Raw genomic sequence first — 56,524 nt, 5'->3', positions numbered from 1 at the left:
GATCCGCTCCATCCGCACCGCGCCGCTCCTCTTCGGCTGGCGCGGCAGCGACCCCGTCGACACCCCAGCCCTGGAGGAACTGCTGCTGCGCCTGTCCCGGCTCGTCGACGACCACCCCGAGGTGACCGGGGTCGCCCTGGAGCCGGTCGTCGTCGCCGCGGAAGGCCTCTCCGTGCTCAGCGCCACCGTCCGCGTGGCCCACCCGCCCGCCCGGACCGACCTCGGCCCGCGCACCCTGCCCAGCTACTGAGCGCCGGGCAGGTAGGGGGACGCCGTACGGGCCTTAGGATGGACCTCATGGCGAAATCCGGTACGACGACCCAGGGGCTGCTCCGCGCGGCGATCGAGCGCAGCGGCTACTACCCGGCCCTCGTGGCCGAGGCGGTGGAGGCCGCCGTCGGCGGCGAGCCGATCTCGTCGTACCTGGTCCACCAGGAGACCACCTTCGACTCCAACGAGGTGCGCCGGCACGTCACCGTGCTGGTCCTGACCGGCAACCGCTTCATCGTCAGCCACACCGACGAGCAGGCCGCCGACGCCGGGTCCCCGTCCCCGTACGCGACGACCTCGACCGAGTCGGTCAAGCTGTCCAGCATCTCCTCCGTGGTCCTCAGCCGCGTCGTGGCCAACCCGGAGTCCTACACCCCGGGCCAGCTGCCGCGCGAGGTCGTGCTGACCATCGGCTGGGGCGCGGTCTCGCGCATCGACCTGGAGCCCGCCGCCTGCGGCGACCCGAACTGCGACTCCGACCACGGCTACACCGGCAACTCCACGGCCGACGACCTCAGCCTGCGGGTCAGCGAGGCGGGCGACGGACCCGAGACGGTCCGCCAGACGCTCGTCTTCGCCCAGGCGCTCTCGGAAGCCACGGCGGCGACCGCCACCCCCGCCCGCTGATGTCGTACTCCGCGCCGCCGAACTGGCAGGACGACCCGGAAATCCTCGACCTCGCCGGCGCCCCGGTCCCGCACTACGGGACCGGTTCGCTCGCCGACCTGCTGCCGACCCTGGCGGCGGGCCAGGGCGTGCCGGGTCTCGCCGCGGGGATCATCGAGCTGGCCCCGGCCGACCGGAACTGCGTGTTCCTGGTCGACGGCATGGGCTGGGAGCAGATCAAGGCCCACCCGGAGTACGCCCCCTTCCTCACCTCCCTCCTCGCGAGCTCGCGCGGCGGCACCGGCCGTCCGATCACCGCCGGCTTCCCGGCGACCACCGCCACCTCGCTGGCCTCCGTCGGCACCGGCCTGCCCCCCGCCCGGCACGGCCTGCCCGGCTACGCCGTGCGCAACCCGGCCTCCGGCGAGCTGATGAACCAGCTCCGCTGGCAGCCGTGGACGCAGCCCAAGCCCTGGCAGCCGTACCCGACGGTGTTCCAGCTCGCCGACGCGGCCGGGGTGCACACCGCCCAGGTGTCCGCGCCGAACTTCAAGAGCACCCCGCTCACCCAGATCGCCCTCAGCGGCGGCACCTTCCACGGCCGGATGACCGGCGAGGAGCGGATGGACCTCGCGGCGATCCAGCTCGCCGCCGGGGAACGCTCGCTCGTGTACACGTACTACAGCGAGCTCGACGGGGCCGGCCACCGGCACGGCGTGGACTCGGACGCCTGGCGCGGCCAGCTCATGTACGTCGACCGGCTCGTACAGCGGCTCGCGGAGCAGCTGCCGCCGCGCACCGCCCTGTACGTGACCGCCGACCACGGCATGGTCGACGTCCCCTTCGACGAGGACTCCCGGATCGACTTCGACGAGGACTGGGAGCTGGGTGCGGGCGTGGCCCTGCTCGGCGGTGAGGGCCGGGCCCGGCACGTCTACGCGGTACCGGGCGCCGAGGCCGACGTCCTGACCGTGTGGCGCGAGGTGCTCGGCGACCGCTTCTGGGTCGCGAGCCGCGAAGAGGCCCTGGACCGGGGCTGGTTCGGGGCGCCGGGGGAGTGCGACGAGCGGGTGCTCGGACGGATCGGCGACGTGATCGCCGCGGCCCAGGCCGACGTCGCGATCACCGCGTCCCGCAAGGAGCCCAACGAGTCGGCCCTCGCCGGCATGCACGGCTCCATGACCGCGGCCGAACAGCTGGTCCCGCTGCTCGAAGTCCGCACCTGAGCCGTCCCTCCCCTCCGCTTCCCCCCCTCCCGCACCCGAAAGGTCCCGTACTTCCCATGCCCGAGCTGGTGTTCTTCTCCGGAACGATGAACTGCGGAAAGAGCATCAACTCGCTGGGGAATCCGCCATCTCACGCAGGGGCCGCCGACCACCCCTGCCCCACGGTCTGCCCGCCCCGAAAGGTCACCCTCCTCTGATGTCCGAATTGGTATTTTTCTCCGGCACCATGGATTGCGGGAAGAGTACTTTGGCGCTCCAGATCGGGCACAACCGTTCGGCGCGCGGTCTCCAGGGCGTGATCTTCACCCGCGACGACCGTGCGGGGGAGGGCAAGCTGTCCTCCCGCCTCGGCCTGGTCACGGAGGCGGTGGAGGCCACCGAGGGCATGGACCTGTACGGGTACCTGGTCGCCCAGCTTTCCAAGGGCGGCAAGGCGGACTACGTGATCGTGGACGAGGCCCAGTTCCTTGCCCCGGAGCAGATCGACCAGCTTGCGCGGGTCGTCGACGACCTCGACATGGACGTCTTTGCCTTCGGCATCACCACGGACTTCCGTACGAAGCTGTTCCCCGGCTCACAGCGCCTGATCGAACTGGCAGACCGCATCGAACAGCTCCAGGTCGAGGCCCTGTGTTGGTGTGGAGCCCGCGCCACCCACAACGCCCGCACCGTCGCCGGGGAGATGGTGGTCGAGGGCGCCCAGGTCGTCGTCGGCGACGTGAACCGCCCGGCGGGCGAGATCGGCTACGAGGTTCTCTGCCGCCGGCACCACCGCCGCCGCATGACGAGCGGTTCGGCCCAGGCCGGAGCCCTATCCCCGGACGTTCTCCCGGTCAACCACGCCTGATGGCACGCCGGGCGGAAGGCGAACTTCAGAGATGACTTGAAGGCGCCATCAGCGCGAAGACAGGACCGGGTAGAGGCCGGCCATGGTCCGCTCGGCCCCGGAGCCTGGCGGACTCGGCGTTCGCTCAGACAATCGCAAGGTCCGCCCGACCGGCCGCATGATCCTCCACCACCTCGAAGACCCAAGGGTTTGACCCGGCACCGCCATCGACGCACCCGCCCTTCTCGCCGGCAGAGGAGTCCAAGCACGCCTGCCTGGACCACGGCATGTGAGCGGTCGCTGACGCCGAGCTTTGCGGAAGACCCGCAGCAGGTGGGCTGCGGCACCTGGCCCGTCACGGGGGAAGGCAGAAGCCCCAGGTCACGGAGAGTGAGTCCTGGGGCTTCCACAGAGCAGCCTTCGGGATTCGTACCCGAGACCCGCGTATGACGAGATCACCAGTGATGGTGACGCGCGGTGCCGTCCGTGCCGCTGATGCGGCTCGCTACGACAGCTCCACCTCGACCGTCAGCTCGGTGGCGTTCTCGTCGGCCCGGAATTCAAGCTCGGACACGTTGCCGGCCGCCTTGATGTCCGCGCTGAGCAGCGCGATGCTCTCCAGCACCTCGGCGGGCGCCTGGAACACGACCCGAGCGACTTCCGCCCGCATCGACAGCTTCGCCGTGGACTTGGCCTTGCGGACGACGGCGATCGCCGAAGCGGCGACGTCGGCCAGCTCCGGCCGCCCGTCGGCGGCACCCGCCGCGAACTCCTCGAGTGACGGCCACGCGGCCAGGTGCACCGTGGAGTCGTGGGTCCACGACCAGGTCTCCTCCGTGGTGTAGGGGAGCACGGGTGCGAACATCCGGGTCACGATGTCGAGCGCGGTGCGCAGCGTGGCCCGGGCCGACTCCGCGCCCTCCTCGCTGCCCTTGCCGTAGGAGCGCTCCTTGACCAGCTCGACGTAGTTGTCGCAGAAGTACCAGAAGAAACGCTCGATGCCGTCCAGAGCCGAGGTGTAGTCGAAGCCCTCGAGCGCGGCCGTCGCCTCGCTCACGGTCGTGGCCAGCTTTGCCAGCAACGCCTTGTCCAGCGGATCAGTGGTTTCCGCGCCGGCGGCCGGGGCGGGCAGCGAGAGCACGAACTTGCTCGCGTTGAGCAGTTTCACCGCGAGCCGCCGACCGATCTTCATCTGCTGCGGGTCGAAGGCTGTGTCGGTCCCCGGACGGCCGCTCGCCGCCCAGTAGCGGACCGCGTCCGCGCCGTACTCATCCAGCAGATGCCCGGGGGTGACCACGTTCCCCTGGGACTTGGACATCTTCTTGCGGTCCGGGTCGAGGATCCAGCCGGAGAGCGCGGCGTGCTTCCACGGGGTGGTGCCGGCCTCCGAGTGGGACCGCACCACGGTCGTGAACAGCCACGTACGGATGATGTCGTGCGCCTGGGGGCGCAGGTCCATCGGGAAGACCTGCGCGAACAGCTCCGGGTCGGCGAGCCAGCCGCAGGCCAGCTGGGGGCTCAGCGAGGAGGTCGCCCAAGTGTCCATGACATCCGGTTCACCCATGAAGCCGTTGGGCTTGCCCCGCTGGTCTTCCGTGAAGCCGGGCGGGCAGTCGCTGGACGGGTCGATCGGAAGCATCGATCCGTCGGGGACGATGGGCTCGCGGTAGTCCGGCTGGCCCTCCTCGTCCAGTGCGTACCAGAGCGGGAAGGGCACGCCGAAGAAACGCTGACGGCTGATCAGCCAGTCGATGTTGAGACCCTGGACCCAGTCGTTGTAGCGGGACTGCATGTGCGGCGGGTGCCACTGGATCTCATTGCCACGGGCGAGGAGTTCGTCGCGGTGCTCGACGGTCCTGATGAACCACTGACGGCTGCTGACGATCTCCAGGGGCTTGTCGCCCTTCTCGAAGAACTTGACCGCACGCGTCGTCGGACGCGGGTCGTCGATCAGACTGCCATCAGCCCGCAGCGCCTCGACGAGGAGCTCGCGGGCGCTGTGCACCGTCTTGCCCACGATCGTGTCGTAGATCGCCTGCGCCCGCGCGGCGTCCTCGCTCGGCAGGGTTTCGAAGTCAAGCGCGAGCAGCCGGCCGTTGCGGCCGATGACCGTACGGGTCGGAAGCTGGAACTCGCGCCACCACATCACATCGGTCATGTCGCCGAAGGTGCAGATCATCGCGATGCCGCTGCCCTTCTCGGGGTCGGCGGCACGGTGGGCGACCACCGGGACCCGGACACCGAACAGCGGTGAGACGACCTCGCTGCCGAAGAGCGGCTGGTACCGCTCGTCGTCCGGATGCGCGACCAGGGCCACGCAGGCCGGAAGCAGCTCGGGCCGGGTCGTCTCGATGAAGATGTCCTCGGACCCGTGCTTGAACGCCACCCGGTGATAGGCGCCCGAGGCATCCTTCTCGATCACTTCGGCGTTGGCGACCGCAGTCTGGAACGACACGTCCCACATCGTGGGCGCCTCGGACTGGTAGGCGTCACCACGCTCCAGCAGGTTCAGGAACGCCTGCTGCGAGACCCGCTGGGCCTCCTTGCCGATGGTCGTGTACGTCATCGACCAGTCGACCGAGAGACCCAGCTTGCGCCAGAGCTCCTCGAAGACGAGCTCGTCCTCGGTGGTCAGCTTTTCGCACAGCTCGACGAAGTTCTGCCGCGAGATGCTGATCGCGGGTGCCTTCTTGTCCTTGCCCGTGCGCTCTGAGACGGGGGTCGGCGCCGTGAAGTCCGGGTCGTACGGCAGCGACGGTTCGCAGCGCACCCCGTAGTAGTTCTGCACCCGGCGCTCGGTCGGCAGACCGTTGTCGTCCCAGCCCATGGGGTAGAAGACGTGCTTGCCGCGCATCCGCTGGAATCGGGCGACGATGTCGGTGTGGGTGTAGCTGAAGACATGCCCCACGTGCAGGGAGCCGCTGACCGTGGGCGGCGGAGTGTCGATCGAGAATACGGCGTCACGACTGCCCGGCCGTCCGAAGCGGTATACGTCGGCCTCACTCCAGAACTGCGACCACTTCGATTCCAGCTCGTCGAGCGAGGGCTTCTCCGGAAGCGGAGACCCGTAGCGCGTCACGCCGACACACCCTTCCCAGTTATTCCTGCACCTTGGGACCGGCCGAACGGCGAACCCCGCCGACAGCGGCGACCTCGGCGCGGATCCTCAGCGATACCGATGAGTCGAGACTCGACCCCAGGGTCAGTGTAGGCGCCCTGGGCGCAAGCCCTTACCCGGGCTTTCCCGGAAGGGCCCCGGCGCAGGGGCGCCCGGACAGCCCGGTCACCGCCTCCACGGGTGCCGACGATGCCGAGGGGAACAGCGCCGAGCCGGCCCCCTGGCACGGGACCACCATGGGTCCGTTCACCTTGCGGGAGGGGCCTGCCCGACGGTGAGGCCCCGGCCCGGGAGAGGCGGTCCGAACGCGGCCGCCGTCAGAGCGGGAGATCATCGCGTAGTGCACACGTGAGGACCCTGAAGCCGGACCGGTCACCGAGCGACGAGACCATCTCGCCGACCGGCACGGTACCGATGCCTGGCAGCTCCACGGCGTCATCGACGTCCGCGGATTCCGGTGCTCGTACCACTACGCCCGGGATCGAACCGTGTCCGGTCAACGGGGTACGGCTGATCGCGTAGGGGTGGACATGCTGAGGGCCTGCCGTGTGAGGGTGGCCGGGGTGTCCGGGCCGGGATCCGCCGTAGGGACGGGTGACCGGCTCATGACCAGGGGCGCGGGCCGACGACCGCGCGGCGCTCGCTGACGGTGATCGCCATCGCCGGGCAGGTGTCCGCAGCATCGAGCAGGGCCTCGTCCGGCTCGACCCCGCGGGTCACGGGCCGGGCGTGCACTCCGTCCAGCCTGTGGCGGTCCGGGGCCAGGGCCGCGCACACACCCGAGCCGATGCAGACGTCCGGGGTCACGTCGAGCTTCCACGTCACGGGTCACCAGCCAACGGGCATGATCAGGGGCGCACGAACGATCGTCGGGGTCTTCCGGACGACCTCGCCTGCCATCGTCAGGCCGGGCAGCTTGGAGAGGAGGGCGCGCAGCGAACCGGAGCACGTCCCGGTTGGCGGCGCTGACCGAGACGAGCACGGGCTCGCCGGCACGCACCAGCACACCGCCGACCTCGACGTCCTCCTTGGCGTAACGGGGAGAACTGCCCCCCGCGGCGAGGAAGGCATGCCGGGTCAGTGGCAGAACCGCCATCCCCACATCACCGATCGTGACTCCAGTCGGGTAGGCGTTGGTGTCCAGTTCGGCCGTGACCTGCAGTCCGGTGCGGGTAGTGGTTGCGGCGGACCGGACGATGACATCGTGTCGTGGCTGGTCAGCGGGCGGCCCCGCCAGTTCATGGCGATGTGGGAGAACAGCCGGTGCTCGATCTTGTTCCGCTGCGACGTACCCGGCGGCAGGTGGCAGACGGTGTCCGCCGCCAGGTCGTGGACCCTCTACGGGATCGCCTTGCCCAGTTTCGGGTCGGCGAAGCCGTGCATGTTCACCGGCACCGGATCACCGGCCGGCCGGCGTTCCGGTGCTCGCGGGCGCTCAGGCTGACGTGCTCGTCACGGTGTCGTCAAGATGGAACTCTGTGCGGCGGATCCGACGTCTTCCGTGAAGCCTGACGAGGCCCCGCCTGTCGCAATCGGGGTAAGTGGGCTGCGTTCGCCGGCCCCGCCGTTTCGATTGGGGCGGAGCCGGTCGGTTCTCGCCCCCGGGTGGCGTAGGGGATCGACAGCAGTCGATCGTATGTCCGCCCGGGTGGGGCGGTGAGCTCCATGTCGACCGCGCCGGGACGCCATTGCCGCCACAACTTTCCTACACCCGCTCGCACATGCGGAATCGGGATCGGGTGCGTCCGGGCCGCGGGTACTGCCGTTCGATGCCGCTCCTGTGACTATAGTGCTTGTGTCTAGACAGTGAACGGGGAGCTGTCGCGCCGCATCGAGGCGCGGCGGCAGGGGAAGGGGAGTCGTGACTACGCCGCCTCATGACGGCCGGGAGCCGGTACCGGTACTGACCGAAGACATGCTCATCCGGCCGGAGAGGGGCGCGGGCGGCGGGTGGTTCCGCAATCCGTTCGCCAAGAAGCGCCCGGCTCCGCCCACACCGCCCAACCCTTGGCTGATCGCGACGAGTTCGCCGCCCGGCGACACGTCGCCCGAGGGCGGCGCGCCCGAGCGAGGTACCCCGGCGCATCGCGCACCCGGTACCGGGCTGCCCGAGGCGGCCACCGCCGGGACGGCGCGCGGAAACGGCAAGAAGGGAAAGAAAGAGGACCGGCCGGCCGCACAAGAGGGCAACGGCTGGTTCCACAACCCCTTCGCCAAGGCCAGGCCCAGCAGCGACCTCGACCGCGGACAGGTGTCCACGGCTCAGATGTGGGCGGGGCCCCGGCGCGGAATCCTGGTGCGCCGGATGCTCGGCATCCTCACCGTCCTGCTCCTGCTGTTCCTCTTCGCCAAGGTGGGAGGAAAGGCATCCAAGGCGGAGGTCCAGGCCCTGGCGGACAAGCAGACGTCGTCGGAACGGGCGGACTTCCCCCGGGGTGCCGCCTTGATGTGGGCGGCACCGCTGGTGAAGGCCTTCGCGAGCTACGACCCCGCCCAGGTCGAAGCGCGTTCGACGGTGCTCCGGCCCTACGCGATCAATGGGCTCGACGGCCAGCTCGGCTGGAACGGCCAGGGGAAGCAGGCCGTCATCGACCTGGTGATGAGCACCGACGTGCAGGTCATCGCGGCCGACAAGGGAATCGTGCGAGGAACCGTGCAGATCCAGGACGGTTCCTGGCGCTGCGTCGCCGTACCTCTGTTCGTCGTTCAGCGCAGCGGCTCCTCCGCCTTCGGGCTCACCGCCGCTCCCGTGTACGTGCCCTGCTCCGGAATGACCACGCCGGCGAAGGCGGCGGCGAGCGCGTCGAACGACGCGGCGCTCGCCCAGACGTTCAAGTCGGACCTCTTGCCGCCGTTCATGGCCGCCTGGATTCAGAGCGACAGCGCGAACCTGGCGCGCTACCTGCTGCCCGGGACCACGTCGTTCGGTCTCGGTGGCGCCTACACGGGCAGTCGTGGGGGCGGCCGACCGGTGATCGGCGAGGTGTACGTTCCGCAGGCGGCCGCCGGGCAGGACGCCAGCAGGCGCACCCTGACCTTCTCCGTGACGCTGAAGAGCACCGCGGACGCCAAGGCCGAGCAGACGTCGGCCTACCAGGTGGCCATCGCCCAAAGCAACGGTCAGTGGTACTTCGCCTCCGACCCCACACCCGTGCTGGAGGGCGGAGGGATCGGTGGAGACCAACTGCCGGACGCCCAGCCGACGAAGGGGTCGGAGGGGCTGTTCACCCAGGGCCCCTCGTCCGCGCCCACGCCCGGCCCCTCCGGCAGTGGCACAGGTATGCAACAGCCGAACGCCACCGGATCCACCAAGCCGTAAGAGCGTCTATACATGACGCAAGGCGGCTCCGCTCAGCGGAAAAGACGACCGCCGCCTCCCCCTTGTGTATATACGATGATCCCGTGCGTCCGGCCATTCCGGCGCACCAGCCAGAAGAGGACACAGAATCCATGGTGACGCAGACCCTCCAGGCCCTTCCGCCCGCCACCCACATGATGCTGGCGGACGCCGGCACCATCACGACGAAGACCAGCGGCATAGGCAGAGCGATCCTCGCCGCGACCATCGTCATCGCGGTCGTCGCGGCATTCTTCACTCAGGCCCAGCGCAAGTGGATGGTCGTCGCGACCATCCTGCTGATCGGCAGCTTCAGCTTCATGATCGTCGACAACCCGGAGACGCTGCTCAAGGAAGGCGGCTCCTTCATCAAGACCAACCTCTGGGACCCGATCCTCTCGTCCTGATCGTCTGACGGATCGCGGCGGGGAACCACCACAAGGGAGGAGGGGCGATGAGCGACGACGTTGTCGTACTGCGCGACTACACCGAGGCGTTCAAGGTCAAAAAGGCACTCCGGAAGGTCGGCAAGGCGACCGTTCCCTTGAAGGAGGGCCTCTTCGTCGACGACATCAAGATCTTCGCCGGCTCGCTGGTCGTGTGGGTCATGACCTACAACATGGTCCTCGCCCCACCGATCAAGCTGGTGGCGCACGCGGTCGGCAAGCACGCGCCGGTCGGTCTCCCCTATCTCTTCATCCTGCTCGTGCCGCCGGTCTTCGCGGTCGCCCTCTCCCGCCGCCCGGTGCGGCACAACCTGGGGATCTTCGGTCTCCTGCGCGCCGCGATAAGGGACTTGATGGACGACCCCGTCCATCGTAGGGGCGTTCCCGTACACAAGAGCAGGGACACCGTGGCGTACCGCATCGTCGTGTGGCGTGCGCGGCCCGAGCTGCTGCCTGACCTGGCGCCCAGAACACCCCTGCCCAATGGCTACGGAACGGTCCCCGTCCCGCCCACGGGCGGTTTCGGGCCGGTCAAGGACCGGCGCCAGCCCACAGGCACCACAGCAGCAGGCGACCAGCGCATCAAGGAAGGCGTGTCAGCGTGAACAACGTCGTTTCCCGCCTTATGCCGGACGGCTATCAGGTACCGTCCCGCATCGGATACCGCTACCTCGACGACAACATCCTGTTGGATGCCGAGGGCGCCTACACGCTGGTCAGCGTGCCGACCCGCAGCTGGGAACTGACCAGCCCGCTCGACAAGCGGGCGGGGCTGGCGCAGGTGTACGCCGCACTCTCCGGCCTGCCCCGAGGGAGTGCCCACCAGACGCGGCTGATCACCACGGACTTCCCGTTCAACGCCGACCTCTGGGCCAAGAGGCTGGACGAGCGGACGCAGAGCCAGGGCATTCCGTCCGCAGGCTGGTCCTCCGTGCTCGAGGACACCCGTGTCCGGATCAACGACGCCGCGTGGCCGATCAAGCGCGTGTACCTCGTGGTGCGCCTCGGCGACCGGGCTTCGTACAACGGTACGTGGGGTCGCATCCAGCGCATGTGGGACCAGGTCAAGAAGCCTCTCGACCTCGATGACGAGATGCCACCGCTCGAGGAGATAGCGGTATGGCACGACGCCGCCCGTGACATCCGCAACACCCTGGGCGGGTCCCCCCTGCGCTGCCAGCCCGTGGGGCGCGAGGAGGCGGAGATGCTCCTGCTGCACCTGACGCACCCCGGGCTGCCGGCGCCGGACCCCTCCGCCACCCCGCCGAAGCGCTACGGGCCGGGAGAACTGCAGGCGCTCTGCGGTGGCGAGCTGACCAGGGAACCGCTCGGGCGCATAGGCAAGTACCAGTACAAGGCGTTGCGCCACGAAACCGTCACCGGTACCTCGTACCAGCTGTGGTTCGCGCTCTCCCTCGGGCCCGAGGAGGTGACCTTCCCGAACACACTGTGGCTGCACCGCACCGACTCCCTGCCCTTCCCGGTCATCCAGTCCGTCGGCTTCGAGATCCAGGAGCTGGCCGACACCCGCAAGGACGCCGACAGGGCACTGCGCAACGTCGAGGAACAGTTCTTCAACGACCAGGAAGCCGGCGTTTCGACCGACCTGACCTATCACCAGAAGCGCGAATTGGTCACCCAGATGAAGTACCTGGTGGACCACCATCGCACGCCCTTCATCCGCATGCGCGCCCTGTTCGGGATCTCCGCCACGGACCGCGAGGAACTGCGCGAGAACGCCCGCGACTTCGTACGGTCCATGCGCGAGGCGGGCTACACGGTCGACGGCCCGCCCACCCACCAGAAGTTCTTCTTCTACGAGTCCCTGCCCGGTGGCAGGCCGATGGACACCGACTACATCCGGCGTGTCCCGCTGGACTACCTGGCCGCCGGCATGCCGCACATCTCGCCCTCCATCGGGGACGGCCAAGGCCTCTACCAGGGCTACACCATCGGCGCGGGCGGGATGCCGGCCGAGCCGGTCTTCGTGGACCACATGCTGTACGCGACCCAGTCACAGCTGGCGCCCACCGAGGGCGTACCGGGTGACCCGGGTGGCGGCAAGACCGTCAGCCGCGGCCTCAAGCCGGTCTGGGAGGACGCCCTGCGAGGCATCACCCAGGTCGTCTGGGACCCGAAGGGCGACTACCTCGTCCTGAAGAAGTACGCGGAGGAGCTGGGCCTCAACCCCGACAAGATCATCTGCGTCAACGTCTACGACGCCGAACCGGGCATGCTCGACCCCGCCGCACAGGCCGAAACGCCCCAGGACGCCGCCCAGCTGATGCGCGAGACGCTGCTGCGCCTGGTGCCCGACCTGCTGGTGGGTCAGAACGGCAGCGACTTCGGTGACGTGATCCGGCAGGCGGTGGGCGCGGCCATCACCGAGGGCCACGGATCCACCTACCTCATGCGCGTCGTGGAGATCCTCGAAGCATGGGAGAAACTCCCGCCCGCACCCCACAACATCAATCAGGAACGCTGCCGGCAGTTCTCCGGCCCGCCCGGGCGCCGTTACCGCGAGGTCTCCCGGACGAAGCTGGGACAACTGGTCTTCGGACGGGCCCCGCGCCCCTTCAAGATTCCCGTCGGCTACACGGTCATCTTCTGCACGCTCGGTCTGCAGATGCCCGACCCGGGCAAGTCCCCCGAGATGATGTCCGAGCGCGAGCTCCTCTCGGACGTGATCGCGGGCCTGATGGCCGACAACACCTGGAACATCATGGCCACGCTCGACCCGGCGATCCCCAAGGCGATCACCTGGGACGAATGGCACACCAGCAAGGACAACCCCCGGGCCCGCACGCTGGTCGACCGCATCAAGCGTCTCGGCCGGTCCCGCAACACCTTCCTGCGGCTGATCTCGCAGTCGGCGGGTGACTTCGACTCCAGTTTCGTCACCGGCGTGTGGGCCTTCGGCACGACGTCGAAGGAAGAGGCAGCGAAGACCTGCGAGTTCCTCGGGGTGGAGGCGAACCAGCAGAACATCGGCACCATCATGTCGCTGGGCGTCGGCCAGAAGGGCGTCTGCGTCCTCAAGGACCGCACCGGCAAACTCGCCCGGGTCAGAGTCGAGTTCATCCATGATCACGTCCTGGAGATATTCGACACCAACCCGGAGAAGGACCCGGGGAAGATGACCCGCATCATCGCCGAGATCTTCGGTGAGGAAGCGGCCGGGGCGCGTCGCGAGATCGAGGCGAAGGGCGACGAGTCCGGCGCGGACGGGCCCGGGGCCACCGGTGGCGGTGAGGACGATCCCGTCCCGATGGCGGCGCGGTTCGGCTACGACGGCTTGACGTCATAGGTGAGGCGGGTGACCTTCCCGTTGCCCGCCTCGTCCCCCTGGTTGCCCATGGCCGTGCCGCTGAGCCAGTCGCCACTGCTGGTCCGCACCCTGAAGGTGAATCTGTAGTCCTTGCGGGTCGCGTCCGGCAGCAGTTCGGCGCGGACCACCGTGAGGGTGGAGGCTATGGTCATGTTGTCCCTGGTGAGGGACTTGAAGAACGCGTCCTTCTCGCCCGGAGTGAGTTTGCCCGGGTAGGTCAAGGTCGCGCCCTCGTAGTCCCGCTTGTCCCAGCCCGGCTCGCTCGCGTTGCGCGGCGTGTAGGAGAACGAGAGGTCCCAGTAGACCGCGTCGTCCGACATCCAGGTTCGGTAGGTACCGTCCTGCGGAGTGCGCAGGGCTTCCAGGAGGTGGACGACCTGCAGGCGCCAGGGAGCGTTTGCGTAGGGGCCGCCCGTGGGGGAGGGCGACGCGGAGGCGGTGTCCTGGGAGCCGGCTTCGGCGTGGTCACCGTCCTTCGTGCAGCCGGTGAGCGCCAGTGAGGCCACCACCAGGATGGTCGCCGCAACCCGTGATCGCGTAGTGATCGGCACGCCTTATCCGTCCTCACTGTGCAGCAGTGTGTCTATACGAAATGTCCTTCGTGATCCTATGCCAGCAGGGGAGCGTGTCCCAGCCGCATTCCTCAACGACCGTAAACGAAGCGGACGATGACCGGATCGCCGGACTCCCGGGTGCGGAACACGGCCTCCCCCGTGAGCAGCGCACCCCCCTTGTCCCTGAGGGTGAATCCCAGGACGTGGTCCTCGTCCGTACCCGATGCCGACGAGATCACGAGCGTCGACGGGACGATGGTGCCGTCCCGGGAAACGGCACGGAACACCGCGCCGACGTCCGTCGCGGAGAGTTCCCGGTGGTTCACGCGAGCCGTTCCGTCCGTGCGCCCGGCGCCGGGGTCCGCGGCCGAGAGGGGGGTGTACGTGAATCCGTCCGTCTCCGAGGCGGCCCCGGGGAACCAGCGCCCGGCGTCCGAGCGGTCCGGGCCCGCGGCCAGCTCCAGGAAGGAGACGAGCCGTGGGCGCCAAGCGGCGGCCACGTCCGGAGACGGTGCGCCGGGTGCGCCGGGTGCTGCGGTCACGGCCGATCCGGCGGCGCCGGAGGGGGGCGCGGGTATCTGCTGCTGGGCGATGACCATTCCGAAGACGACGAACATCCCCAAGAGGCCGAAGACGCAGCCGCCGAAGATCAGCGCGACCTTTCCGCCACGTTTCAGGTCCCCCAGCGCGGCCCGGTGCAGGGAGCCCTCCCGGTTACGGTCCCGTCGATCACGGTCCATTCTCGGTCTGCGACCTCCGTCTCATCCGGCCCTGAAATGCGCTGAGTTCACTGCCGGGATCACATGCTAACGTGCACAGCGTATATACACAGTGGTTGAAGTCGCAGAACCGGGGGATCCGCATGGCAATCGCCTCGACGCCGGGGGGCCGGACCAGGCTGACGTCGTTCCGTGACGTTCCGGTCTCCAGACGGCCACGGCCAGGGCCAGGGCGGCCCGCGGGGCGCAGGAGCCGGGTCCTGCGCCGGATCGGCACACTGGCGCTGCTGACGCTGACCACGTTCACGCTGTGGTTCACGATGGCCACCCCGTCGCAGGCCATCACGGACGACATCGTCGCCATGTGCGGGCCGCTGGACGTACCGATGCCGGAGAACCGGGCCAAGGGCCTCGAAGCGTTCTTCGGTCTCAGCAAGGCGAACCCGGCCGTGCCGCAGTCGGAACTGGCCACCTACATTCCCGATGCGGGCCAGGACAAGTACCAGGGCCCCAAGCCCTCGTACCACCGCTACGGGATGTCGGGGCTCAGCTGGCACGCGTTCGGCTGGGAGCCCGGCTGCTTCACGATGAACCGCTACATCAACTTCATACCCGACACGATCTTCAACATATCGAAGACCTTCGCCACCTTCACCATGGCACTGCTCGGGTGGTCCTTCGGCGCCGATCCCTTCAAGTTCCTGGAGGGGCCGATCGGTTCCATGGCCGGAGCGATGTCCAACATCGCCGCGCCCTTCCTCGGACTGGTGGGCGCGCTGGGCGGGATTTATCTGGGCGTCAAGAACTGGGGTCCTCAGGGCCGGGTGACGGCGGTGTTCAAGGGCTTCGGCTGGATGCTGCTGATCACGGGGCTCTTCTTCTGGTTCGCGGCCAACCCGACGGCGGCGGGCAGCAAGATCAACACCATCGTCGGTGAGGTCACGGCCACCGGTTTCGAATCGCTGGCCAAACTGCCCACGACCGGCGGTGCCGAGAGCACCGCGCTGTGCAACGGGAAGTACGGCACGGACGCGGCCGGCTGTGTGCAGGACGCGGTGTGGGTGCCCCTCGTGTATCAGCCGTGGCTGTACGGCCAGGTGGGCAACAACGGTCCCGCGGCGGACCGGTGGGGCCCTGAGATGCTGAACGCCCAGTTCGTCGGGGTCGGCGCCGAGGGAAAGCTCGACGACGACGCCATCAAGGTCATCAGAAGTGTCGTCAAGTGGAACGGCACCGACAACGAGGTCGGCGGGGACTCGAAGTCCGGGAGCCTCGCTTGGGACAAGGACTTCGTCAAGACGGTCCCTTACCTCAAGGTGTGGGGCAACGGGCTCTGCAAGGAAGGGAAGGACAAGAACTTCCGCCTGTGCTGGGGTGACAAGGACAGCGGCTGGTTCTCGGACGACAAGCACAGGGTCCTGCCCGAGGACGAGTCGGTTGTGGCCGTCGCGGGCGGCAACGACTTCATGTCACGTCTCTCCGCCGCCGCCATGAGCGTGATGGGCGGCCTGATCATCAACGCGTCGATCTACTTCATCTGCGCGATGCTGCTCGCCGCGAAACTCGGCGTCTTCGTCCTGATGATCTTCGCGCCCTTCTACCTCCTCCTCGGAATATTCCCGGGACCGTCCCGGGTCGCCGCGATCAAGCTCGGCGAGCTGTTCCTCACCAATCTCTTCCGGCAGGTCGGCTGGGGCCTCGGTCTCGTGATCGTCACTTACATGGACACCCTGATCCTCGCCCCGGGCGGTGACCAGAACTGGGTACTGAAGATCCTCACCTGTGCCCTGATGACGGCGCTGCTCGGCGTGTACGCAAGGCCGGCCATGCGCGCCCTGTCCGGTATGGCCATGGGGAACAAGGACGCCGGAGACGCGATCGTCGGCGTCGGAGCGGACCTGGCCAAGAAGGCGGCCCAGACCACGCTCCAGGTGGGCGCCGCGGTCGCGACCGGCGGTGCGAGCGCGGCGATGTCCGCGGGCGCGGCGGTCCAGGGGGCGTCCGCGGCAGCCTCCGCTTCCGGGCAGACCCTGTCGACGTCCGAGAAGTTCCAGGCCGCGGGGATGGGCGTGCTCAAGAACGCTCCCAATCTCGGCAAGCGGACGCGATCCCTCATGGGCAAGTTCGGCGACGCCAAGGAAGCCGGCAAGGCGAACTACGAGAAGTCCCAGGAGCGGGAGGACCAGGCGCAGACCTCCGAGACCATCAGCAAGAGTTCGGCGGCGCGCGAGGGCATGGCCCTGCAGCGCAGGCAGCGTGCGCAGGCGAGCCCGCACACGGCGGCGCTGGCGGCGATCAAGCAGCGCCGCTTCGAGGGGGACGAGGCCGGAGCGGCGGCCATGGAGCGCGAGCACTTCGACGCGCTGCGGGATCCGCGTACCGGTGGCCGGCACCCGGACGACCCGCTCCACCCGAGCAACGTACGGCGCAGTGCGACCGGCGGGGTCGACCCCGTGCGCAACGTGCGTCCGGTCGAACGGGGCGACGAACTCCTGTCCTCCGCCGGAATGTCGAAGGACCAGGCCGCGGCCAACCTCGACCGGGTGCTCGCGATGTACCAGAACCCCGCCAACATCGACCAGAACCACACGGCGGGCCTCGCGCTGCGGAGCCTCGCGGTCCAGGTCGACTCAGGTGGCGAGCACACCGACGTGGCGAGGTTCGTGGCCGCCCAGGCGGTGGCCCAGCACGGCCTCCCGGACCGTATCGACGCCGTCGGCCTGCCCTCCAGCAGCCAGGTGACGGTCGAGGTCGTCTCCCGGGTGGCCAACGAGCTGCCGATCCAGCTGTCGCCCGAGGCGATGCAACCTCAGGGACGCATGGAGGCCCTGAACCGTGTCGAGGCGCTGGCGCAGGAGATACCGGTCGCCACGGCGATGTCCACGGCACTGAACGATCTCCGCGGGGTCCTGGCCAATATGAAGGCCCCCGAGGAGCAGATCGACAAAGCACTGAAGGCCGTCCAGCGGGCGGCCGGCCGAGAATGAGGCGGTGATCGGGAATGGGATATCGAGGGAGAAAGGTGGCGGCTCTGGCCGTCACGCTGGTGCTGCTCGGCTTCGTGCTCAACATCGTGGCCGGGAAGACCAGCACCACGACCGGCCGTGCCGCCGGCGCCGAGTCCGCCGCGCAGGCCCCACGACCGGTCGCGCCGCTCTACGTGCCGCGTTCGGCTTCCCTGATCGTCGCGATGTACGCCGGATCACTGGGCGCCGACGCGTCGCCGTCGGACGTCGCGAAGGCGTTCGCGATCACCTACTACCAGTACGACCCGGCGAAGACCACTGCGGGAACCTTTGTGGACTCATTGCCCCGGCTCGGCCCGGAAGCGCGCCAGCGGCTCGTGGAACAGCTGCCGAAGCACTGGGAGGGGTTCCTGTCGAAGATCTCCCGGACCGTGAATCCGCAGGCGGTTGTCCGCGACACCGAGCCGGCCAAGGAGGGAGAGGACCGGGCGGCCGTTACCGTGCTGCTCAACGCTCCCGAGCAGTCCCAGGAGTCGGGGACGGCGAAGCCGGCCGCGGGAGCGCTGCGGATGGACGTCAGACTGGAGAAGCGGGACAAGGACGGCTGGACCGTCACGTCGGTGGACCTGGCGCAGGGGTGAGGGCCGCATGGTGAACAGGAGCAGTTCGGGGACCGGAACCGGCCGGAAGGACACCGCCGCAGTCAAGGCGGGCCCGAAGCGGCGGCCGCACTCCGGGCCCGCGGGCGGGCGGCCGCCCAAGGGCGGAGGAGGGGCCGCGCGGTGGGGCAGGGCCGGACAGTCCCGGTCCCGGCCGGCCGTGCCGGGCTGGGCAGGACGGATCCCGGCCCACCTCAAGGTCGCCTTCGTGTTCCTGATCTGGATCAGCCTGGTCCGCGAGCAGTCCTCGTTGATCGTGGACTGGCGGCTCTACTATGCGCAGGCCCTGGTGGCCAGCTCCGCGCTGGCCGTCATGAGCGTGATCGTCGTGTACCTGCACCCGCCCAGGACGGCACGCTGGCGGACCGTCGCCTGGGCCTTCCTGGCCTCGTCGGCCGGCGGCGCGCTCGCGTACGCCGCCCTCGGGGGACGGGCAGGGCTCCTGGGCGCACTGCTCTGCGGGGCCCTGGTCCTGTGGGCCCGTGGTGAGGAGCGAGGACGCCGTACCTACCGCAGGCTGCGCGCGCGGCGGACGGAGTCCTGAGCAGACCGGCCCGGTGCCCCGCTCACGCGGGGTAGCGGGCGGCGATGTCCTTGCCCCGGGGCGTGTCCGGATCCGGTGACTCCTGGGCCAGGGTGATCAGTTCTTCGAGGTTGAGGACGAATCCGGAGCTGTCCAGCACCACACGGTCCCGGAGCGCCAGCAGGCACGAGGTCCGGTAGCCCTTGTCCCAGGCCCGGTCGATGTTCCGCCACACTTCGACGGAACCCTCCTCCCAGGTGGTGCCCGCGACCGAAGGCGGGGCGGGCGCCGGCTCCGCGGGGAGCCGGGCGTCCTGGTGCCCCGTGGCGGCCACGACCGGCCCGCCGGTGTCCGGTGCCGCCGGCCCGCCGGCGGGAGTGGATCCCGCCATCGCCGCGCCGTCGTCCCGCTGCCCCGAGTCTGCGATGTGCAACACGAGCGGCTGCTTCGAGTCCTCCGCCACCAAGAGCTGCACACCGTGCCCGACCAGCAGCCGCGCCCGCTCGAAGACCTCGCGAGCCCGTCGCGCGGTGAGTTCCTCGGTCGTGTAAGTCCGCTCGACGGAGCTGCCCGACGCGGCGTCCGGTACGCGCACCACCAGGTGGGCACGGGTCCCTCCTCCGGAGATTCCCGCGGACGACAGCACTCCGACGACGGCGGTGCAGGTGGAGAGCTGGGCGGCCCTTCGTCCCACCGTCCCACTGGGAGCGGACATCAGCCACAGGTCCACGGCCACCCGATCGACTTCGGCCAGCCAGGCCTCGTAAGGCCGGTCCCCCAAGGGTCCCACCGCCTGCACGGCGAGACCCACCCATGCCACCATTCCCGCGCCACTGTCGCCGCTCATCGGCCCCCCCAAATCGTGTGTCAATACACAGTGTACTTCGCGTCAAACTGCTTATCATTGTGGCGAATACACGGTCGTGACCCTTCGTCACCGTCTTCGCCTTCGCCTGCGCACTGGACACCCTCACCGAGCCCGAAGGAGTCGTATGACTGACCCCGGCACCGGTAAGGAAGCGGGGAACGTTTCGCGCCGCGCGGTGCTGACCATCGTGGTGCACGCCGATGGCAAGGCCAGGGTGGGCGGAGTCCCCGTAACGGTGCCCGCCGGCTCGGACATCGCGGCGGTCCGTGCCGCCGCCATGGCCGCCGCCGTTTCCATCGTCGCCCGGACGGGACGGGCGATGCGGGCGCTCGCGCACGAACCGGACGGTTCCACCTGGCCCTTGGTCGTCCATCCGGACGGAACCGTGGAGGACGGGGCGGAGGCCGGCGCCTCAGGGGAAGCTGCGGCCCCGCGCGACACGGCCACAGCGGCCGGCGCTTCCCCTGTCCGTCACCCCGCGGCCGCAGCCGCGCCCGGGACGCTCGTCCTGGGGACCGTCCTTTTGACCCCCGTCGAGGTTCCGCCGCCGCCTCAGCGGCTGCGGAGCCGGCTGGAGCGGATCGGCGAAGCCGGAGGATCCGGGAACATCGAAGCGGCCGTCGCCATGGTCGCGGACCTGGAACGCGACGTCAGTGCGGAGTTCGGGGAAGGGCACCCGTACGCTCTGCAGGCCCGTGCGGTGAAGGCCCACGTCAGCGCCATCGCCCACGACTGGGTGCGAGCCGCCGACACGTACCTCGGGATCGCGGCGGCATGGCTGGAAGTCGACGGGGCGGCGGGCTCTCAGGTCATGCAGAGTGCCTCCAATGCCCACGCCTGCTGGCTGCGCGTGCCCGGCGCCGGCGAAAGCGAACGGATCGGGGAAGCGGTCGTCCGGCTGTGGCAGCAGGTGCCCGGCGCCGACCGGCAGCTGAGAGCGGCCCGGCTCCGGCGGGACGAGGCCGGTCGGCAAGCGGCGCTCATTCCGTAACGCTTCCGTTTCCAACTGCGACCACACCGTACCGATGCTGTGTCAATTCCCTTTTGCTTGTGCTGTCATGATGAATCATCAGTGCTACTGGGACGAGACACAGTCGTTCCTTGGTGTCTCACGGGGGAAAGTAGATGGAGATGCGATTTGGTGCACACGGAGAAACAAGTGACGTCCTCACCCTGGCTGTAAGGGAAGGCGAATGGTCTGTCCGGATATCCACGGGGCTGGACCCTTCCGAGCCTTCCCTGCTGCTGTCGCTGCCTCGGGGACTGTTCGTGCGGCACGACGGGGCGATGCGCCGGCTGGGTGCCCATTCGGGCCCGGCGGTCGAGAGCGACCCCGAATACCTGAGCGCCCTCTGGGGCTTCACGCGCCTGGGGCATGAAGGGGATCTCGCCGAAATCGACGAGGTGCCACTGATCGGCATACGGGCGCTCGCGCGCGGCCTGTCGGTGGACTTGGCGGGGTGTCCGTGGCTCGCCCACCCGGGCCCGCTGGACGTGCCTGAGGAATGGCGGAGTGCCGGTGGACAAGGATCATGTCTCTTGGGGATCTGCTTCGAACTCGACCTGTGCGCAGCCGACGCCGACGAGCGCTTTCTGCAGGAGGCCTCTCAGGGCCGGGCAGTTCTGGGACAGGTGAGTGTTGTGAGCACTGCAACTGGATTGACATCGACTCGATGCGGAAAGTCATGAGGTAACGTCTGTACACAAGTATCGTGCGCCCTCATAGTGATCCTAGCCTCGGGCGCCGAGTGAGAGCTGGAGAAGCTGCCTATGAGCACCTCGGACATTCCTCAGCGCACTCGCCCGCAGCGGCGTCGCATGGTGACTCCGAAGGCGTCGATGTCACGGCGTCCTGTGGGAGTGGACGAGGCCGAGGCGCTGCCGGGCGAGCTCGAACCTCTCGAGTGGAGCCCGAGCCGTGGCCCCATCACGGAGGAAGAGGCCCTGGGGGTCCTGCGCCGTAGGCGGCGGAACGAGCTGAGTCAGGCACCGAAGCGGGAGGGCGCCAAGCGCCCCGAGGTGCCGACGGAGCTGCCGGCGGTTGACGCCCGGAAGGTACCGGTCGTCAACCGCTTTCCCGCCCGCTATCTGGCGATCGCGCACGCGCGAGCCGAGGTGGAGGGCACCAACTTGACGGCCATCCTCGAAGAGATGCTGGTCAAGTACGCCACAGGAAAGCCCACCCGGCCGCAGACCGTGAGCCGTCGATTGCTGTCCTTGTACACTCGCGAGGACTAGCCCGACGGCCCAGGCCGCGGCTGGGCGATGAACGTTGGGGGAGAGTAAGCGTGTCCAGGATTGGTGTCTTCGGCGCCATGTCGACTGCCGAGACCGACGACAGTGAGTTGCCGCCCGACTTCGCCCGGCAGCTGCCTTCGACGGAGAACCGCCCGCCGGTGGCCGGGACCGCGGCACCCGAGCCGGAGTCCGGGCAGATTCGGACTTCCGCGCCGCAGACCATGCCCGAACCCGCTTCTCAGCAGCCCTATGCTCCGGCGCCCCTTCCCACGCCTGCACCTGTACCGGGGTCCTTCGGGGGTTTCGGCCCGGCCGGCGATGAACCCGCTCCCGCCCCGGTACCACTGCCTCAAGGCGTGAGCCTTCCGGCCGCCAACCCCTACGCGGGTCATTACCAGTCACCCCCGGCCCCCGGTGCCGCGCCCGCCACCGGGCAGGGCGCCGCGGAGCCCAGCCGACTGCCCGGACTGCGCCGGTTCGCCGGCCGGAGCAAGCCGTCCGGGCCCGAGCAGCAGCGCCTGGCCCGGTTGCAGACGCCCACACACCGCCCGTACCGGATCAGCGTCACCAGCATCAAGGGCGGCGTGGGCAAGACGACGACGTCGGCGATGCTCGGTTTGACGTTCGGCCGCCACCGCGAGGACCGGACGATCGTGGTGGACGCCAATCCGCACGCCGGGACCCTCGCGGACCGGCTCCTCGGCGAGCGCGTCATGCCGACGGTGCGCGACCTGGTCAGCGCGGAGCAGCGCATGCGGGCAGTGAACGGCAGGGGCCTCACGGAACCCGCCCAGATCCACCAGTACCTCGGCCAGACGGACCGGCTCATGGTGGCGGCCAGCGAACAGAACCCCGAGATCAGCGAGTCGTTCGACGAAGAGGACTACCGCCGGACCCAGGACATCCTGGCCCGGGCCTTCGACATCATCATCACCGACAGTGGTACGGGAATGAAGCACTCCGGGATGCGCGGCACGCTGGCGGTGACGGACCGTCTCATCGTGGTGGCCGCTCCCCGCTTCGACGCCGCCCGGCGAGCCGTCAAGACCCTGGACGAGGTGTACGCACAGGGGTACCCGGAGCTGGTGAAGGACGCCGTCGTCGTGATCACGATGGATACGCCGAAGGCCGTCGGCATCAACTTCGACACCCTCGTCCAGTATTTCCAGCGATTGTGCACCACCGTGGTGCAGATCCCGTACGACCGGCTGCTCTACGCCGGCGGGACGATCGACTACGACCGGGTGTCCGCCGACACCCGTGGTGCGTACATGGACCTGGCTTCGTTGCTGGCGGACGGTTTCACCACCGGGTCGCCCGCGGTCTGACGGACGGTCGGCGGAGGTGGCCGTCCGTCAGCCGTGCGCCCGGCCGGCGACGAGCCACTTCCCGTCGAGCAGGCGCAGTTGGAGAACCATGCCGTCACGCGCGGCGTCGCCGCCCCCGTCCCAGACGGTCCGTGCCGTGTAGGAGACCTGCACCCAGCGTTCGGTGTCACTGGCCGGTGCCTCGGGCGGGGTCACCGCGCCCAGCTCCTCCGCGGTGACGCGGACGTCGCTCTTCTTCGCCTGCTCGCACTCGCGGTCACACCGGTCCCCGCCCGCGTTCTGGAGGGACTTCAGGTAGTCGGCGGTCGTGTACGGCTTGATCTGATCGAGGTACGTGCGCGGGCCCGGGTCGTCCTTCCAGCGGCGCTTGATGTACGCGTACACATAGGCCTTGGCCACCATCTCGGGGTTCTTGAAGTCGACACTCGCGCCGGATCCGGGCGTCGGAACCGGGGACGCGCCGCCCGCGGGCTCGCCCCCGGCGCCCGTACCGGGGGCGGCGCTCACCCGCGAGCTCGGGGAGGCCGGCGCGGGCTGAGGCTTCTTCGCGCCCTGGCTGCAGCCGCTCAGCAGCGCGGCTGCCACCGCCGTCACCAGGCATGCCCGCGACAGCCGTAGCGCGGTCGCCCCTCCCGTGTCCCTCCGGGTCTGTGACCTGCTCATATTTCCCTCCGAGGGCCGATGAGCGGAATACCGGCCGCCTGGGTGCCACCGGAGTCCTTGCCGGACCCGGAGCCCTCCTTGAGGATGCGCGAACCGCCGATCCACTGGTTCATCCAGTAGCTGTTCTTGCTGACTTCGGTCACGATCTCGACGTTCTTGCCGGTTCGGGGCGCGTGGATCATCGAATCGTTGCCCAGGTACATGCTCACGTGATGGATGCCGGGGACCGTTCCGTCGCTCGACCAGAACATCAGGTCTCCGGGTTTGAGATCGGTGTAGTTGTGCACCCGGGTACCCGCTTCCCACTGATTGCCCGTGTAGGGGTACAAGCTGATGCCCACCTGTGCGTAAGCATGGTGCATCAGCCCCGAGCAGTCGAAGCCCGGAGGCATCGGAGGCGGACACCGCTCCTCATTGGTCGGGCCCTTCTCGTCACCGCCGGCCCAGCAGTAGGGCGTGCCGATCCATCGTTTGGCCGCGGCGATGACCTTGCCCACGTCCCCTTCCAGGCCCACGTCCGTGCACTTGATGTCCTTGGCGCGACCGACGATCTTTCCCGCCAGGCTTTCCCATTTGTCGTAGGCCTCGGGGAAGGCCGACGCCTGGACCTTCTGAGCCGCCTGCCCCTTGCCCATCGTCTCCCACTTGTAGGCGAGGAGCCCCGGGGGGTTGGGCGGGGCCGGGTGGTTCGGTCCTCCGAAGAATGCCTTGGCGGAGTAGTTCGGATCCATGATCTCGTCGATGCTGCCCCAGCCCGCCGAGGGACGCTGCTGGAAGAGCCCGACGCTGTCGCGGTCGCCGCCTCTGATGTTCTCCAGCTTGCTCTCCTGGAGGGCCGTCATGATGGCGATGATGAGGCCGTTCTCGGGTATCTTCGTCGCCTCTCCGACGTGCACGATCACCGCGGCATTGGCCATCTGCTGCTTGTCCACCGTGTGCCAGCCGTAGCCGGGGATGTGCTCCTTCAGGGTCTCGCCCCCAGGGTCGCAGACCGTTCCGGGCGGGACGCCGCCGCTGCTTCCGCCGCCCTTGGATCCGCCCAGGCTTCCGTTGAACACCCCTGCCATGGCGACGATGGCGCCGCTACCGGCAAGGAACAGTCCACCGCCGCTGAACAGGAACGCGCAGACAAGCACGATGACGATGAGCGTCTTCTTGTCCACCGGCCGTCGCGCCCCCCGTCTGTAGCGCCCCCCGAGGACACTCGTGTCTATACCTTACGAGTAAGTGTCTATACTTCCAATCGCCTTGGGCAATGAACGGGAAGGGACCAACACCGTGTCCGAACAGCCGACTTCCGTCCCGCTGGGTCCCCAGAAAGCCTCGGCCCACGCACTTGCGGTTGTCATGCGCGACTACCTCTCCTACGGAGAGAGCGGTATGGAGGACCTCAGGACGGCGGTGAACGCCCGGAGGCGCAAGCCCGTCATCAGCGCGTTCTGCGGCGAGCTCCATCAGATCCTGACGAACCAAGCTCCCATACCGACGGAAGTCATCAATCGCGAGTTCCGACGCCGGGCGAAGGAAGAGGCCGCTGCAGGCGAGGGCGCGTCGGACGAGCCGGTGGTGTACGACGACCAAGAGGCATACGAGGCCCTGGCCGACCTCTGGGACTACCTCGGCCTGAACCCCGACGGAGAGCCGGAAGACAGCGACGCGACGCTGAAGTCGGCCATCCGCGAACGCCGTTCCCAGCTGCTGTGGGTCGACGGCGATCCGGTCGAGGCGCTGAAGGCCTGGATGTCGTGGCGCTCCCTCGCCCTCTTCCTCGGCGGGTCCGTCCTCTGCACCGCGAGCTGGGCGCTGTACGAGAGGATCGACATCGGATTCGTCCGCGGCCTCCTTCTCCTGCTGACCATCATCGGCTTCGTCGGAGCGAGCATCGGCGGCGGCGCGCTCTGGCTGCGGCGCGTGCGCTACGTCAATCCGGACGCCTTCCTGCCGAAGAAGCCGGAACCGAAGGAAGAACGTCGCTGACCGATCGGAAGCCGCCGGTCGTCAGGAAGCCGATCCACGAGGGCCGGCCGCTCACGCCGGCGGGTCGTCTCGGGCACGGCGGTTGACCGAAGCCGGCCGGCACGGGGTCGAGCATCGCGCCGACCCGCCGGGTCCCCGCGGTCAGTCCCGGGCCGCGCTGCGGCCGGGGTCGTCCGTGCCCGCGATGGCCGTGAGCGTGGAGTCGGTGATCTCCACCAGATCCCGTACCCGGCCGAACTCGGCCTTCTGTACGGGGGCGAGAGCGGCGACGACCGACAGGCCTACGGCCGAGGCCGGCAGCGGGGCGAGCGCGTGGCGCGGGGGCGGAGTCCGCTCCGCGTCCGCCGGGGGCCCGTACGTCATGCGGAGCGCGCCTCCCGCCGGGCCGCGGCGGCCGCGGGCAGTGCGCACGCCAGGGCGGCCACGGCCGCGAAGGCGGTGACGTCGCGGAAGACGGTGTAACCGAGCAGCAGGCTCGTGACGTAGGCGACCGCCCAGGTGCCGACCACCCTGAGGTGGCGGCCGCCGTGGCCGCGCGGGACCACGGGCTGCCGCGTGGCGAACAGGGACAGGCCCACGACGACCGCGGCGTTGCCCGCCGTGCCCACCAGGGTGCCCGTCCGCCCGTGCCACAGCAACACCACGGGAACGAGGAGGAGTTGCCACCCGGCGAAGGCCCACAGGTAGGCGGCGTACCACCCGCTCTTCCCGCGGGTGTGGCCCTCGATCCGCGCGATGCCCCGCAACGACGCGATGGCGTCGGCCCGTTCCCCCATGACGGAGTCCTCCCGTTCGCCTCCGGGCCTCCCCGAAACATGCCGGCCCGGCATCTGCTTGCCACATTAGCGAGTGGATGCCGGGCCGACGGGGAAGGGCCTTTCGCGCGTGGCGGTCCGTCAGGCGTGCGCGGTGGCCGCCGGGTCGGGAACCAGGCCGTCGGCCACCAGTCCCGCGAGCACCGCCCGTCCCAGGGCGTGGACGGCCGACTGGGGGCGGACCATCACCGTGAACTCTTTGATCCGGCCCGCCCCGTCGAACTGCAGCAGGTCGATGCCGTGGATCTGTTTCCCGTCCACCACGGCACGGAAGGGCAGGACCACCGACGGCGCCTCCCCGCCGTCGGCGCTCGTCTCGGCCGCGCCGTCCAGCCGGCCCAGGTAACGGAGGTCTCCGAAGACGCGCAGCAGCACGCCGAACAGGCCCAGCACCATCGGCCTGCCCTCGAAGGGGGTGAACTTCACCGGGCTGTACAGCCGGACGTCCTCGGTGAACAGGTCGTCCAGCGCGCTGAGATCGCGCTTCTCCACGGCGGTGCGGAAGCGTTCGGCGGTCTCCATGACCCCTCCAGGTGCTCGGAACACACGGGAATGCGGCAGCTACTCAAGAATGTGACTAGTCAGTTTTTTGAGTATGATGCCGGGGCGGACGATCAAAGGGAAGGGGGCGGCGGGATGGCCTTGAAACACGCGGTGCTGGCGGCGCTGCTCGACGGCGAGTACAGCGGGTACCAGCTGGCGAAGGCCTTCGACGTGGGCGTCGCGAACTTCTGGCACGCCCTGCCCCAGCAGCTCTACGCCGAACTGGCCAAGCTGGAGCAGGACGGACTGGTGGAGGGCCGGCAGGTGGTCCAGGAGAGCCGGCCCAACAAGCGGCTGTTCCGGGTCACCGACGCGGGCCGGGCCGAGCTGGAGCGGTTCGCCGACGCACCACCGAAACCCTCCTTCATCCGCGACGACCTGCTGGTCAAGGTGCAGAGCGCCGACCGCATCGGCACCGGAGCGGTGATCGAACAGCTTGAGGAGCGGGCCGCCGCCGCGACGGCCAAGATCGAGCTGCTCGGCGCGATGCTTCGCACCATGCGCGGCACCGCGGACGAAGCGGAATACCTGCTCCGGGGCGAGCGCATCGGCGGGTACCTGACCTGCCTGCGCGGCCTGGCCTTCGAACAGGGCCACCGGGACTGGTGCCTGAGGATCGCGGCCGTACTCAAGGAGAGGCAGGGAGCACGTGCCGAACGGTGAACCCATCCGCTACGTCGCCCTGGGCGACAGCCAGACCGAAGGGCTCGGGGACGGGGACGACACGACCGGCCTGCGGGGCTTCGCCGACCGGCTCGCCGCGCATCTCGCGACCGCCCACCCCGGCCTGCTCTACGCCAACCTGGGCGTGCGCGGCCGGCTCGCCGCCCAGGTCCACGCCGAACAGCTGGCGCCCGCCCTCGCCCTGCGCCCCGACGTGGTGACCGTCGTCGCCGGGGTGAACGACCTGCTCAGGCCCCGGTTCGACGCGGCCGCGACGGCCGGGCACCTGGAGGAGATGTTCGCCGCGCTCACGGCCGCCGGAGCCCGCGTGGCGACCGTGACCTTCCCCGACGTGGCACGGATCGCGCCGATGGCCCGGCCCCTGGCTCCCCGCGTGGCCGCGATCAACACCCACATCCGCGCCGCCGCCGCCCGGCACGGGGTCGCCGTGGCCGAAACCGGTCGGGCCGACGCCGCCAACGACCCCCGGATGTGGAGCACGGACCGGCTCCACGCCAGCCCCCTCGGCCACGCCCGGATCGCCGCCGCCCTCGCCGAAGCCCTCGCCGTGCCCGGTTTCGGCGACACCTGGACCCACCCGCTGCCGCCCCGCCCGGCCCGGGGCGTCGTGCGGAGCGCGGCGGCCGAACTCGGCTGGATGGCCGGATTCCTCGGCCCGTGGCTCGGCCGCCGCCTGCGCGGCGCCTCCTCCGGCGACGGCCGTACCGCCAAGCGCCCCGACCTCCGCGCCCTCGACGCCCCGGCGCCCTGACCCCGGCGCCTATCGGGCCGCCGGGACGTCCGTGTGGACGAGGGCGAAGACCGCGCCCTCCGGGTCCGCGACCGTGGCCACCCGGCCGCGGACGCCGTCGCGGGGCGGCGCGACGATCCGTCCGCCCAGCTCGGTCACCCGGGCGGCGGTCGCGTCGGTGTCCGCCACCTCGAAGTACGTCATCCAGTGCGGCCCCCGGTCGTGCGGCAGCGACCGGCCGACCCCGTGCACCGCGGCGACCGGACGGCCGCCCAGGAGCAGGGTCAGGTGGTCGAAGTCGGCGGACGAGGAGGGGTGCTCCTCCGCCTCGTGGCCGAAGACGTGCTGGTAGAACTTGCCGACCGTCGAGGTGTCCTGGGTGACCAGCTCGTTCCACACCGGGGCTCCGGGCACCCCAGGCCGGCGCGTGCCCGGATGGGCCCCGGCCTGCCAGATGCCGAAGATCGCGCCCAGTGGGTCGGAACAGATCGCCATCCGGCCGGCCGCCCCGGCGTCCAGCGGTCCGACCGCGACCGTCCCGCCGCAGGAGCGGATCGCCTCGGCGGTGGCGTCCGCGTCATCGGTGGCGAAGTACGTGGTCCACGCCACCGGAAGGTGACGGTCCGGCGGCATCTCCCCGACGCCCGCCACCTCCTGTCCGTCGAGGAGGGCCCGTACGTACGGGCCCAGCTGGTTCGGGCCCGGCTCGTACTCCCAGCCGAAGAGGTCCGCGTAGAAGTCCTCGGTGTTCCCGAGTCCGTGCACCATCAGGCTCACCCAGCACGGTGTGCCGGGCGGGCGCTGCGAAACCCCCGCTGCCGCCGTCATGTCAGCCGTCTCCTGCCGTCGTGTCCCTGTTCCCCGCTGATGCTTCCACTCCGCGAGACCCGGCGCGCCCCGACCGGGCCGGGTGACGGCGGCCCGGAGCAGAGTGACCGAATCACTGCTGCCCGTCGATGTCCGGCTTGTTACGCGGGGCCGGGCGGGGGAGGAGGATGACCCCATGACTGCGATTCTCTCGGCCTCCGAACTGATGAGCGAGATGGCCGGTTCCCGGCCGCCGGTGCTCCTGGACATCCGCTGGCAGCTGGGCGGCCCCGACCAGCGCCCCGCCTACGAGGCCGGGCACCTGCCCGGCGCGGTGTACGTCGACCTCGACCACGAACTGGCAGGTCCGCCCGGGTCGGGCGGCCGTCACCCGCTGCCGGACCCGGAGGCCTTCGGCGCCGTGATGCGCCGGGCCGGGGTCCGCTCGGACGTGCCGGTGGTCGTGTACGACGGTGGGCAGGGCTGGGCCGCCGCACGTGCCTGGTGGCTGCTGGGCTGGACGGGTCACCCCGACGTGCGCGTCCTGGACGGGGGCCTGGCCGCTTGGGCGGCCGCGGCCGGTGCGGTGACCGCCGACACGCCCACTCCCGGGGAGGGCGATTTCAAGCCAAACCCGGGGGCTCGGGGGCTGCTGGACGCCGACGCGGCGGCCTCGCTCGCCCGCTCGGGAGTGCTGCTCGACGCCCGTGCCGGGGAGCGGTACCGCGGTGAGGTGGAGCCCATCGATCCGGTCGGCGGCCACATCCCGGGCGCCGTGTCGGCCCCGACCACGGAGAACGTCGGTCCGGACGGCCTGTTCCTGCCGGCCGAGGCGCTGCGTGCGCGGTTCGCCGGGCTGGGTGCCACCGGGGGCACCGAGGTGGGCGTGTACTGCGGCTCCGGGGTGTCCGGAGCGCACGAGGTGCTGGCCCTGCGGGTGGCGGGAATCGAGTCGGGCCTCTACGCGGGCAGCTGGTCGCACTGGTCCTCCGACCCCGCGCGGCCGGTGGCCACGGGCCCGAACCCCTGACGGGAACGCCGGGTCGGCACCCCGTCCGGGGCGCCGACCCGGCGGCTACTCCTGCTTCTTGCGCCGGGTGCCGAACACGATCTCGTCCCAGCTGGGCACCGCCGCGCGGCGTCCGGGGCGGACTCCGTCGGCCTCGGCCTGCCGGTCCGTCGTTCCGGTCAGCCGGTCGCGGTGGCCCGCCACCGTACGGGGCATCAGCACGTCGGCGTACGCCGTGCCGGCTCCGGCCGACGCGGCGGCCGGGGGCTCCTCGCTCTCGGCCTCCTCGGCGGGGACCTCGGCCCGGTCGGTACGGTCCGGGACCACCAGGTCGCCCCGGAAGCTCGGGACCGCTTCCAGCAGGCTGGTCAGCGTGTCCCGCTCTTCCTCCGGCTCCGGGACGGGCGCGGGGGCGGCGCGCCCCTCGACCCGTTCGAGCTGCCGGTCGAGGGCGCGTTCCAACGGCCGGTCGAGGGTGCGGTCCAGTGGCCGGTCCCGCGGCAGCCGGGCGATCCTCGGTACGAAGGGGAAGGTCGGCTCCGGGGTCGAGGGCAGGTCGTCCGCCTCGCCGATCAGGGAGCGCGCCTCGTCGTCCACGGCCACGACCAGCCGGCGCGGCGGGTCGTAGGTCCAGCTCGCGGAGTGCGGTTCGGTGGCCACCCGGTAGACCAGCAGCACCTCCCAGGTGCCGTCGTCGCGGCGCCAGGAGTCCCACTGGACGGAGTCCTTGTCGGCCCCCCGCAGGGTGAGCCGTTCCTGCACGGCCTCGCCGAGCTGCGGTCCGGTGTTCTCGCCGGGGCGGCGCACGGGGGTCTTGCGGGCCCGCTCCGCCATGAAGGCGCGCTCGGCCAGGACGGGACCCTCGAAGCGGCGGACCCGGTCGACCGGGATGCCGGCGAGCTGCGCGACCTCCTCCGCGGAGGCACCGGCCCGTATGCGGGCCTGGATGTCGCGGGGGCGGAGGTGGCTCTCCACCTCGATCTCGATCTGGTTCAGGCGCGCGCGGTCATTGCGCACGGCAGCCCGCAGCCGCTCGTCGATCGGAAGCGTGTACTCCGTGCTGTCCGCAGCCTTGAGCACCAGTCGTGTGCCGTCATTGGAGACGGCCACGACACGCAGTTCGGGCATGGGGACCTCCCGGGTGGTGCCTGCCGACGTCACGTGCGTCGCTGCTTCCGCTAGTCGAGTGTGGCCTGCCCGGGTGCAGCCTGCCACAACCTTGCCGAGTTAAACCGGCGTGTCGGGCATGCGCCCTTGATCGACGTTATGGCACGGTTACCTGTTGGGCACGCACAGTGACCGAGTGGTTACTGTGCGCAGCAGGAGCCCGTGCGATACCGCGGCATCACCGGTCTTGAGTGCCGTTTCTCCATCAGCCGGCCCCCTCTCCCGAGTCCGGACATCCGTAAGGAAGGACGGCCCCAGGGCTCGCCACAGTACTCCATTCGGGCCACCTGGGTGGACCGCCGCGCCGCCGAAGTTGTCCGGGGTGGCGGGAGTTGGGCTGCCCGAAATCGGGTCCGCGAGGGGGGCCACCTGCAAACCGGTCCGTTTTCGGGTGTCTTGCTTCACAGAATCCCCAGAAGCGGAACTATCCCTTTCGCCCGGGTGTCAGTAACTGCTGGAAGAGGAGAAGCGCGAGAGGCAGGACACACCCGGATGGCGATGGGTCAGAAGGCGGCGGGGGAAACCGAACCGGAGGAGTCCGGGGGCCGGAAGCTCGATCTGAGCGTCACCCAGATAGCGGGCTCCTCCCTGGCGACGGTCGCGGCGGCCCTGCTCGCCTCGAAACTGGGCGTCTACGGGACCATCCTGGGCGCCGGCGTGGTGAGCGTGGTCGCCACCGCGGGCGGCCCGGTCATCCAGCACGTCTTCCGGCGCACCGGCGACCAACTGCGCGGGAGCGCGCGCGCCGGGGCCGGTCGGGTGGTGCAGCCGGCCGCCGCCGAGCGGGCGCCCGGCCCCGGCGGGATCACGGAGGAGTTCGGCGAGGCCACCGTGCACGGCACCCGCGTACGGGGCTGGAGGCGGACGGCGGTGGCCTCCGGGGCGGCGTTCGCCCTCGCCATCGGCGGCCTCGGGACCTACGAGGCCCTGGCCGGCACCTCGATCAGCAGCGACGGCGGCACCCTGCTGTCGGGCGGCTCCCGCAAGGCCCCCGACCACCGTCCCGCACCCCCGGAGGACGGGCGGGACGGCGGCGGCGCGGGCGAGCGCGGGGGGAAGGACGGGAAGAAGCCGGGCTCCGGTCCCTCCCCGGACCCCTCGGCCTCCCGCGGTTCGGGCGGACACGGCACCGGCGGGACCCCGTCCGGGAGCCCGACGCCGCCGGCCCCGGACCCGTCGGCCTCTCGGGCCGCCACGCCCTCGAAGTCCGCCACCCCGCCCGGTCCGACGCCCGGCACCGGCGGCACCGGAACGAGCTCGGGAACCGGCGGCGGAACGGGCTCCGGAACCGGGCAGGGCGCCGACGGCGCGGAGCGGCAGGGCGGGGGCACCCCTTGAGCGGGGGCCCCTTGAGCGGGGGCCCCTGAGTGGGGGGGCACCCCCGGGGTTCACTCGCCGAGCACGCGCCGCAGGTAGTCGTTGCCGAACACCCGGTCCGGGTCGAGCCGGTCGCGCAGCGCGGTGAACTCCCCGAAGCGCGGGTAGACCCCGGCGAGGTACTCCGCGTCCCGGGTGTGCACCTTGCCCCAGTGCGGCCGCCCGCCGTGCGCGGTGAAGATGCGCTCCGCGGCCGTGAAGTAGGCCTGGTACGGGGTGCCCTTGTACATGTGCACCGCGATGTACGCGGTCTCCCGTCCCGAGGCCGTGGACAGGGTGATGTCGTCGGCCGGGGCCGTGCGCACCTCCACGGGGAAGCTGATCCGCAGCGGGGAGCGGTCGACCATCGCCTTGAGTTCCCGCAGCGCCTCGACCAGCCGCTCGCGCGGAAGGGCGTACTCCATCTCCACGAAGCGCACCCTGCGAGGGCTGGTGAACACCTTGTACGGGATGTCCGTGTAGGTGCGCGCCGACAGGGCGCGGCTGGCCACCCGGGCGATCGCGGGGACGGTCGCCGGGACGGCGCGGCCCAGCGAGTTGACGGCCTGGAAGACGCCGTTGGAGAGCAGTTCGTCCTCCACCCAGGCGCTGACGGCGCCGGGCGGGGCGGCCGGGCCCTGGCTGCGGTTGTTCCGCTTGGTGTTGCAGTTGCCGGTGTGCGGGAACCAGTAGAACTCGAAGTGTTCGTTCTCCGTGACGTGCTGGTCGAACTCGGCGGTCACCCGGTCGAAGCCCATGGGCTCCTCACGGGCGGTCAGGAAGAAGAGCGGCTCGACCGCGAAGGTGATCGCGGTGACGATGCCCAGGGCGCCGATGCCGAGCCGGGCGGCGGCGAAGACCTCCGGGTGCTCCTTCTCCGAGCAGGCCAGGACCCGGCCGTCCGCGGTGACCAGCTCCAGGCCGCGGATCTGGGCGGCGATCGAGGCCGAGTCGCGGCCGGTGCCGTGGGTGCCGGTGCTGGTGGCGCCCGACACGGTCTGTTCCATGATGTCGCCCATGTTCGTGAGCGACAGTCCCTGGGCGGCCAAGGCCCGGTTGAGGTCCTTGAGGACCGTGCCGGCCGCCACCGTGACCGTCCCGGCGGCCCGGTCGACGGACAGGATCCCGGCCAGGGCCTGGGGTCGTACGAGCACGCCGTCGGTCGCCGCCGCCGCGGTGAAGGAGTGGCCGGTGCCGACCGCCTTCACCCGCAGCCCCTCCTCGGCGGCCCTGCGGACCGCCTCCTGTAGCTCCCCGACCGAGGCCGGGCTCACCACCCGCGCGGGCGTGGCGGTGATGTTGCCCGCCCAGTTATGCCACGTGGTCCGCCGGTGCTTCTGCGCTGCTGTCCCCGTCGCCATCGGTGGAAGGCTCCTCCCCTTGCGCCGGCCTCGTCAGCCGGCGGTAACCCGCGAACGCCACCGCCGCCGCGGCCGTCCCCGCCGCGATCGAGACGACGTACCCGCGCTGGGCGCCGGCCGCGTCGATGACGAGACCGGTCACGGAGGAGCCGACCGCGACCCCGACCGCCAGGCCGGTGCTGATCCAGGTCATGCCCTCGGTGAGCTTCGCGCGTGGTACGTGCGCTTCGATCAGGGCCATCGTGGTGATCATCGTGGGAGCGATGGCGAGGCCCGAGACGAAGAGCGCCACGGCCAGAAACGGAAGGTTCCCGGCCAGTAGGAGGGGGATCATACTCACGGCCATCGCACAGATGCCCAGTACCCACCTGAGTTCCGTCCGGCCCTTGAGATGGAGCAGCCCGAAGACGATGCCGGCCAGGCAGGATCCGGCCGCCCAGATGGCCAGGATGAAGCTGGCCGCGGACTTGTGGCCCTGCTCCTCGGCGAAGGCCAGGGTGGACACGTCGATGGAGCCGAAGATCGCTCCGGTGGCCACGAAGGTGGCCGTCAGCACCTGGAGACCGGGGGACCGCAGGGCCGACGTGTGCTTCGCCTCCGCCTCGCGCGGGTGCGGGGCGGGCTCGGTGGAGCGCTGCGCGGTGAGCAGCCAGACGCCGACGAGCAGGCAGACGGCCGCGATCAGCGGTCCGGCTTCGGGGAACCAGGTGGTGGAGAGCCCGATGGCGAGGATCGGGCCGAAGATGAAGCAGACCTCGTCGACGACGGACTCGAAGGAGTACGCGGTGTGCAGCTCGCGGGGGGAGTCCCGGTAGAGCGTGGTCCAGCGGGCGCGGACCATCGAGCCGACGCTCGGTACGCAGCCCGCGATCGCCGCGAAGACGAAGAGGGTCCAGTCGGGGAGGCCGTTCGCGGCGGCCACCAGGAGTCCGGCGACCGCGGCGACGGAGATCAGGGTGGCGGGGCGCAGGACCCGGCGCTGTCCGTACTGGTCCACCAGCCGGGAGACCTGGGGGCCGATGACCGCGGCGGCGAGGGCCAGGGTGCCGGTCAGGGCGCTGGCCATCGCGTAGCGCCCGGTGATCTCGGAGATCATCGTGAGGATGCCGACGCCCACCATGGAGATCGGCAGCCGGCCTATGAGGCCGGCGGCGCTGAACCCCTTGGTGCCGGGGGCCGCGAAGATCGCGCGATAGGGACTGGGCAAGGTGTCTCCGTAAGGGACGTCGTCGGCCCATACAGGTTACGACCGCCGACACGGGACCCGCACGGGGACCGGACGCGGGAGCCCCGTCCGGCCAAATGAACTTAGGGTCACCTTACCTGCGACGCGTCCGCGATGCGGACCGGGCGGTTCTCCCCGGCGAACCCCGGGTGGCAGGATTCGAGGCATGTCAGACCAGCTCCGTGCCCCCGAAGCGCCCGTGGCCGAAGGCCTCGCCGCCCCCTACGACGCCCTCCTGCTGCTGTCCTTCGGCGGCCCCGAGGGACCCGACGACGTCGTGCCGTTCCTGGAGAACGTCACCCGCGGGCGCGGGATCCCGCGCGAGCGGCTCAAGGAGGTCGGGCAGCACTACTTCGGCTTCGGCGGCGTCAGCCCCATCAACGGGCAGAACCGCGAGCTGCTGGACGCGCTGCGCAAGGACTTCGCCGGGCACGGGCTGGACCTGCCCGTGTACTGGGGCAACCGGAACTGGGCCCCGTACCTGACCGACGTGCTGCGCGAGATGGCCGCCGACGGGTGCCGCCGCATCGCCGTCCTGGCCACCAGCGCCTACGCCTCGTACTCGGGCTGCCGCCAGTACCGCGAGAACCTCGCGGACGCCCTGGCCACCCTCGCCGAGGAGGGCGTGGCCGAACTGCCCCGGGTCGACAAACTGCGGCACTACTTCAACCACCCCGGCTTCGTGCAGCCCATGATCGACGGCGTCCTCGCCTCGCTGGCCGGGCTGCCGGACGCGGTCCGCGACGGCGCGCACCTGGTCTTCACCACCCACTCCATCCCGACCGCGGCCGCCGACACCTCGGGCCCCCTGGAGGAGCACGGCGAGGGCGGCGCCTACGTCAGGCAGCACCTGGACGTGGCAGGGGTGATCGCCGACGCCGTCCGGGCGGAGACGGGAACCGAACGGCCCTGGGAGCTCGTTTACCAGTCGCGCAGCGGCGCCCCGCACATCCCGTGGCTGGAGCCCGACATCTGCGACCACCTGGAGGCCCTGCACGGGGCGGGAGCCCCGGCGGCGGTGATGGTGCCGATCGGCTTCGTCTCCGACCACATGGAGGTCCTCTACGACCTCGACACCGAGGCCACGGCGAAGGCCGCCGAACTGGGCCTGCCCGTCGCCCGGTCGGCGACGGTCGGCGCGGACCCGCGGTTCGCGGCGGCCGTGCGCGAGCTCCTGGTGGAGCGGGCCGCGGCGGAGCGGGGCGAGGACGTGGAGCGCTGCGCGCTGGGCCTGCTGGGCCCGAGTCATGATCTGTGTGCCGTGGGCTGCTGCCCGGCGCGGGGGCCCCGGCCCGCCGCCGCGGGCGCGGACAGCCCGTACGCGTGAGGGAGTGGGAACGTGATCTCCGAAGAGTTGAAGGCCGAACTGCTGGAAGTGGCCCGGGAGGCCGCCCTGCAGGCGGGTGAGCTGCTGCGCGACGGGCGCCCCGCCGACCTGGCGGTGGCGGCGACGAAGAGCAGCCCGATCGACGTGGTGACCGAGATGGACATCGCGGCCGAGAAGCTCATCACGGGCCTGCTCGCGGAGCGCCGGCCCGAGGACGGCCTGCTCGGCGAGGAAGGGTCCGACACCCCGGGCACGAGCGGGGTCCGCTGGGTCATCGACCCGCTGGACGGCACGGTGAACTACCTCTACGGGCTGCCGAGCTGGGGCGTCTCCATCGCCGCCGAGTACCACGGCGAGACCGTGGTCGGGGTCGTCGCGGCGCCGATGCGCGGCGAGACGTACCACGCCGTGCTCGGGGGCGGCGCGTGGAAGGGCGGCGAGCGGCTGGCCTGCCGGGCCGACGCGCCGCTGGACCAGGCGCTGCTGAGCACCGGCTTCGCGTACGTCCAGACGAGGCGGGCCCATCAGGCGGAGGTCGCACAGCGGATCATCCCGCTGGTCCGGGACATCCGGCGGGGCGGCTCGGCGGCGCTGGACCTGTGCGACGTGGCCGCGGGGCGCCTCGACGGCCACTACGAGCGCGGGCTCAATCCGTGGGACCTGGCCGCGGGCGAGCTCATCGCGCGGGAGGCCGGCGCGCTGACGGGCGGCCGGCCCGGTGAGCGCGCCTCCTTCGAGCTGACGCTCGCGGCCTCCCCGGCGGTGTTCGCCTCGCTCCAGCCGCTGCTGGAGGAAGCCGGGGCCTGGCACGACTGACGGCACGGAACGGGCCCCGGCCGCCGAAGACGGCGGCCGGGGCCCGGTCGAGATCGTGTTCCGTTGCCGACGGGTCAGGCGGCGGACACGGCGACGCCGTGTTCCGCCGCGAGCCGCTGGAGATCTTCCAGCTCGGCCTGCTCCACATCCGCGAGGTGGTCGTCGCCCGTCTCACGGGCCTTGCTGAGGTCCGACTGCGTGGCTTTGATGCGCTGCAGAAGACCCGCGGTGAATGCGTCCATGGTGGGTGCGCCCCCTCTTCGTGGGTCGGCGGCGGACGAGCACGGGGCAGTCCGCCGTCAGGGAGTGGTTGGGGTGTGCTGACGTCCTCCCCGGCACCCCGGTCCCAGAAACCTCGTGAGACGAGGGAATCCTCACCTCCACCCCATCCACACCCCTCATCCACCCCGTAAACGCCTCCCCGGACGGCCCCAGGGGCGCCTTACAGCCGGTTTACGGCCGAAACCGGCAGGATGGAGGCGCAATACACGTGTGCCCTTCTGGGCTCGAAGGAAGGAAACGACGTGCGCGTACTCGTCGTCGAGGACGAGCAGCTGCTCGCCGATGCGGTGGCCACCGGCCTGCGCCGGGAGGCCATGGCCGTGGACGTCGTGTACGACGGCGCCGCGGCCCTGGAGCGCGTCGGGGTGAACGACTACGACGTGGTGGTGCTCGACCGGGACCTTCCCCTGGTGCACGGCGACGACGTCTGCCGCCGGATCATCGAACTCGGCATGCCCACCCGGGTGCTCATGCTCACCGCCTCCGGCGACGTGAGCGACCGGGTCGAGGGCCTGGAGCTGGGGGCGGACGACTACCTGCCCAAGCCCTTCGCCTTCACCGAGCTGACCGCCCGCGTCCGGGCGCTGGGCCGGCGGACGACCGTGGCGCTGCCGCCGGTGCTGGAGCGGGCCGGGATCAAGCTGGACCCCAACCGGCGCGAGGTGTTCCGGGAGGGCAAGGAGGTCCAGCTGGCGCCGAAGGAGTTCGCGGTGCTGGAGGTGCTCATGCGCAGCGAGGGGACCGTGGTCTCCGCCGAGCAGCTGCTGGAGAAGGCCTGGGACGAGAACACCGACCCGTTCACCAACGTGGTCCGGGTGACCGTCATGACCCTGCGCCGCAAACTCGGCGAGCCGCCCGTCATCGTGACGGTGCCCGGCTCCGGATATCGGATCTGACCGGATGGCCGCGACCCCCGCGCCGCCGACGGCGCCACCGAAACCGACCTGGGACCCCGGCCAGCCCGAGGGTCCCTTCCCTTGGCTGAGACCGACCATCCGGATACGGCTCACGCTGCTGTACGGCGGCATGTTCCTGATCGCCGGGATCCTGCTGCTGTCGATCATCTACCTGCTCGCCGCCCAGGCGCTGCGGGAGGGCAACGCGCTCCCGTTCAAGATCGTGGGCGGCCAGAAGGTCGAGGTCTCCAGCACCACCTGTTCCGGGGTGGGCATCGACCAGTCCATCGACCAGTTCAACGCCGCCATCGGACAGTGCATCCTCGACCAGCGCAAGCACGCCCTCGACGACCTGCTGCGCCGGTCCCTGATGGCGCTCCTGGGCCTCAGCATCATCGCCTTCGCCTTCGGCTACGCGATGGCCGGCCGGGTGCTCTCGCCGCTGGGCAAGATCACCCGTACGGCCCGCCGCGTGGTCGGCTCCGACCTGACCCGGCGGATCGAGCTGGACGGGCCGGACGACGAGCTGAAGGAGCTGGCCGACACCTTCGACGAAATGCTGGACCGGCTGGAGCGGGCCTTCACGGCCCAGCAACGGTTCGTGGCCAATGCCTCGCACGAGCTGAGGACCCCGCTGGCGATCAACCGGACGCTGCTGGAGGTCCACCTCTCGGATCCCGGAGCGCCGGTGGAGCTGCAGCAACTGGGCAAGACCCTGCTGGCCACCAACGAGCGCAGCGAGCAGCTCGTCGAGGGCCTGCTGCTGCTGGCCCGCAGCGAGAACCAGATCGTCGAGCGCAAGCCGGTCGACCTGGCGGAGGTCGCCTCGCGCGCCATCGACCAGGCGCGCGGGGAGGCCGGCGCCAAGGGCGTGGAGATCCGCGGCGAGCGGGCGCTGGCCGTGGTCCAGGGCAATGGCGTCCTGCTGGAGCGGATCGCCCTCAACCTGGTGCAGAACGCCGTCCGGTACAACGTGCCGGAGGGCGGCTGGGTGGAGGTCACGACCGAGGTCCAGCACGGCCAGGCGGTGCTCCTCGTCTCGAACACGGGTCCGGTGGTTCCCGCGTACGAGGTGGACAACCTCTTCGAGCCCTTCAGGCGGCTGCGTACGGAGCGCACGGGCAGCGACAAGGGTGTCGGGCTCGGCCTGTCGATCGCGCGCTCCGTGGCGCGCGCACACGGCGGCCGCATCCTCGCGACGCCGCGCGAGGGCGGTGGCCTCGTGATGCGCGTCACGTTGCCCCTTTGATCCACCCGGGACCATGTTCGCTGTCAGCGGAATGGCAGGGTGGGACGATGGGTGGTAGTTGTGTGATCGATCACATTGCCGAGTGTCCGGTCATGTGCGTTCAGTGATGCCAGTGAGGCCGGAAAGCCCGGGAAGTCCGGGTTTCCGGTCCCCCCGGTGGCGGGAAATACACGGGGTGGCGTTTGTGCAAGACGGCCCCCGGACCGTGTACGGTCCCGGTCGTCATCCCAGCCACAAGCCCTTCGGGCGTGCGGCTGGGTGTCGATTGAGTAACAGACCTTGATGTGAGGCAAAATCTCCGCCTCAGGTCGGGCACAAGTCCGGCCTCTCGCGCGTTACGTGCGCTGAGACACCGCTAAATCCCAGAGGGGGAGAGCGAAAAAATGGCAACGGACTATGACACCCCACGCAAGACCGACGATGACGTCGACAACGACAGCATCGAAGAGCTGAAGGCCCGGCGCAGCGAGAAGTCGTCCTCGAACGTCGACGTCGAGGACTTCGACGGCGCCGAAAGCCTGGAGCTTCCCGGTGCGGACCTTTCCAACGAGGAACTGGCCGTCCGGGTCCTCCCGAAGCAGGCGGACGAGTTCACCTGCATGAGCTGCTTCCTGGTGCACCACCGCAGCCAGCTGGCACGGGAGAAGAACGGCCAGCCGATCTGCCGCGACTGCGACTGAGGCTCGGCGGTGACCGGCTCGACGCCCTTTCGGAAGCGACGCTTGCGGAAATCCGGCGGTCCGGCGGAGACGAGCGTGGTGGCCACGGGCCCGGAAACGGGCCCCGGCACCCCCGCCGCCCCGCCCCTCGACACGATCGTCGTGCCCTTCGGCACCGCCCAGGCGGTGCCGCCGGCCACAGCGGCCGACGAGGGGTCCCGGGAGCGCAAGCCCGGGGCCGGCCGGATGGAAGCCGTCAGGAACGGTGTACGCAAGGGCGGCGAAAGCGCGAAGGCCGCCGCCCTGTACATCGCCGACCGCATCATCGAGAACGCACCGCGCGTTCCGGTCCGGGACCTCGCGACCCTGCGCGCGCAGTTCCCGGGTCTCGACCCCGATCAACTGGCCGACAAGCTGATCTCCGGGGCCGCCCATGCCACCTCGACGGTCGGCGCGGGCATCGGCGCCGCGGCGATGCTGCCGGTTCCGCCCGCCATGCCGGCGGAGCTGGCCGCGGAGATCACCGCCGTCGCCGCGATCGAACTCAAGCTCGTCGCCGAGCTCCACGAGGTCTACGGCCGGCGGCCGCCCGGCGCCCTGAAGGACCGCACCACCGCCTACCTGACGGCATGGACCGAGGAGCGCGGGATCGACCTGACCAAGCCGACCACGCTGAACGCGGCGCTCGGCGGTCAGATGAAGCGGGAACTGCGCCAGCAGATCATGAAGCGGATGTTCCGCAACCTGCCCAACCTGATGCCGTTCATGGTCGGCGCGGCCGTCGGCGCGGTCATGAACCGCCGGGACACCCGGAAACTTGCCGAGAAGGTGCGTACGGACCTGCGCAGGCGGGCCGTGCCCTGGGAGTACCTCCCGCAGTCCCGGCCCCTTGACGGCCCCTCCCAGCCCCTTCCCGGGGCACGCAGGCCCGCACTGGAGGGCCCGGAGCGCGAGCTGAGCTGAAAGCCCGCCCCCGTGGCGCGGCCCCGGACCGGGGTTCGGGCCCCGGACCGCAACCCTGCCCGACGAGCCGGGCCGGGCTCCGGACGCCCGGGGCCCTCAGGCGCCGGTGGCCGGGACCGCCTGCGCCGCGCGGATCGCCGCCGCCAGGGCCCGGGGCTCGCGGGTGGACACGTACACGTAGGGCGTCGGGTCCGCCGGGTCGGTGACCTCGACGCGGACCGCCGTGGGCACGTAGCTGCGCATCAGCATGAAGGCGCGGACGTCGGCCTTGTACGTGCGCCAGGCGCGGGCCTCCTCCGCCTCCAGGACCTCCGGTTCGCCGAGCGCCGTCACCGGGATCCGGGCCTCGCCCGCCGCCAGCGAGCCGTTCACCACGCGCACGCGCGCGGAACCGTACGAACTGACCAGCAGCGCCGCCAGTGCCGTCCCGCCGACCAGCCCGGCCAGCAGCGGCAGGGTGCCCAGCGGGAGCAGCGTCAGCGCGCACGCCAGCCCGGTCAGGGCGGCCACGCCCCACCAGGAGCGGGGGGCGGACAGTCGTTCGTCGTGGTGCGCGGGGGAGAGCTGCATACACGCAAGCCTCCCACGAGGCGACCGGCCGGTAGCCGCGCGGGTAAGGTCAGCGGCTGTGAGTGGACGAAACACAGCGTTGACGCCCCCGGCCGATGCCGCCGCGCCGGTCCGGCATCCCGACGCACCGGCACCCGGCGAGCTCCTCGGCGCGCACTACGAACACTGTTTCGGGTGCGGTGGGGGACAGCCGCACGGGCTCCATCTGGAGGCCCGCGCGGGTGAGGGCGTGCGCATCACCGCCGAGTTCACCGTCAGGCCCGCTCACCAGGGCGCGCCCGGACTCGCCCACGGCGGGGTCCTGGCCACCGCGCTCGACGAGACGCTCGGCTCCCTGAACTGGCTGCTGCGCGTGATCGCGGTGACCGGCCGGCTGGAGACGGACTTCGTGCGGCCCGTGCCCGTGGACACCGTGCTGTATCTGGAGGCCGAGGTCACCGCCGTCGCCGGACGGAAGATCTACTCCACGGCGGTGGGCCGGATAGGCGGCCCGGACGGCCCGGTCGCCGTCCGCGCGGACGCGCTCTTCATCGAGGTGAAGGTCGACCACTTCATCGACAACGGTCGGCCCGAGGAGATCCGGGCGGCGATGGCCGACCCGGACCAGGTCAGGCGCACCCGCGCCTTCGAGGTGAACCCCTGATGTCCCAGAACAACCACGCACCCCGCCATGACGTCGACGTGCTGATCCGCCGCGTCGACCCCGAGGTGCCCCTCCCGTCCTACGGTCACCCCGGCGACGCCGGCTGCGACCTGGTGACCACGGTCGCCGCCGAGCTGGAACCCGGGGAGCGGGCCGTCCTGCCCACCGGCGTCTCCATCGCCCTGCCCGACGGGTACGCCGCCTTCGTGCACCCGCGCTCGGGCCTGGCCGCCCGCTGCGGGCTCGCGCTCGTGAATGCCCCGGGGACGGTGGATGCCGGGTACCGTGGGGAAATCAAGGTGATCGTGGTCAATCTCGACCCTCGCGAGAGCGTCAGGTTCGAGCGTTTCGACCGCATTGCCCAGCTGGTTGTCCAGCGGGTCGAGAAGGTGCGCTTCCACGAGGTGGAGGAGCTTCCCGGCTCGGCCCGGGCCGACGGGGGGTTCGGCTCCACCGGCGGTCATGCGGCCGTGGCCGGATCCGGCGCTGGTCAGCAGGGTGGGAATGGCTACGCTTCGGTCGTAACCGACCGGGAAGGACAGTGACGTGTTCGGACGTCGCAAGAAGAACGACTCCGTCAGGGACGGCGGCGCGGCCGAGCAGGTCGACGGCGTGCGCGCCGATGAGCCGGCCGACGGACTCGACTCCGCCAAGCCGCGCAGGCTGAACCTGCCTCCGGCCCCGCGTCCCGACGGCCCGTGGGACGTTTCCGAGGTGCCCGGCAACCCGGCCGACGGCCGCGTCGACCTGGGCGGCATCCTCGTACCCGGTGTCGAGGGCATGGAACTGCGCGTCGAGGTCGCCGGGGACGCGATCGTGGCCGCGACCGTGGTCCTCGGCGACAGCGCGGTGCAGCTCCAGGCCTTCGCCGCGCCCAAGAAGGAGGGCATCTGGGGCGAGGTCCGCGAGGAGATCGCCTCGGGGATCACCCAGCAGGGCGGCATCATCGACGAGGTCGAGGGCCCGCTGGGCTGGGAGCTGCGCGCGCAGGTCCCCGTTCCGCTGCCCGACGGCCAGACGGGCGCCCAGCTGGTGCGCTTCGTCGGCGTCGACGGCCCCCGCTGGTTCCTGCGCGGTGTCATCTCCGGCCAGGGCGCGGTGCGCCCGGAGTCGGCCGGAGTGCTGGAGAACATCTTCCGGGAGACCGTCGTCCTGCGCGGCGAGGGCCCGATGGCCCCGCGCGACCCCATCGTCCTGAAGCTGCCGAACGACGCCCAGATGGTGCCGGACGGTGTGCAGACGGCCGAGGACCAGGAGGGCTCCCGCTTCTCCGGCGGCATGGGCCAGCTGGAGCGCGGCCCGGAGATCACCGAGGTCCGCTGACCTTCGGGGAACGCTGCAGGACCGTGAGGTCCCCGGGGCTCCGCCCGTGGCCGGTGGGCCCCGCCCACCCAGGGGGGGGGCCCACCGGCCTTCGTGTTGAACGGTGCCGGCGAGCCGGTGTCCGTGTCCCGGCGGGCGTGTCCCGCCGGCCCCGCGTGCCGGGCATCCGGCGCGTCAGGGATGCGTCAGGGATGGGTCCGGGGCGATCGATCGGTGCGTGAACTGCGGCGATGTCCCGGAGAATGAGCGCATGGGACGCGGCAGGCTAAGGATCTATCTCGGCGCGGCACCCGGTGTGGGCAAGACGTACGCGATGCTCTCGGAGGGCCACCGCCGGGTGGAGCGGGGCGGCGACTGCGTCGTCGGCTTCGTCGAGCACCACGGGCGGGCGCGCACCGAGGTGATGCTGCACGGACTCGAACAGGTGCCGCGCAAGGAGCTCGCGTACCGCGGTGCGTCCTTCACCGAGATGGACGTGGACGCGGTGCTGGCGCGGCGGCCGGCCGTCGCGCTGGTGGACGAGCTCGCCCACACCAATGTCCCCGGCTCGCGCAACGCCAAGCGCTGGCAGGACGTGGCGGAGCTGCTCCGGGCCGGGATCGACGTGGTGTCCACCGTCAACATCCAGCACCTGGAGTCGCTCGGCGACGTGGTCGAGTCGATCACCGGGGTGCGCCAGCGCGAGACCGTCCCGGACGAGGTGGTCCGGCGGGCCGACCAGATCGAACTCGTCGACATGTCCCCGCAGGCCCTGCGCCGACGGATGGCCCACGGCAACATCTACCGGCCCGACAAGGTCGACGCGGCCCTGTCGAACTACTTCCGGCCCGGGAACCTCACCGCGCTGCGCGAGCTGGCGCTGCTGTGGGTGGCCGACCGGGTCGACGAGTACCTCCAGGAGTACCGGGGCGAGCACGGCATCCGCTCGACCTGGCAGGCCCGTGAGCGGATCGTCGTCGGGCTCACCGGCGGGCCGGAGGGGCGCACGCTGATCCGGAGGGCCTCCCGGATGGCTGCCAAGGCTTCGGGCAGCGAGGTCCTCGCCGTCTACATCGCCCGCAGCGACGGGCTCACCTCGGCCTCGCCGAAGGAGCTCGCGGTTCAGCGAACCCTGGTCGAAGACCTTGGCGGAACGTTTCACCATGTGATCGGCGACAACATCCCCGAATCCCTCCTGGAATTCGCCCGCGGGGTCAACGCCACCCAGGTCGTACTGGGCTCCAGCCGCCGCAAGGCCTGGCAGTACGTGCTCGGGCCGGGCGTGGGCGCGACCGTGGCCCGCGACTCGGGTCCCGACCTCGACGTGCACATCGTCACCCACGAGGAGGTGGCCAGGGGCCGCGGGCTGCCGGTGACCCGCTCGACCGCCCGGCTCGGACGGTCCAGGATCGTGGCCGGCTGGCTGGTCGGGGTGGTCCTCCCGGCGCTGCTGTGCGTCCTGCTCACGCACATCAGCGCGAACCCGGGCCTGGCCAACGAGATGCTCCTCTTCCTGGCCCTGACGGTGGCGGCCGCGCTGGTGGGCGGGCTCTGGCCGGCCCTGGCCTCGGCCGCCTTCGGCTCGCTGCTGCTGAACTACTACTTCGCCCCTCCGGTACACCGGTTCACGATCTCCGACCCGCGCAACATCATGGCCATCGCCGTGTTCTTCGGGGTCGCGGTCTCGGTCGCCTCCGTGGTGGACCTGGCGGCCCGGCGCACGCACCAGGCCGCCCGGCTGCGCGCGGAGTCCGAGATCCTCTCCTTCCTCGCCGGGAGCGTGCTGCGCGGCGAGACCGCCCTGGACGCGCTGCTGGAGCGGGTGCGCGAGACCTTCGCGATGGAGTCCGTGGCCCTGCTGGAGCGGGCCGGGGACGTCGAGCCCTGGACCCGGGCCGGCAGCGTCGGCCCGGCGCCGGCCGCCCGGCCCGAGGACGCCGATGTGGACATGCCGATCGGCGACCACATGGCGCTGGCCCTGTCCGGGCGGGTGCTGCCCGCCGAGGACCGCCGGGTGCTCGGCGCGTTCGCCGCCCAGGCCGCCGTGGTGCTGGACCGCCAGCGGCTCGTCGGGGAGGCCGAGGAGGCCCGCCGGCTGGCCGAGGGCAACCGGATCCGGACGGCCCTGCTGGCCGCCGTCAGCCACGACCTGCGGACGCCCCTGGCCTCCATCAAGGCCTCCGTCAGCTCTCTGCGCTCCGATGACGTGGAGTGGTCCGAGGAGGACCGGGCCGCGCTGCTCGAGGGGATCGAGGACGGCGCCGACCGGCTGGACCACCTCGTGGGCAACCTGCTGGACATGTCCCGCCTCCAGACCGGCACCGTGACCCCGCTGATCCGGGAGATCGACCTCGACGAGGTGGTCCCGATGGCGCTCGGCGGCGTACCGGAGGACAGCGTGCTGCTGGACGTCCCGGAATCCCTGCCCATGGTGGCCGTGGACCCGGGGCTGCTGGAGCGCAGCGTGGCCAACATCGTGGAGAACGCCGTCAAGTACAGCCCCCGCGGGCAGCCCGTGCTCGTCGCGGCCAGCTTCCTCGGCGACCGGGTCGAGCTCCGGGTCGTCGACCGGGGGCCCGGGGTGCCGGACGAGGCCAAGGACAGGATCTTCGCCCCCTTCCAGCGGTACGGGGACGCCCCGCGCGGCACCGGGGTGGGCCTCGGGCTGGCCGTGGCCCGGGGCTTCGCCGAGGCGATGGACGGCACCCTCACCGCCGAGGACACCCCCGGGGGCGGCCTGACGATGGTGCTCACCCTGCGCGCGGCGACCCGGGACGCCCCGGCCGGGGACGGGGCGCCGCGGGGCGCCGCGGGAACCGGGCCGGGCCCGGGCGGCGTCGACCGCGTGGGGCGCCCGGAGCGCTCGGCGGAGGCGCCGGGCAGTCCGGACGGACCGGACGGGGCGCAGGCCCTGGGGGCGGCGTCCGCGGCACGAGCAGGACAGACACCGTCCCCGGCTCCGCAGGGAGCCGGGGACCACTCCGAACGACAGAAAGCAGGACCCCAATGACCCGGGTGCTCGTGGTGGACGACGAGCCGCAGATCGTCCGAGCCCTCGTGATCAATCTGAAGGCGCGCCGGTACGAGGTCGACGCCGCGGCCGACGGGGCCCAGGCCCTGGAGCTCGCGGCGGCCCGCCACCCCGACGTGGTCGTCCTCGACCTCGGCCTGCCCGACATGGACGGGGTCGAGGTGATCAGGGGGCTGCGGGGCTGGACCCGGGTGCCGATCCTGGTGCTCTCCGCCCGGCACAGCTCCGACGAGAAGGTCGAGGCCCTCGATGCGGGCGCCGACGACTACGTCACCAAGCCCTTCGGCATGGACGAGCTGCTGGCCCGCCTGCGCGCGGCCGTGCGCCGGGCCGAGCCGGCGGCCGGGGCGGGCGAGGACGAGGTGGTGGTGGAGACCGAGGGGTTCACCGTGGACCTCGCCGCGAAGAAGGCGGTGCGCGAGGGACGCGACGTACGCCTCACCCCCACCGAGTGGCACCTGCTGGAGGTGCTGGTCCGCAACGGCGGGAAGCTCGTCAGCCAGAAGCAACTGCTCCAGGAGGTCTGGGGGCCCTCGTACGGGACGGAGAGCAACTACCTGCGGGTCTACATGGCGCAACTGCGCCGCAAGCTGGAGGCCGACCCCTCGCACCCCCGCCACTTCATCACCGAACCGGGCATGGGATACCGCTTCGAGAGGTAGCGGGGGCGCCGGTAGGCTTCCGGTATGAGTGCTGAACCGCGTCCCGAGAAGCCCGAGAAGCCGGCCCGGCCGGCGGGCCGGTTCCGCCGGATGATCGAACGGCTGTCCACCTCCCAGGAGGAGCTGCATTCGGCGGAGCTGCAGGAGGACGCAGAAGCCGCGGGGTGCACGCGGATCTGCGACTGCCACGACCGCCAGATAGTCAAGGTGACCGGAACCCTGCGTACGGTCACCCTGCGTCCGAGGGCGGGCGTTCCCGCCCTGGAGGCGGAGCTCTTCGACGGCTCGGCCCCGCTCGACGTGGTGTGGCTCGGACGTCGCTCGATCGTGGGAATCGAACCCGGGCGGCGCATGATCGCCTCCGGGCGGATCTCGATGAGTCATGGGCGCCGGGTCCTCTTCAACCCGAAGTACGAACTCCGACCGCTCGGACAGGAGCACTGACCGGTGACGTCATTCGACCGCTCGTCCCCCCCGCCGAATCCGCAGGACCCCGCGGCCGACCAGAAGGCCGTGACGCAGGCGGCCCTCTTCGACGCGTTCGGCGGCATCCGGGGCACCGTGGAGACGATGCTCCCCGGCCTGCTCTTCGTGATGATCTACACGATCAACAAGGACGTGAAGTCCTCGGCCATCGCGGCGGGCGCGGTCGCCGTCCTGCTGGTGATCGTCCGGCTGCTGCGCAAGGACACCGTCAAACACGCCTTCAGCGGTGTGTTCGGCGTGGGCGTGGGCGTGGCCTTCGCCCTGTTCACGGGCAGCGCCAAGGGCTTCTACCTGCCGGGCATGATCTACGGTGCCGGCCTGGGCGTGGCCTTCACGCTGTCGGCGCTCGTGGGCTTCCCGCTGCTGGGCGTGATCCTCGGACCGGTCTTCAAGGAGAACCTGTCCTGGCGCACCCGCAACCCGGGGCGCAAGAAGGCCTACACCAAGGCCAGCCTGGCCTGGGGCATCATCTTCCTCGCCAAGTACGCGATCCTCTTCCCGCTGTACTGGTGGGGTGACGCCACGCAGCTGGGCTGGGTGCTGATCGCGCTGAAGCTGCCGCCGATGGTGCTCGCCGTGTACTTCACCTGGGTCTTCCTCGCGAAGGCGCCGCCGCCGATCGACGTCATCGCCGAGTACGAGGCCGAGGAGGCCGCGGAGAAGGCGGCCAGGGCCGCCGCGCGCGAGCGGGGCGTCTGACACCACCCGTGTCCGGCGCCGGTGCCCGGCGACGTACACGGCGAAGGGGCGGGGAGACCGGATGGTCTCCCAGCCCCTTCGCCGTACGGGTACCTCAGTGACGGGCCTGGAGGAGGTCCTCCAGCTGCTCCTCGCGGGCCTGGGCGGCCACGAAGAGGAGCTCGTCGCCGGGCTCCAGGGTCTCCTCGCCGTGCGGCGTGAGCACCCGGTTGCCCCGGATGATCGTGACGAGCGAGGTGTCCTCCGGCCAGGAGATCTCGCTGATCTGGGTGCCCGCGACCGAGGAGTCGGCCGGCAGGGTCAGCTCGACGAGGTTGGCGTCGCCGTGGCTGAAGCGCAGCAGCCGCACCAGGTCGCCGACGCTGACGGCCTCCTCGACGAGGGCCGACATCAGGCGCGGGGTGGACACCGCCACGTCGACGCCCCAGGACTCGTTGAAGAGCCACTCGTTCTTCGGGTTGTTGACCCGCGCCACGACCCGGGGGACCCCGTACTCGGTCTTGGCGAGGAGGGAGACGACCAGGTTGACCTTGTCGTCACCGGTGGCGGCGATGACCACGTTGCAGCGCTGCAACGCGGCCTCGTCCAGCGAGGTGATCTCGCAGGCGTCGGCCAGCAGCCACTCGGCCTGCGGGACCCGCTCCACCGAGATGGCGGTCGGCGCCTTGTCCACGAGGAGCACCTCGTGGCCGTTCTCCAGCAGCTCGCCCGCGATGGAGCGGCCCACGGCGCCGGCTCCGGCGATCGCGACCCTCATGCGTGTGCCTCCTCGGGCCCCTCGGCGAAGGCCGCCTCAACCTTGTCGATCTCGTCCGTGCGCATCATCACGTGGACGAGGTCGCCCTCCTGCAGGACCGTCTGCGAAGTCGGCAGCATCGCCTCGCCCAGGCGGGTGAGGAACGCAACACGCACGCCCGTCTCCTCCTGGAGCTTGCTCACCTTGTGCCCGATCCAGGCGGCGGAGGTGTGCACCTCCGCGAGCTGCACCCCGCCGCTGGGGTCGCGCCACAGCGGCTCGGCGCCCGAGGGCAGGAGGCGCCGCAGCATCTGGTCGGCGGTCCACCGCACGGTCGCGACGGTGGGGATGCCGAGACGCTGGTAGACCTCCGCGCGCTTGGGGTCGTAGATGCGGGCGGCGACGTTCTCGACGCCGAACATCTCCCGGGCCACGCGGGCGGCGATGATGTTGGAATTGTCACCACTGCTGACCGCGGCGAAGGCGCCCGCGTCCTCGATCCCGGCCTCCCGCAGGGTGTCCTGGTCGAAGCCGACCCCGGTGACCCGGCGGCCGCCGAAGGAAGCCCCGAGCCGGCGGAATGCGGTGGGGTCCTGGTCGACGACCGCGACCGTATGCCCCTGCTGTTCCAGGGTCTGCGCGAGGGCGGAGCCCACTCTTCCGCAGCCCATAATGACGATGTGCACGGCCGTCCTTCCGGCTGACAGCGGCTCGCTGGTTACCAGCCTCATTGCATGCTCTGGCTAAACAGGGTCTCAGACCATGGCCCAAGCTACACACGGGCGGTCACCAGTGTGGCCTTTTGGGGTTCGAGGGTGCCGCATTGGGCGCCCGTCGGCACGGATAAGGGGGCCGGGGGTTCGTCAGCCGGATATCGAACGCTTACGATCCTCTGCGTGTCCAAACTGACCGACGTGCCCAAACGGATCCTGATTGGCCGGGCGCTACGCAGCGACCGCCTCGGGGAAACCCTCCTCCCCAAGCGGATCGCCCTTCCTGTGTTCGCATCCGACCCGCTCTCCTCGGTGGCCTATGCCCCCGGCGAGGTACTGCTGGTCCTGTCGATCGCGGGTGTGTCGGCGTACCACTTCAGCCCATGGATCGCGGTCGCGGTCGTCGTGCTGATGTTCACGGTGGTCGCCTCCTACCGGCAGAACGTCCACGCGTACCCGAGCGGCGGCGGTGACTACGAGGTCGCCAACACCAACCTCGGGCCCCGGGCCGGTCTCACCGTCGCGAGCGCCCTGCTCGTCGACTACGTGCTCACCGTGGCCGTATCGATCTCCTCCGGCGTCGAGAATCTCGGCTCCGCCGTCGATTTCGTCATCGAGCACAAGGTGCTCTCGGCGATGATCATGATTCTGCTCCTCACGCTGATGAATCTGCGCGGGGTCAAGGAATCCGGGAAACTCTTCGCCATTCCGACGTACGTGTTCGTCGGGGCCGTGTTCGTGATGATCGCGTGGGGCGCCTGGCGCGGCCTCGTGCTGGGCGACACCATGGAGGCACCCACCGCCGGCCTGGAGATCAAGGCGGAGCACCAGGGGCTGGCGGGCTTCGCCCTGGTATTCCTGCTGCTGCGGGCCTTCTCCTCCGGCTGCGCCGCCCTGACGGGCGTCGAGGCGATCAGCAACGGCGTGCCCGCCTTCCGCAAGCCCAAGAGCAAGAACGCCGCCACCACCCTCGCGCTCATGGGCATCCTGGCCGTCACCATGTTCTGCGGGATCATCGGCCTGGCCATGTCCACCAACGTGCGGATGGCCGAGTCGCCCGCCACCAACCTGCTCGACAACGGCGTCCCGGTCGGACCCGACTTCGTCCAGCACCCGGTGATCTCCCAGGTCGCCGAGGCCGTCTTCGGCAACGGCAGCTTCCTGTTCATCGTGCTGGCGACCGCCACCGCGCTCGTCCTGTTCCTGGCCGCGAACACCGCGTACAACGGCTTCCCGCTGCTCGGCTCGATCCTCGCCCAGGACCGCTACCTGCCCCGCCAGCTGCACACCCGCGGCGACCGGCTCGCCTTCTCCAACGGCATCGTGCTGCTCGCGGGCGCCGCCATGCTGCTGGTGTGGATCTACGACGCCGACTCCACCAAGCTGATCCAGCTCTACATCGTGGGCGTCTTCGTCTCCTTCACGCTGAGCCAGATCGGCATGGTCCGGCACTGGAACCGCCACCTGCGCAGCGAGCGCGACCAGGCCGCCCGCCGCCGGATGCAGCGCTCGCGGGCCATCAACACCTTCGGCGCCTTCTTCACCGGCATGGTGCTGGTCGTCGTCCTGGCCACGAAGTTCACCCACGGCGCCTGGGTCGCCCTGCTCGGCATGGTGATCTTCTACGGAACCATGACCGCGATCCGCAAGCACTACGACCGGGTCGCCAACGAGATCGCCGCCGCCGAGGGCCCCAGCGACGACAGCGTGCGCCCCTCCCGGGTCCACTCGATCGTCCTGGTCTCCAAGGTCCACAAGCCGACCCTGCGCGCCCTCGCGTTCGCCAAGCTGACCCGCTCGGACACCCTGGAGGCGCTCAGCATCAGCGTCGACGCGGACGAGACCAAGGCGCTGAAGGCCGAGTGGGAGCGGCGCGGGATCAACGTCCCGCTGAAGATCCTCGACTCTCCGTACCGCGAGATCACCCGGCCGGTCGTCGAGTACGTCAAGGGGCTGCGCAGCGAGAACCCGCGCGACGCCGTCAGCGTCTACATCCCCGAGTACGTCGTCGGCCGCTGGTACGAGCACCTGCTGCACAACCAGAGCGCGCTGCGACTCAAGGGCCGCCTGCTCTTCACCCCCGGTGTGATGGTCACCTCGGTGCCCTACCAGCTGGAGTCCTCGGAGCTCGCCAAGCGGCGGGCCAAGAAGCGCCAGGACTGGAACGCCCCGGGCGCCGTGCGCCGCGGCCCCGTCGACACCCCGCGCCCGCGGCCGAAGGACCCGGCGGGCAAGTGAGCCCCGCCGCCTCACGGTGGTGAACGGCCGGACGAGATCCACGTAAACTGGTGGGTCGGTCGTCCGGCCGTTTTCCTTTGATCTCCTGGAGCCTCCCCACCATGACCGAGCAGAACGAGAAGCAGTCACTGGTCGGGGAGGAGTACGAGGTCGAGGTCGGTCCCGTCGCGCACGGAGGCCACTGCATCGCCCGCACCGCGGACGGCCGCGTCCTGTTCGTCCGCCACACCCTTCCCGGCGAGAAGGTCGTCGCGAAGGTGACGGAGGGCGACATCGACTCCCGCTTCCTGCGCGCCGACGCGATCACCGTCCTCGACGCCTCCAAGGACCGGGTGCCGGCCCCCTGCCCGTACGCCGGCCCCGGCAAGTGCGGCGGCTGCGACTGGCAGCACGCCAAGCCGGGCGCCCAGCGCCGGCTCAAGGGCGAGGTCGTCGCCGAGCAGCTGAAGCGGCTCGCCGGCCTCACCCCGGAGGAGGCGGGCTGGGACGGCACCGTCATGCCGGCCGAGGGCGACAAGCTGCCCGCGGGGCAGGTTCCGCAGTGGCGCACCCGCGTGCAGTTCGCGATCGACGAGGACGGCCGCGCGGGCCTGCGCAAGCACCGCTCGCACGACATCGAGCACATCGACCACTGCATGATCGCCGCTCCCGGCGTCTCCGAGCTCGGCATCGAGCAGCAGGACTGGCCCCAGATGGCCTCGGTCGAGGCCATCGCGGCCTCGGGCTCGAACGACCGCCAGGTGGTCCTGACCCCGCGCCCCGGCGGCCGCCTGCCCCTCGTGGAACTCGACAAGCCGGTCTCGGTCCTGCGGGTCGAGGAGAAGGACGGCGGCGTCCACCGCGTCCACGGCCGCCCCTTCGTCCGCGAGCGCGCCGACGGCCGCACGTACCGCGTCGGCATGGGCGGCTTCTGGCAGGTCCACCCGCAGGCCGCCGACACCCTGATCAAGGCCGTCATGCAGGGCCTGATGCCGCGCAAGGGCGAGATGGCTCTCGACCTGTACTGCGGCGTCGGCATCTTCGCGGGCGCCCTGGCAGAGCGCCTGGGCGACACCGGGGCCGTCCTCGGCATCGAGACGACGAAGCGCGCCGTCGAGGACGCCCGCCACAACCTGGCGGACTTCCCCCGGGTCCGCATCGAGCAGGGCAAGGTCGAAGCCGTCCTCCCGAAGACCGGCATCACGGAATGCGACCTGGTCGTCCTGGACCCGCCCCGCGCGGGCGCCGGCAAGCAGACGGTCCGCCACATCGCGGGCCTTTCCGCCCGCCGCATCGCCTACGTCGCCTGCGACCCGGCGGCCCTGGCCCGCGACCTGGCGTACTTCGCCGAAAACGGCTACAAGGTCCGCACCCTCCGCGTCTTCGACCTCTTCCCGATGACCCACCACGTGGAGTGCGTCGCGATCCTGGAGCCCATCCGCGACGACGCCTGACCTGCGGATTTGCGGTCTGTGTGTCGCTCGACAGGCTTCCGGTTACCCACTGGGCCGAGCGTGTGGTCTGCCCTGCCGAAGACGCTGCAGCCCGCGGGTTTGCGTCGAGGCCGGAATCGGTTCGATGGCGCCGCTGTCAGCGGGCGCTTGGAGTTTTTGACGCTTACATGACGCTCGTCCTGATGCCTTGTCAGGCGTGCCGGGATCCCTTGCGAGGCCACGAGGCCGGGCTCGGATGACGGTCGCTGGACGGCTCGTTCGGTTGTCGTCGGCTTGCTCGGCAACCGTGCGCGGAGGGCGTGGGGGCCTGCGGCGGGACGGGGGTCGAATTCGGTGCGTCGAGCGATCTGAAGGGCGAACGACGGCCTTCGCCCTCTTCCGGGGTGGTCGGCTGTAATGAGCGTGTAGGGCCTGGCGCTCTGCGCCGCCGGCCCGTGGGCCCGGTGCTGGGCTGGTGCGGAGGGGGCGCGGTCACCGCTGTCGCACGCTCCTGTGACCCGGCCACGGACGGAACGAGACGCGCGGTGGGCGCGGGACGGATCAGCGCTGCCCCTTGCGGTTGCGGTGGGCAGTCGGACCTGGAGGCGGGACAGGGCGACGCCGAGTCCCTCGTCGGCGCCGCCCCGGCCCATCTCCAAGCACCACGTGTGTCTTCACGGTCGCCGGCTGACCGGGGCGGCGGCTGCAGCCCCGGTCAGCCGGCCCCGCCCCGGCCCGTGGCTCCCGGAGCAGTGACCGGCGTTGACCGGCGTTCGGTCAGGGAAGGAGCGGGAGGAGGACGAGTGTCAGCGGGGCCGTCACGGAGGACGAGGCGTAGCAACTCGTCCCCGCGAAGGACGCGGTGTAGCTCGTCGCCGTGATCACCGTGCTGGGAACCGGCAGCATCGGCGGTGACAGTGTCGCCACCCCGCTGGCGTTGGTGAGCGCGGTCCCGAGGGCGATGGGCCCGAGCGGCGTGTTCGCCTTGAAGGTGACCAGTTGTCCCGGGAGCGGAGCGGCGCTGGAGGTGACCTTGAGCGTAGCGCTCATCGACGGGATGACGAACGTGCCGTTCGTCCGCAGGCGGATCTGCGCCGGGGCCGCCGTCAGCGTCGTGGGAGCCGGGTTCACGGTCAGGTTCGCCGCCGCGGCAGAGGGACTGTGGCAGGGGCCTCCGTTGTAGACGGCGGTCACCGTGCCGCTGGTGCCCGCGGTGGTGGTGACGCAGGCCGTGCCGCTCGCGTTGAGAGCCACGGTCTGGCTGAAGCCGCCGGGACCGGTGAAGGTGACCGTCCCGGTGGGAGTGCCGCTGCCCGGCGCGTTGGTCGTGACTGTGGCGCAGAACGTCACCGGCTGGCCGCAGACCGCGGGGTTGGGGGTGATGGTGAGCGCGGTCGTGGTCTGGGCGCTGTTCACGGTCACGCCCGTCGTGCCCTTCGACGGCTTGAAGCATCCGTTGCCGTTGTAGACGGCCGTGATCGTGCCGTTGGTGAGGTTGTTGGTGGTGACGCATGCCGTGCCGCCGGCGGTCAGTGGCACCGTGGTGTTCAGTCCGCCGGGGCCGGTGAAGGTGACGGTTCCGGTGGGGGTGCCGCTGCCGGGTGCCACTGCGGTGACGGTGGCGCAGACCTTTACGGTCTGGCCGCATACCGACGGGTTGGGGTTCACCGATACCGTGGTGGTGCTGGCTGCCTGGTTGACGGTCACCGGTGCGGTGCCGGTCGATGAGGAGAAGCAGCTGTTGCCGTTGTAGACGGCCGTGATCGTGCCGTTGGTGAGGTTGTTGGCGGTGACGCATGCCGTGCCGCCGGCGGTCAGTGGCACCGTGGTGTTCAGTCCGCCGGGGCCGGTGAAGGTGACGGTTCCGGTGGGGGTGCCGCTGCCGGGTGCCACTGCGGTGACGGTGGCGCAGACCTTTACGGTCTGGCCGCATACCGACGGGTTGGGGTTCACCGATACCGTGGTGGTGCTGGCTGCCTGGTTGACGGTCACCGGTGCGGTGCCGGTCGATGAGGAGAAGCAGCTGTTGCCGTTGTAGACGGCTGTGACCGTGCCGGTTTCCAGCGTGGTCGTGGTGACGCATGCTGTGCCGCCCGTGTCCAGGGTGACGGTCTCGTTCAGTCCGCCGGGGCCGGTGAAGGTGACGGTTCCGGTGGGGGTGCCGCTGCCGGGTGCCACTGCGGTGACGGTGGCGCAGACGGTCACGGTCTGGCCGCATACCGAGGGGTTGGGGTCCACCGACACGGTGGTGGTGCTGGCCGCCTGGTTGGCCGTCACCTCGAAGGGGCCGTTCGCGCCCGCGAAGCAGGAGTCGCCGTTGTAGGCGGCCGAGTACGTGCCGCTGGTGAGGCTGCTGGTGGTCAGGCATGCCGTGCCGCCTGTGTCCAGCGTAAGTGTCACGTTCAGTCCGCCGGGGCCGGTGAAGGTGACGGTTCCGGTGGGGGTGCCGCTGCCGGGTGCCACTGCGGTGACGGTGGCGCAGACGGTCACG

The 56,524-nt window shown here is 70.6% G+C and carries 54 protein-coding genes and 1 pseudogene (1 of these 55 cut by a window edge); 35 read left to right on the top strand and 20 right to left on the bottom strand.

Translation table 11 applies throughout. From position 1 onward, the window contains the following. The 4 genes from ACEPPI_RS05625 to ACEPPI_RS05610 form a co-directional block, all read left to right on the top strand. Positions 1–250, top strand: the final stretch of a protein-coding gene (locus tag ACEPPI_RS05625; protein ID WP_373914106.1) for a GNAT family N-acetyltransferase. Its footprint begins 2,582 nt before the window's first position; the window shows 250 of its 2,832 coding nt (coding positions 2,583–2,832); its start codon lies beyond the left edge, outside the window; the stop codon is at positions 248–250. A gap of 47 nt (positions 251–297) precedes the next feature. Then, positions 298–897, top strand: a complete 600-nt coding sequence (locus ACEPPI_RS05620) for a DUF5998 family protein (RefSeq protein WP_030235262.1) — start codon at positions 298–300, stop codon at positions 895–897. Further along, positions 897–2,102: an alkaline phosphatase family protein gene (locus ACEPPI_RS05615; RefSeq protein WP_373914105.1), complete on the top strand. Its 1,206-nt coding sequence runs from the start codon at positions 897–899 to the stop codon at positions 2,100–2,102. The genes ACEPPI_RS05620 and ACEPPI_RS05615 overlap by 1 nt, the downstream gene beginning before the upstream one ends. 196 nt (positions 2,103–2,298) lie before the next feature. Then, positions 2,299–2,949 carry a thymidine kinase gene (locus ACEPPI_RS05610; protein WP_373914104.1) on the top strand — a complete coding sequence of 217 codons (651 nt, stop codon included), beginning with the start codon at positions 2,299–2,301 and terminating at the stop codon, positions 2,947–2,949. 484 nt (positions 2,950–3,433) lie between these two features. On the opposite strand, the gene valS is transcribed toward ACEPPI_RS05610, so the two are convergent. The 3 genes and pseudogenes from valS to ACEPPI_RS05595 all read right to left on the bottom strand — a co-directional run. Further along, the gene (valS, locus tag ACEPPI_RS05605; protein ID WP_373914103.1) at positions 3,434–6,007 is read right to left on the bottom strand and encodes a valine--tRNA ligase; all 2,574 of its coding nucleotides are present in this window, start codon (positions 6,005–6,007) and stop codon (positions 3,434–3,436) included. Positions 6,008–6,649: 642 nt separating this feature from the next. Continuing rightward, entirely contained in the window at positions 6,650–6,871 is a 222-nt protein-coding gene (locus tag ACEPPI_RS05600; RefSeq protein WP_373914102.1) for a ferredoxin, read from the bottom strand. 244 nt (positions 6,872–7,115) lie between these two features. Further along, positions 7,116–7,360, bottom strand: a pseudogene (locus ACEPPI_RS05595) (ISAzo13 family transposase); the annotation flags it as partial. Between the two features lie 547 nt (positions 7,361–7,907). On the opposite strand from ACEPPI_RS05595, the gene ACEPPI_RS05590 reads away from it, so the two are divergent. The 4 genes from ACEPPI_RS05590 to ACEPPI_RS05575 all read left to right on the top strand — a co-directional run bounded on the left by ACEPPI_RS05590 (position 7,908) and on the right by ACEPPI_RS05575 (position 13,136). Next, positions 7,908–9,365, top strand: coding sequence for a hypothetical protein (locus ACEPPI_RS05590; protein WP_373914101.1), 1,458 nt, complete (start codon positions 7,908–7,910; stop codon positions 9,363–9,365). Between the two features lie 131 nt (positions 9,366–9,496). Further along, entirely contained in the window at positions 9,497–9,790 is a 294-nt protein-coding gene (locus ACEPPI_RS05585; RefSeq protein ID WP_373914100.1) for a TcpD family membrane protein, read from the top strand. A 47-nt stretch (positions 9,791–9,837) separates the two neighbouring features. Next, complete coding sequence (locus ACEPPI_RS05580; protein WP_373914099.1) at positions 9,838–10,434, top strand: hypothetical protein; 597 nt, start codon at positions 9,838–9,840, stop codon at positions 10,432–10,434. Beyond that, entirely contained in the window at positions 10,431–13,136 is a 2,706-nt protein-coding gene (locus tag ACEPPI_RS05575; RefSeq protein WP_373914098.1) for an ATP-binding protein, read from the top strand. Before ACEPPI_RS05580 ends, ACEPPI_RS05575 begins: the two co-directional genes overlap by 4 nt. Here ACEPPI_RS05575 and ACEPPI_RS05570 read toward each other — a convergent pair. Both ACEPPI_RS05570 and ACEPPI_RS05565 read right to left on the bottom strand, forming a co-directional pair. Further along, positions 13,115–13,708, bottom strand: coding sequence for a hypothetical protein (locus ACEPPI_RS05570; RefSeq protein WP_373914097.1), 594 nt, complete (start codon positions 13,706–13,708; stop codon positions 13,115–13,117). The two genes, ACEPPI_RS05575 and ACEPPI_RS05570, sit on opposite strands and share 22 nt — an antisense overlap. A 92-nt stretch (positions 13,709–13,800) precedes the next feature. Further along, positions 13,801–14,451 (bottom strand): hypothetical protein, encoded by a 651-nt coding sequence (locus tag ACEPPI_RS05565; protein WP_373914096.1) that lies wholly within the window; start codon positions 14,449–14,451, stop codon positions 13,801–13,803. Between the two features lie 122 nt (positions 14,452–14,573). Here ACEPPI_RS05565 and ACEPPI_RS05560 point away from each other — a divergent pair, with 122 nt between their 5' ends. From ACEPPI_RS05560 to ACEPPI_RS05550, 3 genes are all read left to right on the top strand, one after another. Continuing rightward, entirely contained in the window at positions 14,574–17,417 is a 2,844-nt protein-coding gene (locus ACEPPI_RS05560; RefSeq protein WP_373914095.1) for a hypothetical protein, read from the top strand. A 35-nt stretch (positions 17,418–17,452) separates the two neighbouring features. Further along, on the top strand, positions 17,453–18,037 hold the full coding sequence (locus tag ACEPPI_RS05555; RefSeq protein ID WP_373914094.1) for a hypothetical protein: 585 nt from the start codon (positions 17,453–17,455) through the stop codon (positions 18,035–18,037). A 178-nt stretch (positions 18,038–18,215) separates the two neighbouring features. After that, a complete protein-coding gene (locus ACEPPI_RS05550) occupies positions 18,216–18,599 on the top strand; it encodes a hypothetical protein (protein ID WP_373914093.1) in 384 nt (127 codons plus the stop codon). 22 nt (positions 18,600–18,621) lie between these two features. Here ACEPPI_RS05550 and ACEPPI_RS05545 read toward each other — a convergent pair whose 3' ends face one another. Beyond that, entirely contained in the window at positions 18,622–19,425 is an 804-nt protein-coding gene (locus ACEPPI_RS05545; protein WP_373914092.1) for a hypothetical protein, read from the bottom strand. 145 nt (positions 19,426–19,570) lie between these two features. On the opposite strand from ACEPPI_RS05545, the gene ACEPPI_RS05540 reads away from it, so the two are divergent. From ACEPPI_RS05540 to ACEPPI_RS05525, 4 genes are all read left to right on the top strand, one after another. After that, on the top strand, positions 19,571–20,437 hold the full coding sequence (locus ACEPPI_RS05540) for a hypothetical protein (RefSeq protein WP_373914091.1): 867 nt from the start codon (positions 19,571–19,573) through the stop codon (positions 20,435–20,437). 134 nt (positions 20,438–20,571) lie between these two features. Next, entirely contained in the window at positions 20,572–21,135 is a 564-nt protein-coding gene (locus tag ACEPPI_RS05535; RefSeq protein WP_373914090.1) for a hypothetical protein, read from the top strand. A gap of 171 nt (positions 21,136–21,306) precedes the next feature. Continuing rightward, positions 21,307–21,684, top strand: a complete 378-nt coding sequence (locus tag ACEPPI_RS05530) for a hypothetical protein (protein WP_373914089.1) — start codon at positions 21,307–21,309, stop codon at positions 21,682–21,684. A gap of 356 nt (positions 21,685–22,040) precedes the next feature. Then, positions 22,041–23,012, top strand: a complete 972-nt coding sequence (locus tag ACEPPI_RS05525; RefSeq protein ID WP_373914088.1) for a MinD/ParA family protein — start codon at positions 22,041–22,043, stop codon at positions 23,010–23,012. Positions 23,013–23,039: 27 nt separating this feature from the next. Here ACEPPI_RS05525 and ACEPPI_RS05520 read toward each other — a convergent pair whose 3' ends face one another. Further along, entirely contained in the window at positions 23,040–23,675 is a 636-nt protein-coding gene (locus ACEPPI_RS05520) for a hypothetical protein (RefSeq protein ID WP_373914087.1), read from the bottom strand. Further along, positions 23,672–24,838 (bottom strand): C40 family peptidase, encoded by a 1,167-nt coding sequence (locus ACEPPI_RS05515; protein ID WP_373914086.1) that lies wholly within the window; start codon positions 24,836–24,838, stop codon positions 23,672–23,674. Before ACEPPI_RS05515 ends, ACEPPI_RS05520 begins: the two co-directional genes overlap by 4 nt. 115 nt (positions 24,839–24,953) lie before the next feature. Here ACEPPI_RS05515 and ACEPPI_RS05510 point away from each other — a divergent pair, with 115 nt between their 5' ends. Continuing rightward, a complete protein-coding gene (locus tag ACEPPI_RS05510) occupies positions 24,954–25,652 on the top strand; it encodes a hypothetical protein (protein ID WP_373914085.1) in 699 nt (232 codons plus the stop codon). Positions 25,653–25,793: 141 nt separating this feature from the next. Here the strand turns inward: ACEPPI_RS05510 and ACEPPI_RS05505 are convergent, their stop codons facing one another. The 3 genes from ACEPPI_RS05505 to ACEPPI_RS05495 form a co-directional block, all read right to left on the bottom strand. Next, positions 25,794–26,015, bottom strand: coding sequence for a hypothetical protein (locus ACEPPI_RS05505; RefSeq protein ID WP_373914084.1), 222 nt, complete (start codon positions 26,013–26,015; stop codon positions 25,794–25,796). Further along, complete coding sequence (locus ACEPPI_RS05500; RefSeq protein ID WP_373914083.1) at positions 26,012–26,428, bottom strand: hypothetical protein; 417 nt, start codon at positions 26,426–26,428, stop codon at positions 26,012–26,014. The genes ACEPPI_RS05505 and ACEPPI_RS05500 overlap by 4 nt, the downstream gene beginning before the upstream one ends. A gap of 120 nt (positions 26,429–26,548) precedes the next feature. Continuing rightward, on the bottom strand, positions 26,549–26,989 hold the full coding sequence (locus tag ACEPPI_RS05495; protein ID WP_373914082.1) for a nuclear transport factor 2 family protein: 441 nt from the start codon (positions 26,987–26,989) through the stop codon (positions 26,549–26,551). A gap of 114 nt (positions 26,990–27,103) precedes the next feature. Here ACEPPI_RS05495 and ACEPPI_RS05490 point away from each other — a divergent pair, with 114 nt between their 5' ends. Continuing rightward, positions 27,104–27,673: a PadR family transcriptional regulator gene (locus tag ACEPPI_RS05490; protein WP_373914081.1), complete on the top strand. Its 570-nt coding sequence runs from the start codon at positions 27,104–27,106 to the stop codon at positions 27,671–27,673. Beyond that, the gene (locus tag ACEPPI_RS05485; RefSeq protein ID WP_373914080.1) at positions 27,660–28,445 is read left to right on the top strand and encodes an SGNH/GDSL hydrolase family protein; all 786 of its coding nucleotides are present in this window, start codon (positions 27,660–27,662) and stop codon (positions 28,443–28,445) included. The genes ACEPPI_RS05490 and ACEPPI_RS05485 overlap by 14 nt, the downstream gene beginning before the upstream one ends. Before the next feature lie 9 nt (positions 28,446–28,454). Here the strand turns inward: ACEPPI_RS05485 and ACEPPI_RS05480 are convergent, their stop codons facing one another. Then, the gene (locus ACEPPI_RS05480) at positions 28,455–29,252 is read right to left on the bottom strand and encodes a VOC family protein (RefSeq protein WP_373914079.1); all 798 of its coding nucleotides are present in this window, start codon (positions 29,250–29,252) and stop codon (positions 28,455–28,457) included. Between the two features lie 175 nt (positions 29,253–29,427). On the opposite strand from ACEPPI_RS05480, the gene ACEPPI_RS05475 reads away from it, so the two are divergent. Further along, entirely contained in the window at positions 29,428–30,261 is an 834-nt protein-coding gene (locus ACEPPI_RS05475) for a sulfurtransferase (RefSeq protein ID WP_373914078.1), read from the top strand. A gap of 45 nt (positions 30,262–30,306) precedes the next feature. On the opposite strand, the gene sepH is transcribed toward ACEPPI_RS05475, so the two are convergent. Continuing rightward, positions 30,307–31,368: a septation protein SepH gene (sepH, locus tag ACEPPI_RS05470; protein WP_373914077.1), complete on the bottom strand. Its 1,062-nt coding sequence runs from the start codon at positions 31,366–31,368 to the stop codon at positions 30,307–30,309. Positions 31,369–31,899: 531 nt separating this feature from the next. Between sepH and ACEPPI_RS05465 the strand changes: the two genes are divergently transcribed. Next, on the top strand, positions 31,900–32,745 hold the full coding sequence (locus ACEPPI_RS05465) for a hypothetical protein (protein ID WP_373914076.1): 846 nt from the start codon (positions 31,900–31,902) through the stop codon (positions 32,743–32,745). 50 nt (positions 32,746–32,795) lie between these two features. Here ACEPPI_RS05465 and ACEPPI_RS05460 read toward each other — a convergent pair whose 3' ends face one another. Both ACEPPI_RS05460 and ACEPPI_RS05455 read right to left on the bottom strand, forming a co-directional pair. Next, the gene (locus ACEPPI_RS05460; RefSeq protein ID WP_373914075.1) at positions 32,796–34,124 is read right to left on the bottom strand and encodes a D-arabinono-1,4-lactone oxidase; all 1,329 of its coding nucleotides are present in this window, start codon (positions 34,122–34,124) and stop codon (positions 32,796–32,798) included. Further along, on the bottom strand, positions 34,075–35,331 hold the full coding sequence (locus tag ACEPPI_RS05455; RefSeq protein ID WP_373914074.1) for an MFS transporter: 1,257 nt from the start codon (positions 35,329–35,331) through the stop codon (positions 34,075–34,077). The genes ACEPPI_RS05460 and ACEPPI_RS05455 overlap by 50 nt, the downstream gene beginning before the upstream one ends. 184 nt (positions 35,332–35,515) lie before the next feature. Here ACEPPI_RS05455 and ACEPPI_RS05450 point away from each other — a divergent pair, with 184 nt between their 5' ends. Together ACEPPI_RS05450 and ACEPPI_RS05445 are read left to right on the top strand one after the other, a co-directional pair. After that, positions 35,516–36,676: a ferrochelatase gene (locus ACEPPI_RS05450; RefSeq protein WP_373914073.1), complete on the top strand. Its 1,161-nt coding sequence runs from the start codon at positions 35,516–35,518 to the stop codon at positions 36,674–36,676. A 12-nt stretch (positions 36,677–36,688) separates the two neighbouring features. Continuing rightward, entirely contained in the window at positions 36,689–37,492 is an 804-nt protein-coding gene (locus tag ACEPPI_RS05445) for an inositol monophosphatase family protein (protein WP_373914072.1), read from the top strand. A 74-nt stretch (positions 37,493–37,566) separates the two neighbouring features. Here ACEPPI_RS05445 and ACEPPI_RS05440 read toward each other — a convergent pair whose 3' ends face one another. After that, positions 37,567–37,734 carry a hypothetical protein gene (locus ACEPPI_RS05440; protein WP_356209418.1) on the bottom strand — a complete coding sequence of 56 codons (168 nt, stop codon included), beginning with the start codon at positions 37,732–37,734 and terminating at the stop codon, positions 37,567–37,569. Positions 37,735–38,016: 282 nt separating this feature from the next. Between ACEPPI_RS05440 and ACEPPI_RS05435 the strand changes: the two genes are divergently transcribed. The 4 genes from ACEPPI_RS05435 (at position 38,017) to ACEPPI_RS05420 (ending at position 41,541) form a co-directional block, all read left to right on the top strand. Then, positions 38,017–38,670: a response regulator transcription factor gene (locus ACEPPI_RS05435; protein WP_030235203.1), complete on the top strand. Its 654-nt coding sequence runs from the start codon at positions 38,017–38,019 to the stop codon at positions 38,668–38,670. Between the two features lie 4 nt (positions 38,671–38,674). Continuing rightward, positions 38,675–39,919: a sensor histidine kinase gene (locus ACEPPI_RS05430; RefSeq protein WP_373914071.1), complete on the top strand. Its 1,245-nt coding sequence runs from the start codon at positions 38,675–38,677 to the stop codon at positions 39,917–39,919. 383 nt (positions 39,920–40,302) lie between these two features. Continuing rightward, positions 40,303–40,599: a DUF4193 domain-containing protein gene (locus ACEPPI_RS05425; RefSeq protein WP_030235196.1), complete on the top strand. Its 297-nt coding sequence runs from the start codon at positions 40,303–40,305 to the stop codon at positions 40,597–40,599. A 9-nt stretch (positions 40,600–40,608) separates the two neighbouring features. Further along, the gene (locus ACEPPI_RS05420; RefSeq protein ID WP_373914070.1) at positions 40,609–41,541 is read left to right on the top strand and encodes a hypothetical protein; all 933 of its coding nucleotides are present in this window, start codon (positions 40,609–40,611) and stop codon (positions 41,539–41,541) included. 96 nt (positions 41,542–41,637) lie between these two features. Here ACEPPI_RS05420 and ACEPPI_RS05415 read toward each other — a convergent pair whose 3' ends face one another. After that, positions 41,638–42,111 (bottom strand): DUF3093 domain-containing protein, encoded by a 474-nt coding sequence (locus tag ACEPPI_RS05415; protein ID WP_373914069.1) that lies wholly within the window; start codon positions 42,109–42,111, stop codon positions 41,638–41,640. Between the two features lie 58 nt (positions 42,112–42,169). Between ACEPPI_RS05415 and ACEPPI_RS05410 the strand changes: the two genes are divergently transcribed. The 7 genes from ACEPPI_RS05410 to ACEPPI_RS05380 all read left to right on the top strand — a co-directional run bounded on the left by ACEPPI_RS05410 (position 42,170) and on the right by ACEPPI_RS05380 (position 48,934). Continuing rightward, a complete protein-coding gene (locus ACEPPI_RS05410) occupies positions 42,170–42,754 on the top strand; it encodes a PaaI family thioesterase (protein WP_030235187.1) in 585 nt (194 codons plus the stop codon). Then, the gene (gene dut, locus ACEPPI_RS05405) at positions 42,754–43,299 is read left to right on the top strand and encodes a dUTP diphosphatase (protein WP_280914130.1); all 546 of its coding nucleotides are present in this window, start codon (positions 42,754–42,756) and stop codon (positions 43,297–43,299) included. The genes ACEPPI_RS05410 and dut overlap by 1 nt, the downstream gene beginning before the upstream one ends. Position 43,300: 1 nt before the next feature. Further along, entirely contained in the window at positions 43,301–44,077 is a 777-nt protein-coding gene (locus tag ACEPPI_RS05400; RefSeq protein ID WP_373914068.1) for a DUF3710 domain-containing protein, read from the top strand. Positions 44,078–44,327: 250 nt separating this feature from the next. Beyond that, on the top strand, positions 44,328–47,066 hold the full coding sequence (locus ACEPPI_RS05395; RefSeq protein WP_373914067.1) for a DUF4118 domain-containing protein: 2,739 nt from the start codon (positions 44,328–44,330) through the stop codon (positions 47,064–47,066). Then, entirely contained in the window at positions 47,063–47,749 is a 687-nt protein-coding gene (locus ACEPPI_RS05390) for a response regulator (RefSeq protein WP_266842937.1), read from the top strand. Before ACEPPI_RS05395 ends, ACEPPI_RS05390 begins: the two co-directional genes overlap by 4 nt. 24 nt (positions 47,750–47,773) lie before the next feature. Further along, entirely contained in the window at positions 47,774–48,193 is a 420-nt protein-coding gene (locus ACEPPI_RS05385; RefSeq protein WP_373914066.1) for an OB-fold nucleic acid binding domain-containing protein, read from the top strand. A gap of 3 nt (positions 48,194–48,196) precedes the next feature. After that, entirely contained in the window at positions 48,197–48,934 is a 738-nt protein-coding gene (locus ACEPPI_RS05380; protein WP_373914065.1) for a DUF3159 domain-containing protein, read from the top strand. Positions 48,935–49,028: 94 nt separating this feature from the next. Here the strand turns inward: ACEPPI_RS05380 and ACEPPI_RS05375 are convergent, their stop codons facing one another. Together ACEPPI_RS05375 and ACEPPI_RS05370 are read right to left on the bottom strand one after the other, a co-directional pair. Then, a complete protein-coding gene (locus ACEPPI_RS05375) occupies positions 49,029–49,691 on the bottom strand; it encodes a TrkA family potassium uptake protein (RefSeq protein ID WP_266842943.1) in 663 nt (220 codons plus the stop codon). Then, positions 49,688–50,356: a TrkA family potassium uptake protein gene (locus ACEPPI_RS05370; protein WP_266842945.1), complete on the bottom strand. Its 669-nt coding sequence runs from the start codon at positions 50,354–50,356 to the stop codon at positions 49,688–49,690. The genes ACEPPI_RS05375 and ACEPPI_RS05370 overlap by 4 nt, the downstream gene beginning before the upstream one ends. A 210-nt stretch (positions 50,357–50,566) precedes the next feature. Between ACEPPI_RS05370 and ACEPPI_RS05365 the strand changes: the two genes are divergently transcribed. Then, on the top strand, positions 50,567–52,621 hold the full coding sequence (locus tag ACEPPI_RS05365; RefSeq protein ID WP_373914064.1) for an APC family permease: 2,055 nt from the start codon (positions 50,567–50,569) through the stop codon (positions 52,619–52,621). A gap of 101 nt (positions 52,622–52,722) precedes the next feature. After that, positions 52,723–54,054, top strand: coding sequence for a class I SAM-dependent RNA methyltransferase (locus tag ACEPPI_RS05360; protein WP_373914063.1), 1,332 nt, complete (start codon positions 52,723–52,725; stop codon positions 54,052–54,054). Positions 54,055–54,810: 756 nt separating this feature from the next. Here the strand turns inward: ACEPPI_RS05360 and ACEPPI_RS05355 are convergent. Continuing rightward, the coding region (locus ACEPPI_RS05355; RefSeq protein ID WP_373914062.1) for an Ig-like domain repeat protein at positions 54,811–56,524 on the bottom strand (1,714 nt) is incomplete at its 5' end.

It is taken from the genome of Streptomyces sp. AB3(2024), from assembly GCF_041862025.1.
Taxonomy (GTDB): domain Bacteria; phylum Actinomycetota; class Actinomycetes; order Streptomycetales; family Streptomycetaceae; genus Streptomyces.
This window is presented reverse-complemented; position numbering and strand designations above follow the sequence as displayed.

What these genes read in the sequence shown, in the direction of transcription:
- ACEPPI_RS05620 (WP_030235262.1), top strand. Translation starts at nt 298, where the DNA reads ATGGCGAAATCCGGTACGACGACCCAGGGGCTGCTCCGCGCGGCGATC.
- ACEPPI_RS05490 (WP_373914081.1), top strand. Translation starts at nt 27,104, where the DNA reads ATGGCCTTGAAACACGCGGTGCTGGCGGCGCTGCTCGACGGCGAGTAC.
- ACEPPI_RS05425 (WP_030235196.1), top strand. Translation starts at nt 40,303, where the DNA reads ATGGCAACGGACTATGACACCCCACGCAAGACCGACGATGACGTCGAC.
- ACEPPI_RS05505 (WP_373914084.1), bottom strand. Translation starts at nt 26,015, where the DNA reads ATGACGTACGGGCCCCCGGCGGACGCGGAGCGGACTCCGCCCCCGCGC.
- ACEPPI_RS05460 (WP_373914075.1), bottom strand. Translation starts at nt 34,124, where the DNA reads ATGGCGACGGGGACAGCAGCGCAGAAGCACCGGCGGACCACGTGGCAT.
- ACEPPI_RS05535 (WP_373914090.1), top strand. Translation starts at nt 20,572, where the DNA reads ATGGAGATGCGATTTGGTGCACACGGAGAAACAAGTGACGTCCTCACC.
- ACEPPI_RS05375 (WP_266842943.1), bottom strand. Translation starts at nt 49,691, where the DNA reads ATGAGGGTCGCGATCGCCGGAGCCGGCGCCGTGGGCCGCTCCATCGCG.
- ACEPPI_RS05360 (WP_373914063.1), top strand. Translation starts at nt 52,723, where the DNA reads ATGACCGAGCAGAACGAGAAGCAGTCACTGGTCGGGGAGGAGTACGAG.
- ACEPPI_RS05560 (WP_373914095.1), top strand. Translation starts at nt 14,574, where the DNA reads ATGGCAATCGCCTCGACGCCGGGGGGCCGGACCAGGCTGACGTCGTTC.
- ACEPPI_RS05500 (WP_373914083.1), bottom strand. Translation starts at nt 26,428, where the DNA reads ATGGGGGAACGGGCCGACGCCATCGCGTCGTTGCGGGGCATCGCGCGG.
- dut (WP_280914130.1), top strand. Translation starts at nt 42,754, where the DNA reads ATGTCCCAGAACAACCACGCACCCCGCCATGACGTCGACGTGCTGATC.
- sepH (WP_373914077.1), bottom strand. Translation starts at nt 31,368, where the DNA reads ATGCCCGAACTGCGTGTCGTGGCCGTCTCCAATGACGGCACACGACTG.
- ACEPPI_RS05545 (WP_373914092.1), bottom strand. Translation starts at nt 19,425, where the DNA reads ATGAGCGGCGACAGTGGCGCGGGAATGGTGGCATGGGTGGGTCTCGCC.
- ACEPPI_RS05430 (WP_373914071.1), top strand. Translation starts at nt 38,675, where the DNA reads ATGGCCGCGACCCCCGCGCCGCCGACGGCGCCACCGAAACCGACCTGG.
- ACEPPI_RS05615 (WP_373914105.1), top strand. Translation starts at nt 897, where the DNA reads ATGTCGTACTCCGCGCCGCCGAACTGGCAGGACGACCCGGAAATCCTC.
- ACEPPI_RS05465 (WP_373914076.1), top strand. Translation starts at nt 31,900, where the DNA reads ATGGCGATGGGTCAGAAGGCGGCGGGGGAAACCGAACCGGAGGAGTCC.
- ACEPPI_RS05565 (WP_373914096.1), bottom strand. Translation starts at nt 14,451, where the DNA reads ATGGACCGTGATCGACGGGACCGTAACCGGGAGGGCTCCCTGCACCGG.
- ACEPPI_RS05440 (WP_356209418.1), bottom strand. Translation starts at nt 37,734, where the DNA reads ATGGACGCATTCACCGCGGGTCTTCTGCAGCGCATCAAAGCCACGCAG.
- ACEPPI_RS05495 (WP_373914082.1), bottom strand. Translation starts at nt 26,989, where the DNA reads ATGGAGACCGCCGAACGCTTCCGCACCGCCGTGGAGAAGCGCGATCTC.
- ACEPPI_RS05385 (WP_373914066.1), top strand. Translation starts at nt 47,774, where the DNA reads ATGAGTGCTGAACCGCGTCCCGAGAAGCCCGAGAAGCCGGCCCGGCCG.
- ACEPPI_RS05540 (WP_373914091.1), top strand. Translation starts at nt 19,571, where the DNA reads ATGACTGACCCCGGCACCGGTAAGGAAGCGGGGAACGTTTCGCGCCGC.
- ACEPPI_RS05610 (WP_373914104.1), top strand. Translation starts at nt 2,299, where the DNA reads ATGTCCGAATTGGTATTTTTCTCCGGCACCATGGATTGCGGGAAGAGT.
- ACEPPI_RS05480 (WP_373914079.1), bottom strand. Translation starts at nt 29,252, where the DNA reads ATGACGGCGGCAGCGGGGGTTTCGCAGCGCCCGCCCGGCACACCGTGC.
- ACEPPI_RS05475 (WP_373914078.1), top strand. Translation starts at nt 29,428, where the DNA reads ATGACTGCGATTCTCTCGGCCTCCGAACTGATGAGCGAGATGGCCGGT.
- ACEPPI_RS05520 (WP_373914087.1), bottom strand. Translation starts at nt 23,675, where the DNA reads ATGAGCAGGTCACAGACCCGGAGGGACACGGGAGGGGCGACCGCGCTA.
- ACEPPI_RS05415 (WP_373914069.1), bottom strand. Translation starts at nt 42,111, where the DNA reads ATGCAGCTCTCCCCCGCGCACCACGACGAACGACTGTCCGCCCCCCGC.
- ACEPPI_RS05585 (WP_373914100.1), top strand. Translation starts at nt 9,497, where the DNA reads ATGGTGACGCAGACCCTCCAGGCCCTTCCGCCCGCCACCCACATGATG.
- ACEPPI_RS05580 (WP_373914099.1), top strand. Translation starts at nt 9,838, where the DNA reads ATGAGCGACGACGTTGTCGTACTGCGCGACTACACCGAGGCGTTCAAG.
- ACEPPI_RS05390 (WP_266842937.1), top strand. Translation starts at nt 47,063, where the DNA reads ATGACCCGGGTGCTCGTGGTGGACGACGAGCCGCAGATCGTCCGAGCC.
- ACEPPI_RS05450 (WP_373914073.1), top strand. Translation starts at nt 35,516, where the DNA reads ATGTCAGACCAGCTCCGTGCCCCCGAAGCGCCCGTGGCCGAAGGCCTC.
- ACEPPI_RS05395 (WP_373914067.1), top strand. Translation starts at nt 44,328, where the DNA reads ATGGGACGCGGCAGGCTAAGGATCTATCTCGGCGCGGCACCCGGTGTG.